Genomic DNA, 57,671 nt, shown 5'->3' with positions numbered 1-57,671 from the left:
GAGCAAAAGGCTTAACAGACGGGAGGGTTCATTATGAGCGTAGATACAGAACAGCTTTTCGATCGCCAAATCGTGACCCAGCTCTCCCAGTCTCAGCAAGAACCCGAATGGATGCTTGAACGACGCTTAAGCGCCCTGGACTCCGCCTCCCGCCTCTCCTTGCCCAAGCTGGAAAAGACGCGGATCGATCATTGGAACTTTACCCGTTTTCAGCCTTTCACCGAGGAGAAGGAGATCGCCTCCCCGGCGGAACTGCCGGAGGAAGTGCGCCGAATGGTCTCCTTTGAGGCGGAGGACAGTGTTGTGATACAGAAAAACTCGAGTCCCGTGTTTGCCCGATTGCCTGAGTCGCCGAAGAACAAAGGCGTTATCTTTACCGATTTGGTGACAGCGACCCGGGAGCACGAGGATCTCGTTCGAAAATATTGGATGACGGAGGGGTACCAAGCTGACGAGCACAAGCTGGCCGCCCTTCATGCCGCTCTCTGCAGCGGAGGCGTCTTTTTGTACGTTCCCCGCAACACGGAAGTGGACCTGCCCTTCCAGAGCCTGTTCTGGGCCAGTGGAAAAGGGGTTGGCACCTTCCCCCACCTGTTGGTGGTGGCAGAGACGGGAAGCCGTGTCAATGTCGTTGCCAACTATGTTTCCGATAACGACAGCGACGCTGTCATCAACGGAGCCGTTGAGGCCTTCGTCGGAGACAACGCCCGTGTACGCATCGCCACCCTGCACACCCAGGGAACCGATACGGTGGAGGTGGCTTACCGCCGTACCGTCGTGGGTCGGGATGCCCATCTGGAATGGGTGGTCGGCGATCTGAACTTCGGTCGTACAATTTCCGACAATACCACCTACATGAAAGGGACGGGCGGCAACGCCGAGATCAAATCGATTACGGTCGGGGGCGGTGAACAGCGTTCCAACATCACCGCGACGGTTCATCACCAAGGTACGTATACGGAAAGCGATATCGTTTCCCGGGGTGTGATGAAGGATCAGGCCCAGACGATTCTGAACGGGATCACCAAGATCGATAAGGGTGCCAGCAAGGCCAACGGCGTTCAGGCGGAAAAAGTATTGATGCTGAGCCGGGAAGCGCGGGGAGATGCAAACCCGATTCTGCTGATCGACGAAAATGATGTGCAAGCGGGACACGCCGCTAGTGTCGGGCGGGTGGATCCGATCCAGATGTTCTACCTGATGTCCCGGGGGCTGACCCGCCGCGAGGCGGAACGCCTGATCATTTTCGGTTTCGTGGGTCCGGTATTGGACACCATTCCCTTCGATTCTCTGCGTGACCGGATCACCGGCGTCATCGAAAGGAAACTGAAATAACATGAATCGTTATGCCAAGGATTTTCCGATTCTGGGTCAGCAGGTCAATGGGAATCCGTTAGTATATCTTGACAGCTCGGCAACTTCCCAAAAGCCGTTTCAAGTGATCGAAGCGGTGGAAACTTATTATAAACAATACAATTCCAATGTTCACCGAGGGGTTCATACGCTGGGAAGCCGGGCGACGGACGCTTACGAAGGCGCCCGGGAAAAAGTTCGTCGCTTGATCAACGCCGAAAGCACTCAGGAGATCGTCTATACCCGGGGGACGACGACCGCCCTCAATATCGTCGCCTCCAGCTATGCTTGCCCCCGTCTGGGGGAGGGGGATGAAATTTTGATTTCCCCCTCCGAACACCACAGTAATCTGATCCCGTGGCAACAGGTCGCCAAAAAGACCGGCGCCGCGTTAAAATATTTCACCCTGGAGCCGGACGGCACCCTGGACTTGGAAAAAGCGAAGCAGGCGATTAATGAAAGAACCCGTTTGGTTGCCATCGCCCAGGTATCCAACGTGCTGGGTACCATCTTTCCGGTCAAGGAACTGGCGAAGGCAGTCCACGACCGGGGAGGGGTGATCGTGGTGGACGGTGCTCAGAGCGTTCCCCACATGAAGGTGGATGTCCGGGAGCTGGACTGCGATTTCCTCGCCTTTTCCGGCCATAAAATGGCGGGTCCCACCGGAATCGGTGTTCTGTACGGAAAGAAAGAGCTGTTGGAAGCGATGGAACCGGTGGAATTCGGCGGTGAAATGATCGATCATGTGGATCTTTACGAATCCACTTGGAAGGAGCTTCCCTGGAAATTCGAAGGGGGAACGCCGCTGATCGCTGGAGCTGTTGGTCTGGGTGCCGCTGTCGATTACCTGGAACAGGTCGGGATGGATACGGTGGCGGAGCATGACCGGAAACTGGCCGCCTACGCTGTCAAACGGATGGAAGAGGTGGAAGGCCTCAACATTTACGGTCCCCGGGAAGACCGGATGGGGATCGTTACCTTCAACATCGAAGGGGTCCATCCCCACGATGTGGCTACTGTCCTTGACGCCGAGGGGATCGCTGTAAGAGCCGGACACCACTGTTGCCAGCCCCTGATGCGTTGGATGGAAGTGGCGGCCACCGCTCGGGCGAGCTTCTATCTTTACAACGATGAAGCGGATATCGATCGGTTGGTCCAAGGGCTACAAAAGACGAAGGAGTATTTTGGCAATGTCCTTAGATGATCTTTACCGTCGTGTCATAATGGACCATTACCAGCAGCCGAGAAACCGCGGAAAGATGGAGGACGGCGCCGTGACGGTGGACTTAAACAATCCCACCTGCGGTGACCGGATCTCGGTGCAGATGCGGATCAAAGATGATACAATCGAAGAAGCGAAGTTTCTGGGGGAAGGCTGTTCCATCAGCCTGGCCTCCGCTTCCATGATGACGGAGGCGGTCAAGGGGCTGTCCGTTGATCAGGCTTTACACCTGGTTGACCTCTTTTCCAGGATGATGCAGGGCGAAGAGGTGGACACCGACGAGTTTCCCCTGGAAGATATTGAGGCGCTTCAGGGCGTCGCCAATTTTCCGGCGCGGATCAAATGTGCCACGCTGGCCTGGAAGGCATTGGAGAAAGGTGCCGGAGAATCCGGCGAACGTTTGGATTCACCCTGATAAGGAGGGATTGAAGTGGCGAAACAAATGCCGGAAATCGAGGATTACAAGTATGGCTTTCATGATAAAGACGTTTCCGTGTACCGTTCCAAACGCGGTCTGACCCGTGAAGTGGTGGAAGAGATTTCCCGGATGAAGGAAGAACCGCAGTGGATGCTGGATTACCGGCTCAAGGCATTGGAGCAGTTTTACAAGATGCCGATGCCCAGTGCGAAGAATTCCAAGTGGTTCTCTATTCTTCCCGGTAAACTGGACGATCTGAACTTTGATGATATCACCTATTACGTCAAACCGTCGGAGCGTCAAGGAAGAAGCTGGGATGAAGTTCCGGATGAGATCAAACAAACTTTCGACCGTCTCGGGATTCCGGAGGCGGAGCAGAAGTTTCTGGCCGGTGTCTCCGCTCAGTATGAGTCGGAAGTCGTTTACCACAACATGCAGAAGGAACTGGAAGATCAGGGAGTCATCTTCTGCGATACCGACACCGCCGTCCGGGAATACCCGGAACTGGTAAAGGAATACTTCGGTACCGTCGTACCGCCGTCGGATAATAAGTTTGCGGCTCTGAACAGTGCGGTATGGAGCGGTGGCAGCTTTATCTATGTCCCCAAAGGGGTTAAGTGCGAAGTGCCGTTGCAGGCCTACTTCCGCATCAACTCCCAAAACATGGGGCAGTTTGAGCGGACTCTGATCATCGCCGATGAAGAGAGCTTCGTCCACTACGTGGAAGGTTGCACGGCACCGATCTACAGCACCGACTCCCTGCACAGCGCCGTCGTGGAAATCATCGTCAAGGATCACGCCCGGACTCGTTACACCACGATTCAGAACTGGGCACCCAATGTGTACAATCTGGTGACCAAGCGGGCCACGGCGGAAAAAGGCGCCCACATGGAATGGGTGGACGGTAACATCGGATCCAAACTGACCATGAAATACCCGGCGGTGATTATGAAAGGGGAAGGCGCCAAAGCCGACGTTCTGTCCATCGCCGTGGCGGGTAAAGGGCAACACCAGGATGCCGGTGCCAAGGTAACGGCCCTGGCTCCCAATTGCACCTCGACCATTGTGTCCAAGTCGATCAGTAAACACGGCGGGAAAGTAACCTACCGCGGACTGTCCAGCTTTGGTAAAAAGGCTCACGGTTCCAAAGCGAAGGTCGAGTGCGACACCCTGATCCTGGATGACAAGTCCACCTCCGATACCATTCCGTATAACGAAATCAAGACCGACGATGTCACCTTGGAACACGAAGCCACCGTCTCCAAGGTTTCGGAGGAACAGCTCTTCTACTTGATGAGCCGCGGCTTGTCCGAAGAGGAAGCCACCCAGATGATCGTGATGGGCTTTATCGAGCCCTTCACCAAGGAGTTGCCGATGGAATATGCGGTGGAAATGAACCGCCTGATCAAGTTCGAAATGGAAGGTTCCATCGGATAACACCGAAAAAGACTCCAAAAACCCAGCCCGAGTTGCGGGCTGGGTTTTATTTTGCGCGGAATTTCGCCGGCCGGGCTGAACCATCTTTCGGTGAACGAGCTTTTTACCCGTTCGGCGCGACCAGAACGCTGTAGGCCAACAGATACTGAGAGCTGAAATAGGTGATCATCACTGCCGGATCCCCCCACCATCCGTCTTTGACAAAGCGGTTCCAGGCCAGCACCGCATCGGAGACGAAAAAGAGAAGGGCACCGGCGGTGATCCAGGGGCTTTGTGTCAACAAACCCAGCCAGACCATCAGAGTAATGACCAGGACATAGGCGATCACCGCGATTTGCAGGGAAACACCGCCTTGCCGATGCACTCCGGGCAGAAGTTGGCCCGTGTACAGGACGGCAATGGCGATCAGAGGGAGGGCCGTTGCCAGTGTCAATTTCCATTCCCAATGGGCAGACAACAGAAAGGCACTCGCATAGCACAGGTGAGCCAGCAGGAAAGAGAGAAGTCCCTGTATGAATCGGTCGGAAGGTAGAACCAGAAAGATGTCCCCGGCTAGGGAAAAGAGCAGACCGATCAGGATCAGCCAACCGTAGGTTCCGGCATCCGGTGATCCATAGCCTGCCAGAACGATGATGAACAGCATGGTCGCCGGTTTGAAAGCATAACGCCATGAATGCTTCCGGGTGAAAATGGCGTACAAATCACAGAGACCGACCGACAACACCGCAAGGGAAAGAAAGGATGGAATCATAACGTCCGTCCTCCTTGATCTCTCGGAATGGCCGGGGCTCCAGGGCCTGTATTCTACCCTCCGTCGATTTCCGGGTATCCGGGGTCAGCGGATTCCTCGCATCTGGATATCACAGTGCTTCAGCGTCCCGTCCGGCGGTCATCGGTGGTCTTTCCCGACGGCGATGATTGCCGGTTCATGATGGATTTCAGATCCTGAACCTCTTCGCGAAGGGCGCGGATTTCCTCCTGCAGGGCCGCTTCTTTGCGGAGCTCTTCCAATTCCTCTTCTTCTGCGGCCACTTTTTCCACCTTATTGACAATGACTCCGATGAGGAGGTTCAAGATGATAAAGGTGCCGACGAGGACGAAGGCGACGAAATAGATCCAGGCCCAGGGTTTTTCTTCCTGAATCGGCCACATAATCTCGCTGGCCCAGGAATCCAGGGTGACAATCTGAAACAAGGAAAGCATGGATCGGTGGAGAGAACCGAAATATTGCGGGGCGGCATCCCGGAACAGGATGGTTCCCGTAACCGCAAAAATATAAAAAATGATGCTCAGCAAAATCATAATGTTCCCCAGAGTGGGAATCGTCATCATGAGGGTTTTCACCAAGCGACGTAGGGCAGGCAGGATGGAAATCGCCCTCAGGACCCGCAATACTCGCAAAATCCGCAGAACGACGACAAACTGCACGTCGATGAAAATGTGGCCGCTGGCGACGATAAAAAAGTCGAAAGCGTTCCAGGGATCATGGAAAAAACGGTGCCAGGGGCGGGCGGCGATCATTTTCAGAACAACTTCCAGCGTGAAGATCCACAAAATGATTTTGTCCGCCACATGGAAAAAATCCTGATGGGATTGATAGATGGTGGGATAGGTTTCCAGGCCGAGCAGAATTGCATGGATCAGGATGAGGCCCAGGATGGTTCCCGTAAACCAGGGCTGTTGGACAAACCGGTTGATCCGTTCACTAAAAGAAGTCGGGTACGATCGGGTTGCGCGTTGAGGTTCCAAGTTCCGGTGCGCCCTCCTTCATAAAATTAAGCAATCCTTCTTTATTGTAATGGATCATCCATCCCTGTGAACCCCGGATCTAGCGAAGGTTTCACGACAACTCCCCTTCCTATATTCTAATTACGGGATGATCACACTTCATAGACGCTTTCTCGGCAGTCAACCGTGCCGTGGACGGGAAGATCCCGACGGCTGTTACCGACGATGATCTGGTATCCTATGAACCGCCGCCGACGGTGAAGGTAGAAGGCGATGAATACAGCGGAACCGCATGGGCTAATTCCTATCAGACGGATATCGGGTACGGTGTTCACGAGATTGAAGTGAAGGAAGGAGCACTCAAAATGTATGCCGATGTTTCCTGGGCGTCGGAGCTGGAGAAGGTGTACATCCGTCTGTATCCGCCCGGTGCCGATGTGGAAAAGGACGAGCCTGCGGTCTCCTCTGCCGGCTTACTGGAGCAGACCAACCGACGTTTTGTGGAATTCAACTTTAAAAGCGGAAGATACCCAAGGGCATAAGGTATTCGACGAAGCTTATGTGGAGAGAAAATAACGACAAAAGCATCCTCCGGCATAGCCGGGGATGCTTTTTTATCGCTTCGCCTTCCATGTGAGATAGCGGGATATCAGATCGATGGCGGCGGGGATGGCGTCTTCCTTGGGTTGGATCTGCGGGTGATGAAGGCCGAAGGGAGTGTCGACGCCCAACCAAAACATGAATCCGGGGATGTCGCGCAGGAAATACCCGAAGTCTTCCCCGGCCATCGCTTCCCGGCATTCCACCACTTGCATGTCGGTATTGCGACGAGCCCAATCCATGAATTCCCGGGTGAGGGCCGGTTCGTTTTCCACTTGGCAATAGCGGGATCCCCAGTCAATGTGTGCTTCGCAGGCAAACCCGGTTTCAATCCCGGAGACGAGGGCGCGGATTCGGTTTTGGATCGCTTCCATCGCTTCCAGGGACAAAGTGCGGATGGTTCCTTCCAGGCGTGCCTGACCGGGGATGATGTTTTGCCGGGTGCCGATGGTTACTTTGCCCAGGGTGAGGATGGCCGAGTCCAGCGGATCGACATTGCGGGAGATGATCGTCTGCAGTTGCATCGCCAATTGGGAAGCGGCGATCACCATGTCGTTGCTCCGGTGGGGCAGGGAAGCGTGCCCGCTCTGTCCGACCAAATCGATGTACAGTTCCGATGTATTGGCAAAAAGAATTCCGGGACGGGTGGCGATGGTTCCCACCGGGTAGTCCGGTCCGATATGGAGACCGAACAGCAGGTCGGGTTTCCAGGATTGGAACTCCTCGCTTTCCAGCATGGGCTGAGCTCCGCCCGGCCCTTCTTCCGCCGGTTGGAAGATAAAGACCAAATCATCGTCCACCGGGTTTTCGACAAAGTGGGACAGGAGCCCCAAGGCGATGGCCATGTGCATGTCGTGGCCGCAGGCGTGCATATAGCCGGGGTGCTGGGAGCGGAAATCGTATCCCGTCTCCTCTTCCATCGGCAGTCCGTCCATATCGGTGCGCCACCCGATCCTACGGACAGGGTTGTCGCCGCGAATCTTTACCAGCACCCCGGTGCGCCACGTTCGGATTTCCATCCGATCCCGGGGCAGGCGGGATAAGGAGTCAAGGATGAAACGCTGGGTTTTGAACTCGGCAAAGCCCGGTTCCGGTATTTGGTGCAACCGGCGGCGCACTTCAATCATCGGGTGTAAGTCCGGCATGGTTTCCCTCCTTTTTTCGGAGTTCTTAAGCTTTTCCTTTCCATTTGGCAAAATGGGCATCCAGCTTGGCCACAAAGCGGTCTGTCTCCTCAGGAGTCAACGTCAGGGGTGGCAGCAGGCGGATCACGGTCTGTTGGGTGATATCCACCAGGACCCCTTCCGCCAGAAGCTCCCGCTGTAACGCTTCGATCTCTTCGGCTCTTCGGTGGGTGGACAGGCCGATCATCATTCCTCGTCCGCGGATTTCACCCACCGTCTCCGGGTATTTCTCCCGTAGGGATCGAAGCCGCTCCCACAGGTGGGCGGCGTGGTTGCGCCCTTGTTCCATCTGCCCCCGGTCCAGAAGTTCCTCCAGCACAGCACAGCCCAGAGCGGCGCTCAGCGGGGAAGGAGCGAAGGTGGTTCCGTGATCTCCGGGGCGGAACAGATCCGATAACGTTTCTCCGGCGATGATCCCTCCCAATGGGAGTCCCCCGCCGATTCCTTTGGCGAAGAGGATCAGGTCGGGTTGGATTCCGGCATGTTGGTAGGCGAAAAGCTGACCGGTGCGTCCGACGCCGGATTGAATCTCATCCATGCAACACAGCATTCCTTGCTCCCGGCAAAGATTTTCGATTTCCCGCAGATAAGACTCTTCCAGCGGGCGGATTCCTCCGGAACCCAGGATCGGTTCCGCCAGAACGGCGGCGGGTCGTTCCCGCTTACAAACGGCTTTCAGTTGCTCGATATCGTTGGGTTCCACTTCCCAGACCGGGATTTCCGGCTGGGGATAATCCTGTTGGACCCCTGGTTGCCGGGTCAGCCGTACCGCACCCAGGGTGCGGCCGTGGAAACTCTTTTTCATCACGACAAAGCCGGATTTTCCGCCGCTCTGTTTCAGGGACCATTTGTGGATCAGCTTGAGTGCCGCTTCTGTCGCTTCCGCCCCGGAGTTGCAGAAAAAGACCCTCCCCAGAATGCTGTTTTCCACCAGGCGGCGGGCCAATCGGATCGCCGGCGGGTTGAGGAATTTGTTGGAGATGTGAAGAAATTTCTCCCCCTGTTCGTGCAGGGCCTGCACCACTGCCGGATGGGAATGGCCCAGGATGTTGACAGCCAGCCCGGTGAACAGATCCAGATAGGTGTTTCCTTCGGTGTCGTAAAGATAGTTTCCCCGGGCCTCGGTGATAGCGATGGGCAGGCGGTTATAAGTCGACATCAGGTATTGTTCATCGCAGGATTGCCAGTTGTTCACGGTAAGGGTCCCTCCTTTTGCTTGACTCCGGATAGAAAAGGAGGGCCGTCGAAACGGCCCGGTCGGGTATTGCTTTCTTATTCGGTTGCAACGATTAGAGTTGGCGCAGTTCCTGCTTGATTTCGGTTTTGGACCGGGTTTGTTCGTCGATCTTTTTGATCACCCGAGCCGGAGTACCGGCGACGACACTGTTTTCCGGGACATCCTCGACGACGACGGCTCCGGCGGCGATGACGGAACCCTTGCCGACACGAACGCCTTCCAGGATGACGGCGTTGGCACCGACGACAACTTCATCTTCGATGATGACGGGAGTGGCCGATGGAGGTTCGATCACACCGGCGATAACCGCCCCGGCACCGATATGGCAGTTCTTACCGATGGTTCCCCGTCCGCCGACGGCTACGTTCATGTCGATCATGGTTCCTTCCCCGATCACGGCGCCGATATTGATGGAGGCTCCCATCATGATCACCGCGTTTTTGCCGATCTCCGCCTGGTCGCGGATGACAGCGCCGGGTTCGATCCGGGCCGGAATGTCTTTCAGATCCAGGAGCGGGATGGCGGAATTGCGGCGGTCGTTTTCCACCACCATATCTTCGATTTTGTCCCGGTGGGCTTTCAATACCGGCTGGACATCCTTCCAATCGCCGAAGAGCACACCGACATTTCCCGTAATGAAGGAGTGGAGGTTTGAGCCGAAGTCGATGTTCTCCAGGTCTCCCTTGATATGTACTTTGACCGGTGTCTCCTTTTCGCTGTTTCGAATAAATTCGATAATCTGGTTGGCATCCATCTGTTCCATCGATGAGCACCCTTTCTCTGTCGAAATCCTTGAGATTCGATCAATGGGCGGTGTCTCCGCCTCTGGTTTTCCTTAAAGTATAGCATACTCCCGTTGCACTCGAAAGAAGAACCCCGGGGAAAAAGGACCTCAAGCCTTTCCCCGGGGGTTGCGGTTTTGATCACTCCGCTCCGATGCCGGTGTTGGAACGGACATACAGTTCGGTGTATTTTTCCTCGGATTCGGTTTCCGGTTTGCTGAGGACGGTACCGAGATAGGCGCCCAAAAAGCCGAGAGGGACTGAAACCAGAGCCGGATTGCTCAGGGGGATGATCGCGTTTTCTTTGAGAAAGTTGGGCCCGAGGGCGACGATAAGAATACAACTGAATAAACCGGTCAAGATCCCGGAGACGGCTCCTGCCGTATTGAAACGCTTCCAAAATATCGTGAACAGAATCGCCGGCAGGTTGGCACTGGCGGCGACGGCAAAGGCCAGGGAGACGAGGAAGGCTACGTTTAAATCCTTGGACAGCAAAGCCAGGATGATCGAGACGATTCCGACACCGACGGAGGCCTTTTTTGCCACCCGCATCTGCTCTTGGTCGGTCGCTTTTCCCTTGCGCAACACATTGGAGTAGAAGTCGTGGGCGTAGGCGCCCGCCGCCGACATGACCAATCCGGCGACGACGGCGAGAATGGTGGCAAAGGCGACAGCCGCGATAAAAGCGAAGAAGAAGGTGCCTCCCACCGCCTGTGCCAGTAGCGGTGCCGCCATGTTCCCCGCCGGATCGGCGGCGATGATCTCCTTTTCCCCGACCAAGGTGGCCGCTCCGAAACCGAGAAAAGTGGTCAGAATGTAAAAGGAGCCGATGATAAACATGGCCCATACCACGGATGTTCGGGCCGCTTTGGCTGTCGGGACCGTATAGAAACGGATCAGGATATGGGGCAGACCTGCGGTTCCCAGGACCAGCGCCAGTCCCAGAGAGATGTTTTCAATGGGATTGGGAAACTGGAGTCCCGGCTCCAGGAAGCGCTGTCCCTTTAAGCGGACCGCTTCATTAAACATCGCGGTGACGCTGAAATCGAATTTGGCCAGAACCAGCAGGCTGAGGAGAAAGGTTCCCGCCATCAGCAGGACGGCTTTGGTGATTTGCACCCAGGTGGTGGCCAGCATTCCGCCGAAGACCACGTATAGGATCATCAAGATCCCGATCAGAATGATGGAGACCGTGACATCGATGCCCAGCAGAAGCTTGATCAAAGCGCCCGATCCCACCAGCTGAGCAATCATGTAAAAAGCGGAGATGGCCATCGTGGATAGGGCGGCGGCGGAACGGACCGGAGGAATTTTCATGCGGTAGGCCAGCATATCGGCGAGGGTGTATTTGCCGGAATTGCGAAGAGGTTCGGCCACGACTAAAAGGACGAGGAGAAAGGCGACCAGAAAACCGACGGAATAAAAAAAGCCGTCATATCCGTACAGGGCGATCAAACCGGCAATCCCCAGAAAAGAAGCAGCACTCATATAATCCCCGGAGATGGCCAACCCGTTTTGCCAGGCACTGATCGAACGGCCGGCGGCATAAAAATCCGTCGTCGACTGGGTCCGCTTGGCCGCCCAGTAGGTGATCAGGAGGGTCACCGATACAATGGCGAGGAACAGTAGAAAGGCTGTGGTCTTCAATGGGATTCCTCCTTCGACTTGGATGCGATTTCTTCTGTGTAACGATCCATCCGGGCGGCATGGCGCACATAGAGAAGGGCGACGATCCAGGCCATGATGATCTGAGACAGGGCAAACAGGTAAACGAGGTTGATCGATTCAATCACCTGGATGTTTAACCAGTCCGTATACCCGTTCAGAACGGGAAGAGCAAAATAATAGACCAGAAAAAAGAAGGTCGCAGACAGGATAAACCGCTTTTTCCGCGCCATCATCTCTTTGAACTGCGGAGTATCGGCCAATTGTTCCCAGTTCACCGATTTTTCGTCGTGTTGTTGAGGATTGACGTTTGGCAATGAAATACCTCCCTCTTATTTTTAGAATAGTATAGCAAAAAACGCAAATCAAAAAAAGCATATAAAAAGCATATGCTGTCGGTCGTAGGATAGAACATCATTCTTCAGTTAAAAGGAGTTCATCATTCGGACTGAAAGATAGGGATGATAGGAATAGATGTAAAATTATTTCTATCATCTCTTTTTCATATCGGATATAATAGAGATACCATATTTGGATGTTTTTCTCTTTTATGGATTTTCATAAGGGTCTGATTCGACGGAAGGGGGCTGTCATGAGACAGGCAGGGTGCATATCTGCGGTTTTGTTGTTGATTGGCAGTGTGTCGATCAGTGGTTGTGACCGGGTAACGGGAGACAACGAAAATACCGCGAATGCCAAGAGGGAGCCCCGAGTGTTGCATCTGACGACCGTTTCGGAGCCGCCCTCCCTGGACAGTGCCGTCACCATCGACGGTGATTCCTTTAATGTTCTCAACAATGTGAAGGAAGGCTTAATGCGTCTGAATCAGGATAACCGGCCGGAACCGGCTATGGCCGCGGGAATGCCGGAGGTAAGCGCAGACAAGAAGACCTATGTCTTTCAAATTCGAAAAGCCCGGTGGAGCGACGGGCGTGCCGTTAAGGCACGGGATTTCGAGTATGCCTGGAAGCGGGCTTTGGACCCCTCTTTGGAATCGGATGCCTCCTATAGTTTGCTTCCTTTAAAAAATGCAAAGGCATACCGGGAGGGAAAGGCGAGCCTCGATCAGGTCGGGGTGAAGGCGGTCGGGGATCGGACATTGAAAGTGAAGCTGGAGGAACCGACTCCCTATTTTCTCAGCCTGACCGCTTCGGCCGCCTATTTGCCTCAAAGGGAAGATATAGTGGAAAAATACGGAGAGCAGTATGCCGCGGATGAGGACAAGATGGTGTATAACGGTCCGTTTGTCCTGTCCCGCTGGAATCGGGATCAGAGTTTTCAGTATCGTAAGAACGATCGGTACTGGGATCGGAACCATGTCCGTCTGGATCGGGTCCATGTGAAGATCGTGGATGATACGACCGAGGCCGTCCACCGTTATACCTCGGGCCGAGCGGATGTGGCCCCTTTGTCCGAGGATTTGATCCAAGCGTTTAAGGGGAGCCCCGAATACGTGTCGGTATCCCGGGGGGCGACCTCTTTACTCATATTCAACACCGAGGTCGATTTCCTGTCCAATACCAAGGTTCGAAAGGCGCTCAGTCTCTCCATCGATCGGAAGAAGCTGGTCGAAGAGGTGCTGCAGAACGGTTCCCGACCGGCGGATGGCCTGGTTCCCGATACTATCCTCGGCTATGATCAGGAGCCCTTTCGGGAGAAGGCGTCATCGGAGCTGGAATACCGGGAGGAAAAGGCTGTCGAGCTGATGGAGAAGGGAATGGAGGAAATGGATTTCAGCTCGCTTCCCAAGCTGGAGTTAAACGTCAGCGACGACAGTCAAAAGAAGGTTGCGCTGTTTTTACAGGAGGAATGGAAGGATCACCTGGGTCTCGAGGTGGCGATTAACCCCCAGCCGATAGAAAAGAAACTGGAGTTGGAGGGAGGCGGACAATTTCAGTTGTCTTTGCTCCGTTGGATCGGTCGGTACAATGATCCGTTGAGCTTTCTGGAGATGGGACATTCGGAAAACGAGGCCAACTTCGGGGGATGGAAAAACTCCGATTTCGATACCTTGATTGAACAGGCAAAGGGGAATACCGATTATCAAGAACGGAGCGAGGATTTGGTGGAAGCCGAGAAAATCCTGACGGAGAAAGCGGGGATCGCTCCTCTGTTTTATGAATCCCAGGCCTATGTCCAAAAACCTTATGTGAAGCATTTGTACCGTTTTCCGATCGGGGCGGAATATGTGTTGAAATGGACCGATATGGAGGAGAAATACAAAAACAGCGGGGGATAAAAATGGGACACCCCTTCCGAATGGAACCTTGAAAGAGGAGGCCGATCTCGGTATTACCGGGTCGGCTTTTTTAGGGATATCGGCCAAACGACGATCAGCGGGCATGATGGGAGTTGCCCCGGTACTGATACCACTCGATTCGTTTCCATTTGATGGTCCCGATCTCTTCATAGCCGATCCGAAAATGACTTGAGTTCCCATGGGGTTCTCAAGTCATTTTTTCATTGATTGGGTAACACCCGGAGGATGTTCGACAGAAAACGAGTCCGTTGAAAGTTGCTACGGTTCTTTTTTCAATGAATCGATAAAAAAGTCTTGTCATTTTTCATTCCTCTGTTATATAATACAAAACAAGTTATCAATCTGTACCTTAACAGATTCGATCGCTTTTGATGAAGGGAGTGACGACATCCGTGAGTACCACTTCTTTTCCGTCCTGTATGGAAGTGAAAGGGAAGATCACTGATGCATACGCCGAGATTTTGACGCCGGAAGCGATGGAATTTGTAACTGAGCTGGCGCGACGTTTTTCCGATTCAAGGGATCAGCTGTTATATGACAGAGAGGAACGCCAACGGGAAATCAATGAGGGGAAAGGACCGGAGTTCCTTCCAGAAACGGAGGAGATCCGTAATCGTTCCTGGTCGATCGAACCGCTTCCCCATGATCTTCGAGATCGTCGGGTAGAGATTACCGGTCCTGCCGGAGACCGAAAAATGGTCATCAACGCCCTCAATTCCGGGGCCAAGGTCTTCATGGCCGACCTGGAGGACGCCAACTCCCCCACTTGGGAGAATACCATCCAGGGACAGCTGAATCTGCGGGACGCGATCAACCGAAACATCGATTTTACCGATTCCCGGGGAAAGAGCTACAAGCTGGCGGAGAAGCCGGCGGTGTTGATCGTCCGGCCCCGCGGATGGCACTTGGATGAGAAACACGTGCGGGTGGATGGCCGGCCGGTTCCTGCCGGATTGCTCGATTTTGGGCTTTATTTTTTCCATAACGCCAAAACCTTGTTAAAACAGGGTTCCGGCCCTTACTTTTATCTCCCGAAAATGGAAAGCCATCAGGAGGCCCGGCTTTGGAACGATGTCTTTATCTTTGCTCAGGAACAATTGAAAATCGCCCGGGGGACGATCAAAGCGACGGTACTGATCGAGACGATTACGGCCGCCTATGAGATGGATGAAATCCTTTACGAGCTCCGGGAGCATTCCGCCGGGTTGAACTGCGGGCGTTGGGACTACATCTTCAGCTATATCAAACGGTTCCGCAACCGGCCGGATGTGATTTTGCCTGACCGGGCCCAGGTGACGATGACGGTGCCTTTTATGCGGTCTTACACGTTGCTGGCGGTTCAAACCTGCCATAGGCGAAACGCTCCCTGTATCGGCGGGATGGCGGCGCAGATTCCGGTTCGAAACGATCCGGAGGCCAATGAAAAGGCACTGGCCAAGGTGCGGGTGGATAAGGAGCGGGAAGCCCTGGACGGTCACGACGGCACCTGGGTGGCTCACCCGGCATTGGTCGCTGTGGCCAAGGAGATCTTCGATAAGCATATGCTCCATCCCAATCAAATCGACCGAAAAAGGGAGGATGTCCGGGTAACCGCCGAAGATCTGCGCCGGGTCCCGCAGGGGAATATCACCGAAGAAGGTCTGCGCAACAATATTTCCGTCGGTCTTCAGTACATCGAAGCCTGGCTTCGGGGATACGGAGCGGTGGCGATCAACCATCTGATGGAGGACGCCGCCACGGCGGAGATCGCCAGAGCCCAGGTGTGGCAGTGGATTCGTCATCCCGAAGGAATCCTGGAAGACGGACGAAAGGTGACGGTGGAGCTTTTCCGCAAGATGATGGAGGAAGAATTGGCCAAGATCCGGGAGCGGATCGGGGAAAAGTCGTTTGCGGAGGGGAGGTTTGAAGAAGCGAAGGAGCTCTTCGACCAGTTGACCATTCAGGAGGCGTTTGAAGACTTTTTGACCATACCGGGATACGACTTGCTTTAACCATCCGGAAAAAAGGAGAGGGATTCATATGATCGATCAACAGGAAGCGAAGAAGCTGCAAGCGGAATGGGACCATGACCGGCGTTGGAAGGGGATCGAGCGCCCTTATACACCGGAGGATGTTTTGAAATTGCGGGGATCAGTGCGGATTGAGCATACGCTGGCCCGTCGGGGAGCGGAAAAACTGTGGGACTTGTTGCACGAGGAGCCTTATGTAAAAGCGTTGGGTGCTTTGACCGGAAACCAGGCTGTTCAACAAGTGAAGGCCGGTCTCCAAGCGATCTATCTTTCCGGTTGGCAAGTGGCGGCGGATGCCAACCTGGCCGGGCAGATGTACCCCGATCAGAGCCTGTATCCGGCGAACAGTGTTCCCCATGTAGTGAAACGGATCAATCAGGCCCTGCAGCGGGCTGACCAGATCGAACACGCCGAGGGCAATCATGATATCGATTGGTTTGCTCCGATTGTAGCCGATGCGGAAGCCGGGTTCGGCGGTCCCCTGAATGTATTTGAGCTAATGAAGGGAATGATCGAAGCCGGGGCGGCAGGGGTCCATTTTGAAGATCAGCTGGCCTCGGAGAAAAAATGCGGCCATCTCGGCGGCAAGGTGTTGATTCCCACAAAACAGGCAGTAAGGAACCTTCATGCGGCCCGGTTGGCGGCGGATGTGATGGGTGTCCCCACGGTGCTGGTCGCCCGCACGGATGCCAACGCCGCCCAGCTGATCACCAGCGATACCGATCCTCGGGACCATCGGTTCTTGACCGGGGAACGGACGGCGGAAGGATTCTTCCGTCAGCGGAGCGGTCTGGAGACGGCGATTGCCCGCGGATTGGCCTACGCCCCCTACGCCGACCTGATCTGGTGTGAGACGTCCACTCCTGATTTGGAGGAAGCCCGCCGGTTCGCCGAGGCGATTCACGCCGAATATCCCGGCAAAATGCTGGCCTATAACTGCTCTCCCTCCTTCAACTGGAAGAAGAAACTGAGCGAAGAGACCATCGCCCGGTTCCAGGACGAATTGGGCGAGATGGGATATCGGTTCCAGTTTGTCACTCTGGCCGGTTTCCACGCCCTGAACAACAGCATGTTTGAGCTGGCCCGGGGCTACAAGGAAAGCGGCATGGCCGCCTATTCCCAGCTGCAGCAGAAGGAGTTCGCCAACGAAGCGAAGGGTTACACCGCCACCCGTCACCAGCGGGAGGTGGGAACCGGCTACTTCGACGCCGTTTCCATGGTCATCTCCGGAGGTACTTCCTCTACGACCGCTTTGAAAGGTTCCACCGAGGAAGATCAGTTTACGGCATAATTTCTCAAACAAAAGCCGCCCCCGAGAATCGGAGTCCGGGGGCGGTTTGGTGTCATGGATGAAAGCGGACTTCAAGTCATCTCCTCCTGTCCGATGGGCCTTCCTGATATCGGAAACTTTTTTATGTTACAAAAAATAAAAAGGAATTCTGAGGATCATCAGCGAAGAAATGAAGCGCCGGGTCCAAAATCGGACCCGATTCATAATTGTACAGGGGGGGCAGCGGTTGAATAAGAAAGGGTTTCTCGTATTCCTATTGGTCGTGGTGATGGTTTTTTCGCCGGTTGCGGTACAAGCCCACCACGACGGAGAAGAAGCGGATCGCAGTCTGTTTAATGAAAAGCATTATGATTTCGTTAAGTATTCGAAGTTTGAGGAGACTCTCAAACAGTTGGAACAGGAGAGTCGCCGGGTTTCGGTGAAGGTGTCCGGTCAGTCGGCGGGGGGTCACGATATGTATGTGGTGACAGTCGCCGAGCCGGGTTCCCAAAAACACTTCAGCAAATACCGGAACATGCGCAAACAGATGTTTAAGAGTGAGATGAAGGCGGAAAGCTTCACCGGCAAAGATGTGGATTTTAAGGTGCCGATTTTGATCAACGGTTCCATTCACGGTACCGAGTTTGCCGGGAGTGATGCCGTTCTGAAGCTGTTGGAACGGTTCGCCACTCAAAATGATCCCGCCACGAAATCGATTCTGGAAAACAACGTTCTCATCTTTAATGTATCCGCCAATCCCGACGGGCGTTGGTCCGCCACTCGGTTCAATTCCGAAGGTTTCGACCTGAACCGGGACTTTATCACGCAGTCCCAGCCGGAAACGCGGCAAATGGTCGACCTGATCACACGCTGGAACCCGATGGTCCTGCTCGACCTGCACGGGTATGTGAAATACAGTGAGGAAAATCCCGGGTTGATGGAGCCCTGTACGCCGCCGCATAACCCCAACTATGAATACGACCTGTTCTCCAAGTGGTCCCAGGACCAGGCGGAAGCGATGGAAGCGGAAGTGGTCGGAAACCGGGATGCTTATGAGACGGACTTGTATCGGAATATGAAGGGGACCTACATTCCTCAGCGGGACGGCGAAGCAGGGTGGGACGACTATCCGCCGATCTTCACCCCGATGTATGCGATGTATCACGGAGCCTTCGCCTACACCCTGGAAGCCCCCACCAACGAATGGGACGGGGTTCGCTGGCAGATGGATGCTGTAATGGGGGCCTTGAAGTTCGCCACGGAAAACAAGGAAGGCATGATCCGCGATCAGCTGGAGATGTTCCGCAGAGGGATCAACTTCGATCATCCCCACCACAAGGAAGGTTTCTTCGCGAAGACGTATATCCTGCCTGTGGATGAGGATCAGCCGAATGCGACCCATCAAGCGGTGAACCATCTCATCGACAACGGGATCCGGGTGGAACGGGCCAAGGATGCCTTCCAAGCCGGAGGAAAGCGGTATCCCGCCGGCACGTTCGTGGTTCCGATGGATCAAGCGAAAGCCGGACTGGCAAACACCATGCTGTGGGACGGCGAGGATATCACGGAGGACACTCCGAACATGTATGATATTTCCGCCTGGAGTCTGCCGGAGTTATGGGGCTTCCAGGCTGACCCGGTGGATCAGTTTGTCGAGGCGGACTCTTCTCCGGTGAAAAAGAAAGTGAAAAAGCACGGCTCCTTGGAGGGGAAAGGTCCCTATCAGATTCCCAACCAATCGGTGGAAGCGGTCAACCTAGTGAATCACCTGCTGCAAAAGGGAATCCCGGTTAAGCGGGATCAAAAGGGTGACTTTTATGTGGAGGCTCAAAAAGGTTCCGTCTTGAAAAAGGCGGTGCGCCGGTCCGGTCTCACCCTTCATTCATCCTCCGTTCCGGAAAGAGCCCATTCCCTGGAATCGTTAAAAGTAGCCATCCTGAAAGACGGGGGAATCAACAAACAACAATCCCATGCCGGTACGAGAACGGCCTTGGAACGTCTCGGTTTCCAGGTGACGGAATTGCATCCCCGGACAGTGGCTGAAGAAGGGCTGGCCCCTTACGATGTTTTTGTATACAGCGGGACCTCCCGGATGATCTCCACGGAGTTGAGTAAAGCCAATAAGGAGTTCGGATTGGAGGATGCCGACCAGTACGAAGCATTTCAACGGAATGTGAACCAATTTGTGGACAAAGGCGGCAAATTTATCGCGGTGGGTTCCTCCGCCTCCGAGGCGACTGCCAAATTGGACTTGACGGAGGTGACCGTTCATCACGGCGGGACCAACAGCAACGGGATCGTCCATGTGGAGAACGGTGATACGGAACTGACCGCCGGTTACGGAGACCGGGACTTGGGCTTTGTTTATCGCCCGGGCTGGTACTCCGACACCGGCGGGGCGACGGTGGCCGCTTCCTACTCTGACGGGGATTTCTTCCACTCCGGTCACTGGAAAGGGAAGGATCAGGCCGAAGGACAACCCGTCATCGTCCAGGAGAAGGAACAGGATGTCACCCTGATCGGACTGGAACCCGGATTCCGCGGTCACACGGATTACCTGTACCGCTACCTGTCCAACGCCGTGTTCCATAAACAATAAACCGGACCGCTGGCCGGAATCGACCGGCGCCCGGTAAAACGAACCAAAAAGCGATCAAAAAAAGCCAGGCGGATTTTTCCGCTTGGCTTTTTTGGTGGGTGGGGAGGTTTATGGAATCGGCTGTCAGCCCGACAGTCTGGAGAACCCGGGTTGGCTGGGCGATCAATGAAGGCCGATATGGGTGGGGGTAGTGGAAATGGTGGTTTTTGGATTCCTTGTAGGTAGGTAGCTTAGAAACCAAACACTCGGAAAGGCGTTTTGGTTTCTGGTTCCGCGTTTCAATTCCTCATAGGTAGCTTAGAAACAATCCGGACCTACCTAGGAGAGATGAGGATGAATGAACGTTTCAATTCCTCGTAGGTAGCTCGGAAACGAGTACGCAGAAGGAAGCACGCAGGAGATCAGCTAGTTTCAATTCCTCGTAGGTAGCTCGGAAACTCCTTTTTTGCCACCGGAATTTCCGGGGTCGTTGATGGTTTCAATTCCTCGTAGGTAGCTCGGAAACTAGTAGAGACAATAACGAGTTTCAATTCCTCGTAGGTAGCTCGGAAACGTGAAGCCGTAAGGAGGGTTTCAATGATCCAGAATTTAACGTTTCAATTCCTCGTAGGTAGCTCGGAAACCAACATTACCCCTGCTGAATTGTCCAAGAAAGCCGAGTTTCAATTCCTCGTAGGTAGCTCGGAAACACATCTTCACAGTCAGACTGAAGAGAACCGTTCAAAGTTTCAATTCCTCGTAGGTAGCTCGGAAACGGATCACCCCAAATTGAGTTAGTGGCGCCTCATCCAGTTTCAATTCCTCGTAGGTAGCTCGGAAACCCCAAAAAAGCCCATGACGAAGCCATATCCCTTTATCCATAAGATACCCAAAAATCCGCCTTAGTACAATGCCTTTTTCCGCTTTTCCCGTTGAGAACAAGGGATTCAGCGGTTTTGTCAATGTCGTCGATCCCCGGGGGTTTTTACCCTACCGGACATCGACGACAATTTCGTTGCACGAAAAGTTTATATACGGCAGGGGTCTAGCAACTGCCTCGGAGTTGATGATTAGTCGGAGGTAGAAATCCGGTGTTCGACTGAGAAAGGTAAGTTGAGTGTCAGATTTCAGTATTTTGTAGGTAGTCTAGTAACTCGAGCCGCCGGAGCAAACCCGAGAGGTGGAATCAGGTTTCAATTCCTCGTAGGTAGCTCGGAAACCACAGCAGAAATTACGGAACATGATGCTGATTGTGGGGTTTCAATTCCTCGTAGGTAGACTAGAAACGAGCGGGTCTTTTTGGAGGAGGAAGCATGATGGACGTCCAGTTTCAATTCCTCATAGGTAGACTAGAAACGCGGCATCAACGAACAATCTGCACAAGATCATGATCGAGTTTCAATTCCTCATAGGTAGACTGCAAACTGAGGAACCAGGGGGGAACTATGAACAGACAGACTAGTTTCAATTCCTCATAGGTAGACTGCAAACCGATGAACATGAAGTTCAAGAGAATCGCAGTCATCAAGGTTTCAATTCCTCATAGGTAGACTGCAAACCTTCTTTCCAAAAAGGCCCTTGAATATGATGTTGAGTTTCAATTCCTCATAGGTAGACTGCAAACTGGTAGTGGGGTGCGGCAGTGCCGTGCCATGCACACAAGTTTCAATTCCTCATAGGTAGACTGCAAACCCCAAAAAGGCCCATGACGAAGGCATTTCTCTTTATCCATAAGATATCCTAAAATCCGCCTCAGTACAATGCTTTCTTCCGTTTTTCCCTTTAAGAACAAGGGATTCACCGGTTTGATAAATGTCGTCGATCCCCGGGGGTTTTTGCTCTACTGGACATCGACGACCCTTTCGTCATACGAAATAAATGCCCAGCATGGATCGATTCTTGCTTGGGCTTTTTGTCTACGAAAAGGTTTGGAAAATGGCCCATTGGGATGTTTTTCCCGGTTTGATTTTAAAAATTGTACTTCAGACATATTTGGGGGCAATCATAACCGACTCCTTCACGTAGAGGGAGTCGGTTATGATTTGGATTCCTTTCCACATGGCTTGATACCGGGTGGTTTTCTCTCTCAGGATTCGAGCCGGTTCGAATGTTTCTTCCTCTGACAGCGGACGCATTAACTGATGATTGGAATCAGTAATCCGGCTAGAAGCAGGATGATGGCTCCGCCCAGCCGGGAGGAAATCTGGGCAAAAGGCATCAGTTCCATCCGCTTTGAGGCCGAGAGGACCGCTACGTCCCCCGTTCCTCCCATGTTCGCCATACATAGTCCCGCCGTGATTGCCGTTTCGATGGGATAAAAGCCCACCAGTTTTCCAATGAGACCGGAGCCCAGAGCGGCACCCAGCACAACCGAAAATACAATGAGCACATATTCGATGCTGAGAGCATTGAGTACGGCCTCAAGGTCCGTGTAAGCCACGCCGATTCCGACGAGGAGTGCCAATGTCCAGTTTTTCGCCACAAACCCGTACCACTGGCTGGCGCCTTCTTCCACGGTTTCCGGCAATAATTTGAATATTTTTGCCAGAGCTACCGACAGGATCATGAGGGCGTATGGGTGAAGGGGAATGAATTCTGCGAGAACCTGACCCAGTAAGAAAAAGATCAGAGCGGAGAGTAATCCTGCGCCCATCAGTGCGATGTCAAACTTTGGCTCTTTTTTGGCTCGAACATCCATGTTTTTCATCAAACGGCCGTTCCCCGACAACTGTGGTACCCTCTTACCCAACTGATCCAACAGACCTCCGAAGATGATGGCGAACACATTCCCCAAAGCCAGAGCAGGAACAAGCACCGAAAGATAATACGTCGGTTCTCTTCCCATCAATTCCGAGTAGATTTGGGATATAGGAACAGCACCTGCTCCCATGCCTCCCCCCATGATCGGCATCGCGATCACCAGGACGGCTTCCTTGATGTTGAAACCGACAAGCAATCCGGTCAGTATCGCCATGAAAATGGAACCCGACAAACCGGCAAGGAGAGGCAGGCCATAACGAGCTCCTGCCTTCACCAGCAGATGGGGATTCATCCCCAGGATACTGCCGGTAATCAAAGCGGCAATGTAAAAGTTCAAAAAACCGCCGGACTTCATGAATTCCGTAATTGTTGTCACCGTTTCCTTCGGCATGAGGCCGCTGTAAACCATATATGCTGAAGCGAAAATGGCCACCATGGCACCGCCGCCCAGAAAACTCCGTATGACGGGTGTATGATCCCCGATCCATCCGAACAATTCCCCGAGTACGATCATCATCAAAAGAGCCCCGATCATCCCTTTAGGTAATAAGTCCAAATACATCGCCGTAATCGCCAGCGCGGTAAAAATGGTGAAAGTAAAGACGGGAATACTGAACAATGAAAGCCCTTTCAAACGGCTGTATAAGAATCCGCCTACCGCATCTGAACGGATACTTTGTCTGTTCTCTGCTGCCATATAATCTCCCCTTGGACCATTGTTATCGTGGATAAAAACATTCTGAATAAATCTGTCTACAATCCTACATGACCTAAGGGGCTTTGCAGAGAATTTGAAAATAAGAAAAGCATTTTTAAACTAAAGGAAGCGAGAGGAACCGGTCATGGATCGGGCGCCTCCAGATACGGTTGAATCCGCTCTCGATGTTCTTTCGTTAAATGAAACTGATAGACCGGACGGCCAACTGTTTTGTAAACCATATTAACCCATAAATGTCCGATGTCCACTAGAAAATTTAGATACTTCCTTGCGGATACCCGAGAGATCCCGGCCTCATGGGCCAGCTCTTCGGTGGAGAACTCCTCGTCCATTTTCAGAATGGAGTTCACCACCCGTCGCAATGTGATCAGGGTCAAACCTTTGGGAAGCTCCGGGGGATTTGCGGTGACAGTTCCCTCCCGGGTCCGTAACAATCGGTCCAGTTCGTCCTGGTTCCATCTCTTTTGTTCCTGCATCATTTTATGTTCTTGTTTATACCGTTCCAATGAGGCTTGCAGTCGGTCAAATGTGAAGGGTTTGATCAGATAATCCACCGCTCCCAGACGCAACGCCGTTTTTATGTTGTGGATATCGCTGGCGGCCGTGATCACAATGACATCGATCCCCTTTTTCCCGGTTCGAATTTCCCTTAACAGATCCAACCCGCTTTTTCCCGGCATGAAAATGTCCAGCAATACGAGATCCACCGAATTCCGGCCCAGGAAGTCCAGCGCGTCTGACGCTTTTGTGGCGATCTCCGTACACGAAAAACCCGGCATGCTATCCAGGTAAGATTGGTTAATCGCTGCCACCATGGGGTCGTCTTCCACGATAAGAACCCGGATCATGGATTTTCATCCTTTTCTTCAAAAGGTAGAGTGACTAGAATCTTGGTTCCGCTATCGATAGGGATGTGAGTCAGGGTTCCGCCCAGCTTTTCCACGCTGATTCGCACTAGATTGAGGCCGTACCCCCGGTTCTCCCCTTTGGTGGAAAAACCTTTTTCAAAGATCTTCTCCTTCTGATCGTCCGAAATCCCCTTCCCCGTGTCCGTCACGGATAAAGAAAGTGTCGAATCGGTCGTTTCCAGGGATACGTCAATCTCTTTTTGTTCACAGTCCTCAACGGCCTCCATTGCGTTATCGATCAGGTTGCCGAAGATCGTGACCCACTCATCGACGATACCGGGATCCTCAGGCCGGGGCCAAACTCCGTTCCCCGATAGATTTAACTGAACGCCGCGCTCCCGGGCATAACTCAGTTTACTTAACAGAAAGCCGGCCAGGATGGGCTCTCGGACAAGCTGGGATACGGAACCGGCCTCCATATGGTAATGGTCGGTCAGTTGTTGGATGTAAGAAGAAAGCCGGTCCAGTTCCCGCATTTGCACCAACCCTAATATAACATGCAATTTATTCATAAATTCGTGTGTTTTCACCCGAAGGGCTTCTGCATACATTTTGACACCGGTTAATTGTTCCGCTAACTTTTTGATTTCTGTCTTATCGCGGAAGGTGGCCAGGGCGGCGACGGTGTGGCCGTCGACCTTGACCGGCACCCGATTAACGAGTAGCGTCAAGCCGTTCAGGGTCACTTCCCGGTCAAATTCCGGGGTTTCACCTTCTACCACATGGCGTAAGCGGGATTGGGGAAGATAGTCTTCGATGTTTTCCCCGATGGGTTGATGGTTCATTCCCGCACGGTGGAATAAGCGTACAGCTTCTGAGTTGGCCAGGACAATCCGGCTCTCTCGGTCAACCGCCACAATCCCTTCCCGAACGGATTCCAGCATGGCGTTCCTTTCCTGCAACAGGTTCGCGATCTGGAATGGTTCCAACCCGAAAAGAATGCCTTTGATTTTCCGGGCCAATATCCATGCACCCAGAATCCCGATGATCAGACCGACACCGATCGCAACATAGATGATGTGCGTACTGTTTATTATCGCTTCTTCCACGCGGTTCATCATAATTCCGACAGCCACGACTCCGACTTGTTGCCCTTCGCGGTTTTTAACCGGTACAAAAGCCCGAAACGAGGTTCCCAGCGTTCCTTCTGCCACTGAGGTGTAGGACTTCCCTTTCATGGCACGTGCCTCATCCCCGCCGATAAATCTTTTTCCGATCTTTTCTTTGTCGGGATGCGATTTTCGGATGTGGTTCATATCCATAACCACGATGAATCGGACATCCGTTATTTTCCGAACTTCCTCTGCGTAGGACTGAATATTTTTTTCGTCTTGTTTATGTTCCAGAGCTTCGATCACTAACGGTGAACGCGCAACGGTCCGAGCGATGTTTATCGCTTTGTCGGACAGGTATTTTTTTGTTTCATCGGTCACTTCTTCCCCGATCAAAATCCCGGTAACGGTTAATGACAAGATGACAACGGTACAAACAAAAAGAGTGATAACCTTTTGTAAACTAATATAAAACCTTCCGAATTTCATAAACTTTCCTTCCCGACTTGTTTACAAAAAGTTTATCCCGGTTATCTGTTAAACACAACCGTCATAATAGAAGTGATCATTCCGCTTATCTCCGGAAACTGCCCGCCTTCATTACCAGAGCGGGTGATTCGAATGGTAGCAAATACAAAAAGGCCCGTGGGGGGCCTCCATCCTCTTAAACAATTTCCTAAACCGGACCTTCTGGGAAGACCAGGATCTGGGCAGTTTGGAATAACGGTATGACTTTGTGTCAAATGAGATGAACCTTCGTATACCGGTCGATACGTACGGCGGTGGGGAGGACGGGGTAGTCCAGCCCGCCAGCTGGAGAACGGCTGGCGGGCTAATGGCCGATGGAATTTGGATGGGTGGGAAGATTGTCGAATTCATCGTAGGTAGCATGGCCTTGTAGGTAGCTTGGAAACAAGAAAAAACGGCAGACTTCACCTGGTACCCATCGGAATTTCAATTTCTCATAGGTAGACTACAAACGATTGGAACAGCAGAGTGCCGATCTACGAAACGGCGTCGTTTCAATTCCTCGTAGGTAGCTCGGAAACGCGTCGTCGGCGTGAAGACATATACCGAGGATGAAAGTTTCAATCCCTCATAGGTAGCTTAGTAACACTGAAGATTAACGAATGGAAAACCTCCGAACTCGATGTTTCAATCCCTCATAGGTAGCTTAGTAACAGTACACAACCAGCAAAATTAGCAACCCAATCGAAGTTTCAATTCCTCGTAGGTAGCTTGAAAACAGGCGGATATAATCATAGACAAAGAATGGTGGGAAGAGGTTTCAATTCCTCGTAGGTAGCTTGAAAACCCCCAATAAAGCCCATGACAAAGCCATTTTCCTCTCTCCATAAGATACCCAAAAATCCCCCTCAGTACAATGCCTTTTCCCGCCTTTCCCTTTGAGAACAAGGGATGCGGCGGTTTGATGAATGTCGTCGATCCCCGGGGGTTTTTGCCCTACTGGACATCGACGACAATTTCGTTGACGAAAAGTTTATATACGGCAGGGGTCTAGCAACTGCCACGGAGTTGATGATTTGTCGTAGGTGGAGACCCAGCGTCGACAGAGGAGAAAGGTCAGTTGAACGCTAGGTTTCAATTCCTCGTAGGTAGCTTAGAAACAGGGGAAGCGGTATGGTCTGCCGCCATTGGGATACACTTGTTTCAATTCCTTGTAGGTAGCTAGGAAACTGTGGTGAAGAAGGATTCCGGTTTTCAGACATGAAGTTTCAATTCCTTGTAGGTAGCTAGGAAACCTCCATCCATCCTCTGTTTGTTTGACTTCGGCCAGGATGTTTCAATTCCTCATAGGTAGACTGCAAACCCAACGGTCGTAAGGACTTCCGTGACGAGCACCTCCGTTTCAATTCCTCATAGGTAGCTTAGTAACAAAGGGAAGGAACAGACGAAATCTATTCCTTTTATATGGGTTTCAATTCCTCATAGGTAGCTTAGTAACCCCAAAAAAGCCCATGACGAAGGCATTTCTCTTTATCCATAAGATACCCAAAAATCCGCCTCAGTACAATGCTTTCTTCTGTTTTTCCCTTTGAGAACAAGGGATTGCGGCGGTTTGATGAATGTCGTCGATCCCCGGGGGTTTTTGCCCTACTGGACATCGACGACAATTTCGTTGACGAAAAGTTTATATACGGCAGGGGTCTAGCAACTGCTACGGAGTTGATGATTAGTCGGAGGTAGAAATCCGATGTTCGACTGAGAAAGGTAAGTTGAGTGTCAGATTTCAGTATTTTGTAGGTAGTCTAGTAACTCGAACCGCCGGAGCAAGCCCGAGAGGCGGAATCAGGTTTCAATTCCTCATAGGTAGCTTAGAAACAGAAGGGGCTGGCCCGGGTAGGATACATATACGAGAGGTTTCAATTCCTCGTAGGTAGCTTAGAAACCCATCAGTTCCACGGAACCGGGCAATCCCTTGATAGTTTCAATTCCTCGTAGGTAGCTTAGAAACCGGTCTTCCCTGGTCTTAATCTGTTGAACCACCGGAGTTTCAATTCCTCGTAGGTAACTTAGAAACCCCGAAAAGGCCCATGACGAAGGAATTTCTCTTTATCCATAAGATACCTAAAAATTCGCTTCAGTACAATGCTTTCTTCTGTTTTTCCCTTTGAGAACAAGGGATTCGGCGGTTTGATGAATGTCGTCGATCCCCGGGGGTTTTTACCCTACCGGACATCGACGACTATTTTGTTACGCGAAAAAAGTACACGACGAGGGTCTGACGACAGCCTCGGAGTTGATGATTTGTCGTAGGTGGAGACCTAGCGTCGACAGAGGAGAAAGGTCAGTTGAACGCCAGGTTTCAATTCCACATAAGTAGCTTAGAAACGATGTAGCACCGGAAATAACGCCGGAGATGACGCGGTTTCAATTCCTCATAGGTAGCTTAGTAACCGGGATTGAGCGAGAGGAAGAGTACGTCGACATTATGTTTCAATTCCTCATAGGTAGACTAAAAACATGCATCAAGGTTCTTTTTCAAGTTACGAATTACCTTTGGGTTTCAATTCCTCATAGGTAGACTAAAAACCCCAAAAAAGCCCATGACGAAGCCATATCCCTTTATCCATAAGATACCCAAAAATCCGCCTCAGTACAATGCCTTCTTCGGATTTTCCCCTTGAGAACAAGGGATGCGGCGGTTTGATAAATGTCGTCGATCCCCAGGGGTTTTTGCCCTACTGGACATCGACGACAATTTCGTTGACGAAAAGTTTATATACGGCAGGGGTCTAGCAACTGCCACGGAGTTGATGATTAGTCGGAGGTAGAAATCCGATGTTCGACTGAGAAAGGTAAGTTGAGTGTCAGATTTCAGTATTTTGTAGGTAGCCTAGTAAACTCGAACCGCCGGAGCAAGCCCGAGAGGCGGAATCAGGTTTCAATTTCTCGTAGGTAGCTTAGAAACTACGAGAAAAGCCGTGATGAATTACGTTCACGGGTGTTTCAATTCCTCATAGGTAGCTCGGAAACTGAAGACAATTTGAAAGACTTCGCCTTCAAGGTGAGGTTTCAATTCCTCGTAGGTAGCTTAGAAACGTCGAGTTCGGTAAGGGATGTATCGAGGCTACTCCTACGTTTCAATTCCTCGTAGGTAGCTTAGAAACCCCAAAAAAGCCTATGACGAAGCCATATCCCTTTATCCATAAGATACCCAAAAATCCACCTCAGTACAATGCCTTCTTCGGATTTTCCCTTTGAGAACAAGGGATTCGGCGGTTTGATAAATGTCGTCGATCCCCGGGGGTTTTTGCCCTACTGGACATCGACGACTATTTCGTTACGCGAAAAAAGTACACGACGAGGATCTGACGACAGCCTCGGAGTTGATGATTTGTCGTGGGTGGAGACCCAGCGTCGACAGAGGAGAAAGGTCAGCTGAACGCCAGGTTTCAATTCCTCGTAGGTAGCTCGGAAACGGATATTCCCTGATGCTATCCATCATTCCGCCTCCCTGAAGTTTCAATTCCTCGTAGGTAGCTTGGAAACCGAAAAAAGGCCATTTCCGCCGTGCGGACACTTGGGTTTCAATTCCTCATAGGTAGCTTAGAAACCTTTCGGATCAAGCATTGGTCGGAAGTGGACGCCCAGTTTCAATCCCTCATAGGTAGCTTAGTAACATCCTCTCACCTCGTCCGGAACAGCAGAGCTGACCCTGGTTTCAATCCCTCATAGGTAGCTTAGTAACTGGGCTACGAGTAGGCGATCTGCTCTCCCTCCGAGAGTTTCAATCCCTCATAGGTAGCTTAGTAACTTCAACTACTTCTTTCGCGGCCTTCAGTTGTTCTTCCGGTTTCAATCCCTCATAGGTAGCTTAGTAACCAGAAACAAAAGGATCGGAGTCAGGAAAAAGAGTTAGCCAGGGTTTCAATCCCTCATAGGTAGCTTAGTAACTAGATTAGAGGAAGTCGAAGGGCTGGCCCGTGATGGGCTGAGTTTCAATCCCTCATAGGTAGCTTAGTAACTGGGCTACGAGTAGGCGATCTGCTCTCCCTCCGAGAGTTTCAATCCCTCATAGGTAGCTTAGTAACCCCAAAAAAGCCCATGACGAAGCCATATCCCTTTATCCATAAGATACCCAAAAATCCGCCTCAGTACAATGCTTTCTTCGGATTTTCCCCTTGAGAACAAGGGATTCAGCGGTTTTGTCAATGTCGTCGATCCCCGGGGGATTTTGCCCTACTGGAGATCGACGACCGTTTCGTTACACGAAAAAAGTTCATATACGGCAGGGGTCTAGAAGCGTTGTGATTTTAGCACATCCTTGGTCGGTCGGGGTGGGGTTCCACACTCCGTTTCGTTGTTCTGACAAGCCAAAGGCACTCCGTGTGGAACCCCACCCTTCCGAACAGGAGCTTTGTCATAACGCTTCTAGTGACTGCCTCGGAGTGATGATTGGTCGGAGGTGGATAACTCTGTGTCGATAGGGAGAAAGGTCAGTTGAATGCCAGGTTTCAATTCCTTGTAGGTAGATTAAAAACACCGTGATCGTCGTCTGGCGGGTGATGGACGTGATGTTTCAATTCCTCGTAGGTAGCTTAGAAACGAATATGACCGCTTGGAGAAGGCAACCCGTGGGGAGTTTCAATTCCTCGTAGGTAGCTTAGAAACTTGTGTCCGTTGTCGAAAAGAAATCCGTCGGCTGGAAATGTTTCAATTCCTCGTAGGTAGCTTAGAAACCGTTCGGACCTCTCGGCAAAAAACTGATCGGATCGGTTTCAATTCCTCGTAGGTAGCTTAGAAACCCTCGACCCCTCCAGTTACGAGGGGTATAAAGATATGTTTCAATTCCTCGTAGGTAGCTTAGAAACCAGGAAGACCAACCTTGAGACGTCTGACAGGGTGTTCTGAGTTTCAATTCCTCGTAGGTAGCTTAGAAACTTTTCGGGGATTTTGTTCCCTTACTCATGAATCTTAGTTTCAATTCCTCGTAGGTAGCTTAGAAACCCCAAAAAAGCCTATGACGAAGCCATTTTCCTCTCTTCATAAGATACCCAAAAATCCGCCTCAGTACAATGCCTTTTTCCGCTTTTCTCGTTGAGAACAAGGGATTCAGCGGTTTTGTCAATGTCGTCGATCCCCGGGGGTTTTGACCCTACTGGACATCGACGACAATTTCGTTGCACGAAAAGTTTATATACGGCAGGGGTCTAGCAACTGCCTCGGAGTTGATGATTAGTCGGAGGTAGAAATCCGATGTTCGACTGAGAAAGGTAAGTTGAGTGTCAGATTTCAGTATTTTGTAGGTAGTCTAGTAACTCGAACCGCTGGAGCAAGCCCGAGAGGCGGAATCAGGTTTCAATTCCTTGTAGGTAGCTTAGAAACGTGGAGCCAGAAAAATGGAAATCAAAGAACTTCCCTCAAGTTTCAATTCCTCATAGGTAGACTAGAAACATATCTCCTTTTTCCGAAATTTTCATCTCTATTTCGTTTCAATTCCTCATAGGTAGACTAGAAACAATGATATCGATGATATCATATAATGAAATTGAGCAGTTTCAATTCCTCATAGGTAGACTAGAAACCCCAAAAAAGCCCATAACGAAGGCATTTCTCTTTATCCATAAGATACCTAAAAATTCGCTTCAGCACAATGCTTTCTTCTGTTTTTCCCTTTGAGAACAAGGGATTCACTGGTTTGATAAATGTCGTCGATCTCCGGGGATTTTTGCCCTACTGGACATCGACGACAATTTCGTTGCACGAAAAGTTTATATACGGCAGGGGTCTAGCAACTGCCTCGGAGTTGAAGATTAGTCGGAGGTAGAAATCCGGTGTTCGACTGGAGAAAGGTAAGTTGAGTGTCAGATTTCAGTATTTTGTAGGTAGCCTGTAACTCGAACCGCCGGAGCAAGCCCGAGAGGCGGAATCAGGTTTCAATTCCTTGTAGGTAGCTTAGAAACCTAAAACGAAAACGTTACAACTTCGAATCACAGCGACATGTTTCAATTCCTTGTAGGTAGCTTAGTAACCCAATTGTACCCCGGAGACATATCGGAGACAATACAGTTTCAATCCCTCATAGGTAGCTTGAAACCTTCCGTCCCCGTCGCAAGCGAGGAACACGGGGAAATGTTTCAATCCCTCATAGGTAGCTTGAAACCCCCCCAAAAAAGCCCATGACAAAGCCATTTCCCTCTCTTTATAAGATACCCAAAAATCCCCCTCAGTACAATGCCTTTTCCCGACTTTCCCTTTGAGAACAAGGGATTCAGCGGTTTTGTCAATGTCGTCGATCCCCGGGGGTTTTTACCCTACTGGACATCGACGACCCTTTCGTCATACGAAATAAAGGTAATCATTAATCGATGCCCGCATTTCGCTCTCCCAGGGGTGAGGTCTTTTGGTTCGATGGTTTCTAATGAACATAGGATGATGTTGGGGATCATATCGATCCATGGTATTACGAAAAGGTTTGGAAAATCGCCCATCACGATGTTTTCCGGTTGGCTTTTCACACGGCTGATCCTATAATGGGGGTATTCATTGACGGGAACGGATGGGGAAGAGAGAAGAGGGTTGTCATATGGCGTGGGAGATTTTCAATATTGTAGGGATCGCCGCGTTTGCCATTAGCGGAGCCATCGTGGCGATGGAAGAGGGATACGATTTTTTCGGCATTTATGTATTGGGGTTGGTGACGGCTTTCGGAGGAGGGATCGTCCGCAACCTCTTGATCGGAGTACCGATCGATTCCCTGTGGGAAGAGGAGAGTCTGTTTCTGATCGCCTTGGCGGCGATCACGATCACCATGTTGGCTCCGATTTTTTGGATGGATCATTGGAAAAAGTGGGGTTCCTTTTTTGATGCGATCGGGTTAGCCGCTTTTTCCATTCAAAGAGCGCTCTATGCCGTCGGGATGGGGCATCCGCTCGTTGCGGTGATTGTCGCCGCCGTCCTGACAGGAATCGGCGGCGGAGTGATCCGGGATGTGCTCGCCGGACGAAAACCTCTGGTTTTCCGAGGAGAAGTTTACGCTGTATGGGCGATTGTCAATGGATTGGCGATCGGTCTCGAAATCGTGACGCAGAGTTGGGGGCTGTACCTTCTCTTTGCCGTGGTGATTCTGTTTCGCATGATCTCCGTTGTCTATCAATGGCGGTTTCCTACCGGTCTGTTCGGAGCCAAAGGGTAAGGGCGAGAAGATACAAGTGACTTCCCTCCTCATGGGTTTTCGGTTTGGTCACTTGAAAACTTCTCCATGATGGGGTGAAGTCCTTTTTCTATGCCTGAGGAGCCTTGCTGCTCAAGGGGTTTGAAATCTGCAAAAGGCTCGATAGAGAGGTTTTTTGCAGAAATAATGCAGACTTAATGCAGATGCACTTTTCTGCAATATAATCCCTGATATAATGGGCTTCAGCTAATTTTGCAGATTTTGCAGAAGGTACTTATTTCTGCAGACACTATAATATAAAACTGTGATGAATTATTTTCATAATATCCAATTATTTAATAATCATATCCCTGTGGCCAATTTATGTGTGTCCCTTTCTGCAATTCTGCAAAAACATCCAAACACTTGATATGACTGGTTTATATTGCAGAAATACTTACTCTGCAATAATCTGCAATATTCTCTGCAAAATTTAGGGGGTACAGTTTTTCCTCGGAGCTTGGAAAAATGATCTCCCTTATTGCTGGGCTGCTATGTAGGTGTAGACAGCCTCTCAGCGCAAATATAAGCCTTTCTGAGAGCGCTGCTTCAGCAATTCCTGCTCCAGCTGCTCGAATGACTTTCCTTCTGCTCCGTCCTCTTTTTGCTGGGGGTAGGGAACGATATTTGGTTTCGGATTGCTCATGTGTTGTCCTCCTTGTTGTGCTGTGCTGGGGTTTTCACTGTAGTTTTCGTAGTCGTTTCCTGCTACACTTACACCAACGTTTTCGGTTCCTATTCCGCCAGCGTTTCCGGAATCGTTTCCACTTTCGCTGCGGGATTCGAAGGGGGACACGTTTCCGTTGGGGTCTACGCTGTGGTGTACCCCAGCGTGTCCGGATACGGATGCGCTTCCACCTGCGTTGGAGGATACCTCATCCACATCGTTTCCGTCTCCGGAGAGGGAAGTGTTTCCCCTTGCGCTTACGTTTTGGTTTCCGGATGGGTCAACTACAGCCCTTGAGTTGTCGTTTTCTACAGCTACTTCACGTGCCCCAGCGTCGGAGGTTCCGCTGTGGTTTCCTGCATCGGATACGTTGGACCCAGTCCCAACATTGTCGTTTCCGTCCACTACATCCTTGGGCTTGGAATCTGCCTTCTTCGCTTTGGAAGGAGAGAACTCTTTCTTTGCCCCCGGCTTGTCTTCTTCGTCCTTCTTCCGGACGTTGGCATGTACTTTCTCTTCGTTCTCGTCGATCTGCTGTTGCATCATCTTCTTCTGTTCGCCGAAATTAAACCTTTTGCGTCGTGACACGTCCCAACAACTCCTCGACAAAGGATTTATAGGGGCGCAAGGCCATGCGGTCTTCGGTATATCTCTCTTGGACACCACCGATGGAGAACTCTTTCAGGCGGGTTTTCCGCTTAATCTCTGTGGTAAAGACCCAGTCATCGTAGTCCTCGCGGGCTTCATCGATAATCTGACGGTCCGCTGACGCACGGGGGTCCAACATAGTTGGCAGAATTCCGGCGATGTCCAAGGAGTGGTTATAGTCATCCCGGATCGTCTGCATGAGCCGTAGGAACCGCTCCAAGGCTTCAAAACAAAGGGGATCGCTTTGTAAGAGGACTACGACAAAATCGCTTGCTGTCAGTCCGTTTCTTGTACGAATCCCGGTGGAAGGTGGTAGATCCAAGAAGATATAGTCATAATCGTTCATCACCGGTGCGAGGGTTTGCTTCAAGATGTAGTAATCGGTTTCCCGATCGAATTCTTCCAGCTCATCTTCCGCTGGCAACAGGTGAAGGTAATCGCTTGTCTTGTAGATATAGGGCAAAGGGTTTCGCTCCTGCAGCGCGTGATACACGGTTTTCCCAGTGAAATTGTACGGACTCTGCTGTGAAAGCCAGAAGGTGCTGTTCCCCTGGTGATCGAGGTCAACCACTAGGATCCTATTACCTTTATTGGCCAACAACTCGGCCGTGACACACGTTGTAGTGGTTTTCCCGCAACCACCTTTCTGGTTACCAAATGATAGGATAGTAGCCAATATCTTTCCCTCCCAAGGATCTTTCTCGGTTGAGGAAACCGTCTTGGTATAAACTATATATCATCGTATAACTTCCTTCTAGGGAGATCGCCAGAAGTCGATAGATCAAATATTATTAAATAATGGTAATGGAAGTGTCTGATTCGTAACGGAACGGCCAAAACCGATAGAAAGAAAAATGTTAGCCTACCAGTCCACGTTAGAATTGTTGAATGATAAACATCGTTTTCCGGTCGTGTGGGTGTCTCCTCACCAAAAACGAACCAAGGAACTACAGGCCATTTGGAAGAATCTTCGACGTCAAATAGAACGAAATCGGAAAAACAAATTTACTCCTGAAATGCACTTTTTTACCTGCGGAGAAGAGCCGGAATACTTGTTGGGTTAAACACTCTACCCACACTCTATCCAAGCTCTATCCACACTCTACCCAGGCTCTACCCACACTCCGGATGTTTTCTATAAGGGTAGTATTGTCGCCGCTTCTCAGCGGGGACTAAGTTGTCTCGATAAGCCTTTCGTTTATCTCGACAACAGAAAGAACAAATTTGGGTGGCTTTTCGTAATCAGGTGCATTGATTTTACATCAACTGGATAATATAATAAGAACCGAAGGAGAAACCGTCGACGACGTCCCGCTCACTGGGACCGGAAAGCTCACCGAAGTCGCAGCTTCAGGTGAGCTTTTTTGGTGATAACCGGTGAAACCAGTGTGCTGTTTAACCAGGTTTCTTAATGATTTGTCTTTTTGTTGACTCACGCTTGGTCGACGTCGTCGTCCTCCATGAGTTAAGCAAAGTTGTAACCAGCAAAAAATTAAGTTATCATATAAGTGGAAAAACCAAGTGTACCGCACAAGAACAGGGAACGGATTGAAGCCCGGTTGCCATGAAGGCAACCGGGCTTCGTTTGTGTTTCTCTGTATCAAAAACGACCGTTTATGAGACCGATTTAAAATGACCTCCAATTGACGGTGTTTTGCTGCTTCGTTTGGCATCAAAACCCGTTTCAAAATCAAAGTTTCAATAGTGACCAATCTGATGAGTTATGAGACAATAGGAGCATCCAAAGAGAAGGGGGGAGGGGGCGAATGCTTGTTGGATATGCCCGGGTTTCAACGCATGATCAAAACCTCAATCTCCAAACCGATGCTCTTCGGGAACATGGGTGCGAAAAGATCTTTACGGACCACGTAAGTGGGGGGAAGTTTACACGGAAAGGGTTGGAAGAAGCCCTTGAATACATACGCCCAGGGGATACTTTGGTTGTTTGGAAGCTGGATCGCCTGGGTCGATCCCTTAAACACCTAATCGAAGTCGTGAACAATCTTCATGAAAAGGGGATCGGATTCCAAAGCCTCCGGGAAAACATGGACACCACAAGTAGTGGAGGGAAATTAATCTTTCATGTGTTTGGGGCGCTCGCAGAGTTCGAGCGGGAGATCATCCGTGAGAGAACCCAAGCTGGATTGACAGCCGCCCGTGCCCGAGGAAAGTTGGGTGGGCGACCGCGGGTTATGGACGAGAAAAAAATAAAGATGGCTCAAACATTGATGCAGGATCCAAATTATTCTGTAAGGGAAATCTGTGAAACGCTTCAAGTGTCTAAAGCTACTTTGTACCGGCATCTCAAAAAGTGCCCCGGGCACCAAAGTGGGTAGCTAGGTGTCACCAGCAGAGGCAAAAATCTGGAGATTCTCGCTTCCGAGAGAAACTATTTAAAGTAGGCGCAAGTATTAAATGGAGAGTAAATCCCACCAATGGACTTTGGAACAGTTATCAAAAATACGACAGCGACGACTAGGGCGTGTCTGGTAAATCAGACCAATGATTGATAGACTGAGCTGTAATAGAAACAGCTGGAGGGATCAGCAGGATGGTCCGACGGGGAGAGGTGACCGATCAAGCATGGGCGCAAATCCAGCCGTTGTTACCAACAAACGATCGTCGCGGAAGGCCGTGGAAAAATCACCGTCGGGTCATCGATGGGATTTTGTGGAAGCTGCGTACAGGAGCTCCTTGGCTATTGAATTTGCAATGAAGAGCGCTTTGGAATCCAAAACATTAACCTATCCAAAGTTCCAATCTTCACTTTGTCTTCAACCATTGGTTAAAATGAGAAAGGTGGGAGAAGAGACCCTAAGGTACTTTTTCAACCTTGCCTGGGAAGGGCCCGATCCCCGATACGAAGCTGTATTGGCAGCACGTCACCTGCCAGATGGTGGAGAAAAGCTACTAAAAGAATGGGCCCAATCCTCTGATCCCCAAGTCCAAAGGTGGCTCCGTAATCTGGATCATTTGCCGTAACTCCTTGACAAAAGGAATACCAAATATGTTCGCCAGCGACACAAAGGCATATTTCTTTCTGGAATGCGACGAAAAAGGGGAATATATCGGTTTGGGAGAAGTTTGGGAGATTGAAGAACCTTCGTTAGAAAGAATGGATGGGGTTCAGCAACTGGCTTTGCAAGGAGACCGGGAGGAACGTTATTTTGCAACACTTACGTTGTTGGAGTGGATGGAACCGATCGGGTTGGATGCCTGTGAAAAAATGTTGGAGTCCAAAATCCTGGATGAAGGACGCCCTTTAGCTCCCCATCGCTTGTGGGGAAAGGATTGCGCTTACGAGGAGTTGGCTTACCGGGTAGTCCGGAGGTTTGGCCCATGGGAGAAACATGAGCTGTTAATCAAACGATTTCTGTCGCCAGATATCTATGGGAACTACCATAACGTGATCAGTCCCTAACCCTCATTGAGAAGCTTTTTTGTTTGGGTCCCTACAGGGAAAACAAATTTCCAATGGGAACCAATCGGCATTCCGATTCGCAAGACATTCACCCGCTTGACGTGCGTCAATGTGTAATTGCGCCCTTGGTCCATTTTTGAATGGACCATCCGGGATTTCTGAAATCAAAAAGCCTTGGTTTTCTCCAGGGCTTTTTATTGATGAGGGATACATTTGTTCATCTCTCATTAACTTACGCCAGATTCGTACTTCTCTCCGATCATCCAGGTAGCGGCAAGTTTCAGAGGAAGATTGTACAAAGGATTTGCCAATCATTAAATATTCCCCAATATATTCTATACTGAATGGACAAGGCACGATCGGTACAACAAAAACAAGCGGGACAATGCAATCTTAAAAGAGCAAACAAGATTAAGATTGCCTGAAGGAGTATTAGCTGAAAAATTTCCTATCTTAAGAAGGAATCACCGATATTATTATCGAATTCCCAACTATAAAGGAGGGATTATATTGAGGGTCAAAAAACGGTTTCTTCAGGTAGTGTCAGTCGGTTTAATCTGTGGAAGTTTATCAATTCCAGCGTCTGCCTCTGCAACAACACTTAATGGGGGGGTGGACAGAGGGAGTGGGTTCTTGGAATACTGAAGAAGCTAGCATTCAAGGACCTCAAGCTCACAATGGATGGGTGGAAGCCCACCCTGATAAATTTCATTATGAACGTGCAGTGGGTGAAACTGTTTGGAAAGGAGTCTATCATTATACCCGTGCACGTATGGTAGATCGAGTGAGTGGTGCAATTAGGACAGACAGTGGAAGAGTACATGGTACCGGGTATACAATCGCTAAGTCTCCTTATGCAAGTGCTGTACATGTAGGAAAGACCTATTGGGGCAGACCCTAATGATTTTAATAATAAATAAAAGCAGGTATCTTTTTTGATACCTGCTTTTATTCCTAATCGTTAAGATAAAATTGTAAGGGTAGCAGCAAGAAGAGAAGTATATTCCATTTTTATTTTCCAAAAGAGGGGCATTTTATGAATAAATTCAGGCAATGGCGGCGTAATGGAAGCTTGTGGTTAATTATATTGTATCTGTTATTAAGTATATTGGTTGTCTCTACTAGTTATTATCAGATCAAACAGGAAGAAATGAATCTGTTGACTCGAGGATTGTATGATCCAACAAGTTTCACCTTTGCATTTCAGGGTTCAAGTCTGTCTATTGACTGGAGGAAACTGGATACAGACAAACCTTATACGGTTTTTAACGAATTAGATACTAAACAGAAATATGCGGACCGGGCTATTTATTTTAATGAAAAGACCTTTGTTCCCCCGATGGTATCAGGTCGGTATTTTACTGCCACCGATTTTTACACCGGTAAGCGGATTGCAGTGCTAGGTCAGGAAGTGGGGGAAAGCGTCGGAAAAGAAGATGTCTTTGAAAAGAACGGTAAGGAATACTTCCAGTTGGCAGGAAAGACGTTCGAAGTGATCGGCCGAATGGGCGCTTTCTATCCGTCGGAGGTGGACGAGTTAGCCCTCGTCAATATGGACGCGATCGATAACCATCCCAATCTGTATGTCATGAACACCGAGGACAACAAGATGAAACACGATCAAGCCTTATCTGTAAACCAGAATTCCATACCGATCCAGGTGATCGATCGGACTGATCATGGAGCTCAACGATATCTCGGTACGGACTTCTACCAAAAAGGAATCTTGATTTTCATTGCTAGCATTCTAATGATTACCAGTCTCTTGTTTAATCAGTATTGGTTCAACAAGAGAAAAAACGAGATACGCATTTTATGGCAGCATGGAATCTCCTTGAGAAAGGTTTACGTACGAACGACGATTCAGTATCTGTTGCTGGTTTCCATTTGTTACGGATTGGTTTCTCTGGGAAGCTCATTTCTATTGATAGTGTGGGGTAAGATCACTATTGATTCCCTTAGATTACATATTTTACAAATATTAATAGCATATGGGGGAATCCTTCTCTTTTCCCTTTTATCCATTTGGGTGTTGAAAGGGAATGGTCTGAAGCCAATCGATGAGAAAGGAACATCTCGCTCATGAAAATGATCCTACGAGAAGTATGGGAGAGCATCAAACGACGGAAATGGTTTTCTGTGTTGATAGCTATTCAGATTACCGCCTTGTTTTTCACCAGCACCCTGTTATTTCTCTCCCATACGCAGATCGAAAGCAAATCGGACCGCTTGGAACCCTTAAAGGATCTGACGTTTTACCAATTGTCGGATGATCTTGTGCCAGATAGCAAATTTCAGGATTTTTTAGACCAACCTGATTCTCTTAAGAAATCGAAGACGTTTTATGAGAATTTGGAACAATACTTTGGAGAGCGTTATATTTATCTGTTTAATCAGATGATTGATGTGAAGATCGATGATGATTCAAAGTGGAATAAATTTTTAAATGGGTATGAGGAAGGGGTCCCCATTGAACGCTTAAAGGAACGTCCTTATAAACCATTGAAAGCGATTCAAATCAATGAAAATGGCTTTACCCGCTTTTCAATTCCGTTAAGTAAAGGATCTGGATTTTCCTCCGAGGATTTCTATTATGATGGAAATTCAATTCCGGTCTTGTTAGGGGCAGAATATGAACCGTTTTACCAAGTGGGCGATAGGATCACGACAAAGTATCTGCGTAAGGATTTTAAATTAGTGGTCCAAGGATTTATCCAATCCGACACTTTTGTGTTTAATATGAACAATCCGGAATTGTACTTGGATCGTTATATCGTCATGCCGGCTTTACAATTTAACGAGGCACCCCAAGATGAAGAAGATGCGTTATTTCAAAAATTGCATTACCTACAAATGATCAATGGGACTGTTTTTAGTGACGAGGAACCGTATGTTGTTCGTCGCGACTTGGAGCAGGTGAAAACGATATCCGATTTTCCCGATATGCAAATGATCGGGGCGAATAGTCGTTCCCTCGATTTCATGTTCTCGGCGATTCAGCTTAATCGGAATCTGTTAAAAATCTTGGCGGCATCGTTATTCGTGGTTTGTATTCTCAGCATCTCGATTTTAATGATGACCAAGTTTCAAGATAACTACCGTAATATGGCTATTCATCTCGTGTCCGGGGCTACTTTGAATCAACTGTTTTTTTACTTTTTGTCTGAAATTCTCCTCATGGTGGGATTGCCGGGACTGGTGGTCACACTTTTGTATCAACAGATCATCGATGTGTCTCTGGGAATGTACATTCTGATGAACGTGACAATCTTTTCCGCTATTGTTCTGATCTCTGCTTCCCCCATTTATTTGCAGTTCCGCAAAATTGAAATTAGCAGCTTGTTAAAACGATCGGAGTGATTCCTTTGATAACCCTAAAAGATTTGACTAAATCATATCGGAGCGGCGAACGGAAAATTGACGTTTTGAAAGGGCTCAATTTGGAAATCGAACAGGGCGATATGTTGGCAATTATGGGTAGGAGCGGATCAGGAAAGTCCACACTGCTAAATATTTTGGCCGGTCTGGATATGGCGGATCGGGGGACGTATCAGTATAAACAGGCGAAGATCAGCGATATGAACGGCAATGAACGGGCCCGCTTTCGGAAGCAGAATATCGGGTTTATCATCCAGAATTATATGCTAATCGACAGTAAAAACGTGTTCGAAAATATTGCTCTTCCCTTGCGATACAGCAAACTTTCCAAAGGAGAAATTATTGATAAAGTCGATCGTGTATTAGCGGACTTAAAAATCACGGAGTTGAAGCAGAAAGACGTGGATATGCTGTCGGGAGGCGAAATGCAAAGGGTCGCGATCGCCAGAGCGCTGATTCAAGATCCAGATTTGATCTTGGCGGATGAACCGACCGGGTCATTGGATGATCAAACAGAGAAGGAGATCTTGAATATCTTTAAGAAGCTGAACCAGCAAGGGAAAACATTGGTGATCGTTACTCATGACCAAGTTGTCGCGGACTGGTGTTATAAAATCTACTATTTGCAGGATGGAAAGGTGGCTCTTATTGCTTCGTAACAAAGCCATCTGCTGAACCGCCTATTAATTCAAAGTAAAAAAGTCTTTGTCACGGGACTCGTGCAGGTAACGTTCGTGGGCTTTGTTGCCACTACAAAAGCGGTTTTTCGAAGGCCAATCGAATAGATGCAGTGAAGAGGGGAGTAATCTGATACTAGGGCGTGTCTGATAATTAAACCCTAGGGCGATTTTCCACGTGGGTGCCTAGGGAGCCGATTTCCGTCTTCGCGCCTCTTGCCCTCCCACAGATGTAAAAGCTGTCCGCTCCGCCTCCTACGGACCCAACCAGCGGCCAAATGAAAAGCTTGGTGGCCGCTAAACGGTTGGATCCTTCGGAGACTCCGCTAGGTGGTCGGAGCAAAGGGCGCTACGCCGGAAATCGGTCTTCAGCTACTTTTGATTTACCAGACACGCCCTAAATGGGAAAGCTATATCCGAGTTAGCTCATTAGAGTGGTTTCAGGAGGTGAACCCGACTTTACATCGTATTGAATGCTGGTTAACGGTATTGGGTTCCAATGTTGAAGCCCGGACGTTTCCTTGCGACCGGGCTTCGTTGTCTCCCGGTCCCGGCTTTGCTCCAGAAGGGTGCAAAGTTGCTTGCCGTCGTCTTCCTGGCCGGGGGTGTCTTTCATCCGGTAATAAAACCGACGGTTTCCAAGTTGTTGTTTGAGGACATGAATCATTTGATCCAAGTCGTTGAGGTATTCGTAAAAACGAGTGATATGGCCGCATTTTCCATCCGAATAGCCAAATCCCCGCAGGTCGGTCATATTCAAAAATTGGTTGGTAGAGGAATATTTTCGCAGGGATGGCCAAGCCCTATCCAGGAAAAATAAGTGGTGAACAACATGTTATCTAAAAGGAGGTGTGTTCCATGACCATCGGTACGAAACTCCAACAAACCGTGGCCAGTGCAGAAGGGGTTGCCGCTGATCTGAAAACCTTTGCCTTGGACACCGATAACCAACAGGCGAAACAAATGTACAACCAACTGGCACAAAACATGGACTCCGTTGTGCAACAGTTGAAAAGCCGAGAAGATCAAGTGATGCAGGAAGAACCTCAGTATAAGCAACAGTAAAAAACAACCCATCACCTGAAGGAAAGGAAAATGGGTTTTCTGTACGATCTAGTTCCCCCTGAAAAAGTCGAAAAATCAAAGACCAATTCATTAAAAAGAGAGGGAAGCAATCGAATGGCGGCTCTTCCCTCCTTTTTTTCTTTGGGCTAGAAGCGTTGAAAATTGGATTCAATTATGGAGTTTGAAGGAGTGATGGAATCAGGGAGGCATTGTTGCACTAGCAATGGTCTGTTGCATTTTACTTCACCTTTAACCTCGGGGTTTAAAGATCAGGGCGGCTAAAAAGCCAAAGGCGATGGCAGCGGAGATTCCGGAGCTCGTTACTTCAAACATCCCCGTGATGACCCCAACGAGACCGTGTTTTTCAGCTTCTGGGGCCTAGGGGGTGCCCTCCTTATCTTTTTTGCTTATTAAGCCTTCCCTTTATTATAGACTTGTTTGTTTTGCAAACTGTATTATATAGATAAAGCATTTCCCATCTATCAGGAGATGCTTAAATGAAGTGAGTTCTTGGTCCGGACCCGCGTGCTGGCGCGGGTCCTTTTTTTAGTCTATGTTATCCTTTTCACACACATTCTATCTTATCCGTTTTTTAAGCAATAGACATTGATTCGACTCTAATGCTTTTCCGGTTGGGAATATACAGGGGTAATGCTACTTAATTCTATAGTAACGCTTAAGGGCTTCGTTAATGATTTTTGTTTTTCCCCCCTCTACAGTCTTGCTTTCCAACTCCAGCAGACGTTTGAGTTGTTTGTCAATATATAGGGTCATTTTGGCGTAACGATCCTCGAATCGTTCTTTTTTGGGATGAACTTGTTGAGTCGGCTTTCGTTAGACCGCTGAAAACTTCGGAATTCAATCGTATAATAAGTCCCATGAACTACCATGAATTTTGGTAGTATAGTATTGATATAATCCATTGTCCAATCGAGGTGATCGTTTTGCCCGCAAAGTGGATCGCGGCGGCAGCCGCGTTGATGGTACTGGTGTTCGGCAGCGGGTGTTCACTGGCGGTGAAGCAAGCGATTGAAGCGGAGCAACAGAAAGAGGTGAAGCAAGCCGAGAAGAAAGAGGAACCGTCGAATGACAGCAGTGAGGAGGAAGCGGACGAAGATACCGATGCGGCTCAGCCGCCGTCGAATTCCGACGACTTCGATTCCCAGAACCCTGATGACTCCGACAGTTATCTGGAGGGGAACGAAGTGACGGTCAGCCACCTGAAGGTAAAAACGGATAAGCGGAATTGGCAGGAAGCCAACAGCGAAACACAAACCGAGGACAACCTCAAGGTGGAGACCACGTCCTTGACTGTAGATGGTGACACCTCCATCAATGTCGACGAAATGATCATGGTTCAATATATTCCGGGATTGCAGAAAGAGGCGACAGCTCAGCAGTATGCACAAGCCGTTATCAAAGGAGACGAGTCGTCCGGTCGCTCCGAGTGGAACGTCCTCGAAGCCCAAGAGGACAGCGTTCTGTCGGAAGTGAAAGTGAAGGATGATCCTGAAATTGCGGATATGAGCGGTGTAGTCCGTTTCCTGTCCACGGATAAGGGGATGTATATTCTCTACTATCTGACCAGTGATATGAATATGCCCCAGGATAAAAAGAGCAAATGGCAGTACTTATTAAAACAGGCGAAAGGGGACGAGGGGGTCACCTTATAGCCGAGTGAGTCGTCCTTCCTTCAGGGAGGACTTTTTTTGTAGCGATCGCGCACAGAGATGGTTCGTCCACCGCCTGAGCTCAAACGATACCGTTATCAATATGAATACAGCCGGATTCCCCGAATGACGAAACAGTTATATAAAAGTGACTGTTGACAAAATGGGACGCGTTGGATATAGTGTTCCCCAAAAGGTAAAGCGTAATAATTACGATTTGTAGAGGATGTCCATAAAAAAGGAGAGAGTCTCATGGCGGATAAAATCCCGGTGACCGTTCTAAGTGGTTACTTGGGGGCGGGGAAGACCACGGTGCTCAATCATGTGCTGAATAATCGGCAGGGCTTGAAGGTGGCGGTGATCGTCAACGATATGAGTGAAATCAACATCGATGCCGGCCTGGTTGCCCGGGGAGGAGGGCTTTCCCGCACCGAAGAGAAATTGGTTGAAATGTCTAACGGCTGTATCTGCTGTACATTACGGGAAGATCTGCTGGTGGAAGTGAAACGATTGGCGATGGAAGGGCGGTTCGACTACATACTCATCGAATCGACGGGAATCAGCGAACCGGTGCCGGTAGCCCAGACCTTTTCCTATGTCCATGAAGAAAGCGGAATGGATCTGTCCCTTCTGTGTCGATTGGATACGATGGTGACGGTGGTGGATGTGGACCGCTTTTGGCATGATTTCGCTTCCGGGGAATCTCTCCTCGACCGTCAACAGGCCGCAGGGGAAGACGATACCCGGGATGTGGCCGATCTCTTAATCGATCAGATCGAGTTCTGCAATGTTTTGCTGATGAATAAATGTGACCGAGTATCCGAAGATCGACTGGATCAAATGGAGGCATTTCTGCGCAAGCTGGCGCCGGAAGCCCGAATTCTGCGCACGGAGTACGGTCAAGTGCAACCCGAGGAGATTTTGAATACCGGGCGGTTTGATTTGGAGACCGCCAGTGAATCGGCGGGGTGGATTCGGGAACTGGAGCAGAAAGAACATACCCCGGAGACGGAAGAGTACGGTATTGCCTCATTCGTCTACAAACGCCGGGCTCCCTTCCACCCGAAACGGTTGTACCGTTGGCTGGAGGAATGGCCGGAAGAGGTGGTTCGAGCCAAAGGAATCGCATGGGTGGCCAACGGAATGGAGGCGGCTTACCAGGTGAGTCAGGCCGGCCCTTCTGTTCAAATCGGCCCCGTCGCATACTGGGTTGCTTCCCTGTCCGAGGAAGAGAAGGCGTCGATTTTCCGGGAACAGCCGGAGCTTCGGGAAGAATGGGACCCTGTGTGGGGAGACCGGATGACTCAACTGGTTCTGATCGGAATCGATATGGATCAGCGGACGCTGGAAGACTCTCTGGATGACTGTTTGTTGACATCCGAAGAGATGAAAAAAGATTGGAGCCGCTTTCCGGATCCGTTGCCCGGACTGCCGGAGACTGAAGCCGAGATTTCCTGATCCATGCACCATGCCCGAAGGATCGGGCTCGGACACTTTCATCAGTTGAGTCATAAAGGAGGAGGACGCCGCCTCTTCGGCAATACCTTCTCTTTTTTTTGGAATAATGTTTGGGGTTCAGTCCTGTCATGATTCGTCTTTATTGAATCGATGCCTTCATCGAGTCGGTCGATGGCGTATGAATCGAAAAAAGGGTGGGGTTGGGTTGCTAAGCCGTTCTCGATTTTTCGTTAAACGTTTGTTATGGCTCACTGTGGTGCTGGCTCTGGTTGTGGCTGGTTGCTCGCCAGACGCCGGCAATTCCGGACATCGTGAAAGCGGGGATAAGGAGATCACGTTGATGTTCAGCTTTAAATCCCCTGATCTGAATCCTCATCATACCTTGACTCCCTTGAGGGCCGGTATTACTGAAACGTCGATCAAACTCGACTCGGATTTACAATTGAAAGGATGGCTGGCGAAGGATTGGACATCCAAAGACGATCAGACTTGGGAGTTCATCATTCGCGATGGGATCCGGTTTCACGATGGAACCAAGATGGACGCCGCCGCTGTAAAAGCTTCCTTTGAAAGAGGTATCCGGGAAAGCAAAGCCTTGGCCAACGCACTGAAGGTTGAATCCATGCAGGCCGAGGGACAAAAGCTGACCATTAAGACGACGGAACCCCATCCATCTCTGCCTTCAGAATTGGTCAACCCCTATGCTTCTGTGGTCCAAGCAGAAGCGGAAAAAAAGATGGGGCGGAATCCTTTCAATAAAAAACCGATCGGCACCGGCCCCTTTCAGGTTAAACGGTTTACTCCGAACACCGAAGTGGTGGTGGAACGCAATGATCACTACTGGGACGGCAAACCGAAATTGAAAGGGGCGACGATCCGATTCAATGAGGATCCCAACGTTCGCGCGCTCACTTTGCAATCGGGGGAAGCCGACATCGCTTTCAATCTGCCCCCGGAGAATGTCGCCTCCATTCAAAAAGAGGAGGATCTGAAAGTCGAATCGATCCCCAGTTTGAGAGTCCATTTTCTCCTTTACAACCAACAAAAGTCGCAGATGCGGGATCTCCGGGTGCGGCGGGCACTGGATCACCTTCTGGATCGTCAGAGTATCGTCCGGGACATTATGCTGGGTCATGCCTCTCCCGCCAACGGCCCTTTCACTGGCGAGCTTCCCTTTAGTAGCAAAAAAGCTCCTGTAAAAAAGGATGTGTCCAAAGCTCAGGAATTATTGAAAGAGGCTGGCTATCAAAAAGATTCCAACGGGAAAATGGCGAAAGGCGGAAAGCCTTTAACCCTGGAGCTGGTCACTTACGGAGCAAGACCTGAGCTTCCCCGAATTGCTCAGCTGTTTCAGTCGGATGCCGCCCAAGCCGGGATTGATGTGAAAATCAAAACAGTGGAAGACGTGGACAGTCACTTAAACAAAAATGAGAGTTGGGATGTGGTTACGTACAGCAACCTGACAGCTCCCCGGGGAGACGGCGCTTATTTTTTGAATACTTCTCTCGTGCCGGAAGGATCATTAAACCCTTCCAACCTCGATCTTCCCGCGCTGAACAAAATCGTCGATGAGCTGAATGCGACAGATGAGATGGAAAAACGGACCGAGTTGACCCGGGAAGCCGTCACGGTACTGCATCAAGAGTTGCCTCACAGTTATGCTGTCTATCCCGGTAACATTTACGGCATCAACAAACGCATCGTCGGTTGGACGCCGGGACTGGAAGAATACTATATCCTGACTCATACCATGGACGTGGAATAAGATGCTCAGACTGGTAGGAAAGCGGCTGGTTCAACTTTTGATGGTGCTGTTGTTTCTCTCAATCATGACATTTACATTAATGAAGCTGGCACCTGGAGATCCCGTCTTGTCGATTTTGCAAGCGGACAAGCTTAATGTTACGCGGGCTGACGAAGCGAAACTCCGTGAGGAGTTTGGCTTCGATCAACCGTTATATGTTCAATACGGAAAGTGGATGCAGGGTCTGTTCCGGCTCGATCTCGGCCATTCGTATCTGACTGGAGAGCCGGTCTGGGAAGAGATGATGAAGCGCCTGCCGATTACCTTACAATTGACCGCCGGCGCTCTCGTTGTCATGTTGTTTATCTCTTTCCCTTTGGGGATCCTGGGTGCCCGTTATCCAAACAAGTGGCCGGATCAAATCAGCAGGGTACTCGCACTGATCGGCGCTTCCGTGCCCAGTTTCTGGCTGGGACTCTTTCTTATCTACTTTTTTGCTTTTCGGTTTCAGTTGTTGCCTTCTACAGGAAGGGACACCTGGTTCCATATGATTCTTCCTTCTTTAACTTTGGGCTTTTCTCTGGCCGCTGTTTATGCGCGGCTTTTGCGGGCAGGGCTGCTGGACAGCCTGTCGCAGGAGTACATCCGGGCGGCGAGGGCACGGGGAGTTCCCGAGCGGCGGATTTTATGGAGACATGCTTTACGGGGAGCGCTTCTGCCGATCATCACCGTGTTTGGGACGAGTATCGGTCATCTCATCGGTGGATCGGTGGTTGTCGAGATGCTTTTCTCCTGGCCGGGATTGGGCAGTATGGCGATTGAAGCTATTTTTGGCCGGGACTACCCGGTCATTCAGGGATATGTCCTTCTCACCGGCGTTTTTGTCGTTGGGATGAATTTATTGGTCGACCTGTCCTACCGCCTGGTGGACCCCCGAATCCGGTTCAGGAAGGAGGATTCCTGATGAAGCCTGTTACAGCGGAGGGGAAGATGTCGATGTTTCCGAACCCGGTGCAGAAATGGGTGCGGAAGCCGTTACTATTGATCGGCACGGGAATGTTGATATCCGTTCTGTTGATATCGCTGGTCGGTCCTTTCCTCGTGCCCAACGATCCCCTGGCGGTGAACATGAGTGAACGGTTGCAGCCTCCCAGTGAAAAATATCCGTTGGGAACGGATCATATGGGACGCTGCCTATTTTCCAGACTGGCGGTCGGTGCACAAACGACACTGGGCATCACGGCCTTGGTGATTTTTTCTGTGATCGTCATCGGTATTCCTGTCGGATTGATTTCCGGATATGCCGGCGGCCGGTTGGATGCCGTCTTGATGCGGATCGTGGACGGATTGATCGCTTTTCCGGAGTTCGTCTTGGCGATCGCTGTGGCGGGTTTTCTGGGGCCGAGCTTGATCAATCTGATGCTGTCTATCGTACTTGTTAAGTGGGTCCGTTATGCACGGGTCGTGCGCGGTATCGTTCTTTCTGAACGGGAAAAAGAGTATGTGCTGGCGGCACGGGTGGGAGGATGCAGTTCGTGGAAGATTTTGTATCGCCATTTGCTCCCGCAAATTCTCTCACCGGTACTGGTGTTGGCCGCATTGGATGTCGGTACCGTAATTCTGATCATTTCGTCTCTCTCATATCTCGGTCTGGGCATTCAGCCGCCGAATCCCGAATGGGGAGCCATGCTCAATGACGGCAGATCTTATTTTCAAACGTTTCCCGAACTGATGTTTTACCCGGGCAGTGCCATTCTGTGGGTGGTTCTGGCTTGCAACCTGATCGGCGACGGGCTTCGGGATGCCATTCATGAGACGGATCCGACTTTTTGAGGAGGTGTTCTGATGTCCATCACCGATCTCCAGGCTCATTCGGATCCTTTCGTAGAAATAAAAAATTTGACCGTCGCATCGGTGAAGAATCGCGGTAAAACCGTGGTTCGTAAACTGGTCGAGGACTTCAGCTTATCCATCCGCTCTGGTGAGATGGTAGGCCTCGTAGGAGAAAGCGGCAGTGGCAAAAGTGTGACTGCCGCCGCTCTTCTCGATTTACTGCCGAAGGCCCTGCAAGTGACAGCGGGAGACGTTCTCATCAACGGAACGTCGTTGTATTCGATGACCCAAAAGGAGAGAAGGCGTCTCCGGGGAAGGAAAATCGCTTATATCTTTCAGGATTACCAGGGAAGCTTTACTCCGTTTTTTAAAATCGGCAAGCAAATGGTGGAGACCATTCGGAGTCACAGGGCGGTCAGCGTCAGGGAAGCGAAAGAAACGGCTCTGTCATGGCTGGATCGGGTTCATCTTCCGCCTGTTCGCGCATATGAGAGTATCCCTTTCAACTCAGCGGGGGCCAGTTGCAACGGGCGGCACTCGCTACCGTACTCATGATGAAACCCTCACTCATCATTGCCGATGAGCCGACAACCGCTCTGGATATCCTCACTGGAGAACGGATCATGGATTTATTGGCGGATCTCCAAAAAGAAGCGGGATGTGCCGTCCTGTTTATCTCCCATGATCTGACTCACATTCTCAAACGGACCCAACGCCTGGGGGTGATGTACGGAGGGCGATTGATGGAAACCGGGAGGACCGAAGTGATTCGCAATCGTTCGCAACATCCGTACACCCGACTGTTATTGCAATCAAAACCGACATTAAAAAAACAGATGCCTGAAAAACTGACGTCTATTCCGGGAGAACCCGGGGCTGTCGCTCGAGAAGGATGTCCTTTTCTTCTCCGGTGTCCCCGGAAATCAGACGGGTGCAGGGATATACCCGCCATGAAAAGTTTGGGGGATGGGCACCGGTTTGCCTGTCACCACCCGGATAGCGAAAGGGGGGACGCTCTTGACGCCGCTGTTGGAGATCAACCGCCTATCTAAATGTTATCCGGGAAGAGTGAATGCATTGGTCGATGTGTCGTTTTCCCTGGCAGAGGGTGAATGTCTGGGTCTTGTAGGGGAAAGCGGGAGTGGGAAAAGCACCTTGGCCAAGTTGATTTTGCGGCTGGAGACGCCGGATCAAGGGGAGATTCTCCTGGACGGCGCTCCCCTGCACGCCCTTCGGGGCCGGGCTTTGAAGAATGCGCGCAAACATGTACAAGTCATCTTTCAAGATCCCACAGCTTCGTTAAATCCCCGGCTACCCATTTGGAAAACAGTGATTGAACCTCTTGAGAATTATCCGGATGTTTCCCCTTCATTTTTGAGCGGCATTCGGCATGCAAAACGGCAGATGGCCGCCGTTTTACTGGACAAAGTCGGTCTCGGTCCGGACGTGTTGGATCGGGTACCGGCTCAGCTGAGCGGGGGACAAAGGCAACGCGTGGCGATCGCACGCAGTCTCAGTTTACAGCCGAAACTGCTTGTCTGTGACGAACCGACATCCAGCCTGGATGTGTCTGTTCAAGCGCAGATACTGAATTTGCTCAAGGGATTGAAAAACGATTTCAATATGTCGTATTTGTTTATTTCACATGATATCGCAGCGGTTCACTTCATGAGCGATCGCATCGCCGTTTTAAAAAAAGGGAGACTGGTAGACGTATTCGCCTCAGGGCAATTGTTTGAAACCCGTCGCCATCCCTACACTCGTCAATTTACCAATTGCCAACCCATGTAGAGGGCGATGCCCCAGATCAGCAGGGCGGAGGCTTGATTGAGTCGGGTGAGGAGGTGGCCGGAACGATCCAAGGACCCGGTCAACCTTCCCGCTGCGGCTAAAAGGATGAACCAGATGCAGGAAACGAGGATACAGGCGGCGGTGAACACCCATTTTTCTCTTCCTTCGTACCCCAGGGAGCTGGTGCCGATGACACCGATGGTGTCCAGAATGGCATGGGGATTCAGCAGGGAAGCGGAAGCGGCGAAAAGGATTTGTCGCCGGGGAGAAAAGCCCGCCTCCTTTTCGGGGGAGGAGGTCTCTGCGGCAGACTTCCACAGGGAATATCCGATGAAAATCAAAAAGAAAAATCCGAATCCATACAAGAGTGTTTTCAACCAGGCGAATTGAAGCACGATCAGGGAGACTCCCGTCACGGCCAGCAGGATGAGAGCCCCGTCGCAAACGGAAGCGGTGGCGATCGCTGGAATCGCACGCAGCCAGTTTTTGTGAGCGGCGCCCTGGTTAAAAACGAAGACGTTTTGTATCCCCAGAGGCATCACCAGGCCGAAGGCCAATAGAAAACCGTGGATAAAAGCTTGGATCATCTTGTTCCCCTCTTTGTTTGGTTGTTTTTGCTTATGATACGGGAAGGAAAATGGGACGTCGACCTCCAATTGGTTGGGTAAAGACCCAACCATTTTTGTAAGAAAGAAAGGAGGAGAAGCATGTCGCGTTCCGACTGGAAGCCGCAACGGGAAGGGAATGTTCCGGTGTACCGGCAAATCGCCGATCATATCAAAGAAAAAATCGCGTCCGGTCAATGGCCGGTGGGAAGTCGTTTACCCTCTCAGCGGGTTCTGGCCCGGGATTTCGGTGTCAACAGGAGCAGTGTGGTGACGGCTTTGGAGGAGTTGGCCGCGGAGGGGATCCTGGAAGGAAGAGTGGGCAGCGGAACGCGCGTCGTGAATGATACTTGGTCTCTTCTTCCTTCTCTGCCCCCGGATTGGTCTTCCATGGTTGATGCCGGGATTCATTCTCCCAATCTATCTATGATCCGCAAGATCAACGAGGAGGAGTTCACTCCCCGGATGATTCGGTTGGGGACAGGGGAACTGTCTCCGGAATGGTATCCGAGGGAGTCGATGGGCCGCGTTTTGCAACGAGTGTCCCGGAAAATCGTTTCCCTCGGTTACGAGGAGCCGAAGGGGCTTTTGCCGCTCCGTCAGGAGATCAGCCGTTATTTGGCCTCCATCGGGATTACCGCCGCCCCTTCCTCGATCCTTGTCGTTTCCGGTGCGTTGCAGGCGTTGCAACTGATATCCCTGGGTTTGCTGGAGAAGGGGTCGACCATCTTGTTGGAGAAGCCGTCTTATCTGTTTTCCATCCGCGTGTTTCAGTCTGCGGGGATGAAACTGACCGGTTTTCCCTTCCGCCGGGAAGGGCTTCGGATGGACCGAGTTCGGCATGCAAGGGCTTCTCTTTACTATACGATCCCTTCCTTTCACAATCCCACCGGTGCTCTGATGAGCGAGGAGAGGAGGCGGGAGCTGTTGGCTTCCTGTGAGCGGGAGCGGCTTCCGTTGATCGAAGATGATGTTTACCGGGAGTTGTCTTTGGACGGACCCGTGCCCCCTCCGCTGAAAGCTAGGGATTCCAAGGGAACCGTCTTGTATTTGGGAAGCTTGTCCAAAGTCCTTGCCCCGGGTTTGCGCATCGGGTGGGTGGTGGGGCCGGAGCCGGTGATCGATCGGTTGGCGGATATTAAGATGCAGACGGATTACGGTTCCAGCACGCTGTCCCAATGGGTGGCGGCGGAATGGCTGGCGGAGGGGAGTTATCGGGCGCATGTGGAAAGGGTGCGGAAGGAATTAAGGAAGCGGCGGGCCGATGCCGACCGGATCCTGAGAAAGTATTGGGGCGATTGGGCGGATTGGGAACTGCCGGCGGGAGGCTTTTACATCTGGGTGCGTTTTCGGAAACCACTCCCTTTGCACCGCCTGTTTGAGCAGGCCCTGCGTCGGGGAGTTCTGCTCAATCCCGGCAGTCTGTACGATCCGGGGGACCGTTCCCACCTCCGTCTCTCTTACGCCTACGCTCCACGCCGGGAGTGGGAGCGGGGAGTTCGGATCGTCGCCGATCTTTTGAGGGATTTTTTCTAGACCGTTCTATCTGTGTTCTTTCAAAGACGATCGGTTGGAATATACTGATTTGCGATCATGTTCTTTAAAAAGGACCGCATCTTTCTTATCATTCGAAAAAGAGATTTTATATTTTTCAGGGGAGGAAGCAGGATGGATCATTCCGATGTCCGGATCGTGGAGTTAACGACAGAAGCGGAGTGGAGACGGGCTTACCCTGTCATGAGTGAACTTCGCCCTTATTTGGAGGAAGAGGGGTATCTCCGTTTGCTTCGGGAGATGAGGAAGGAGGGCTATCGCCTGTTCGCGCTGTTGGAAGGGGATGAGATCGCTGCTGTGGCCGGAGTGACTGTATGGACCACCTTTTATTATGGGAGACACGTTTTCGTCTATGATCTGGTCACTCAGTCGGACCGGCGTTCCCGAGGGTACGGGAGAAAACTCCTGAACCATGTGGAACGCTGGGCCGAAGAGCGGGGATGCGAACGGGTCGCTCTCTCTTCCAATCAGGCCCGAAAAGAGGCTCATCGCTTTTACGAGGAAAAGATGGGCTATCGCAAACCCAGCTATCAGTTTGTCAAAGAATTATAGGATTCGACATGTATAATGGAGAGGAGACTACACTCCTTATAACGCTTCTAGTGGAGTTTTCGGAGGACCGAACCGTTTAGCGGCTACATACGTCTTTTCTTTGATCGCTGGTTTGGTTCGGCAAAAAGGTCGCGGATCGTTTCACATCTGCGGGAGGGGCAACGGTGTGGGCGTCGAAAGGCTTGCACCGGTTGTCGTTCATGATCAGACACGCTTTAGAAGTCCGGTGAAAAGCCCCTTTCAGGGAGGGCAGGGTTCCACACGGAGTGCCTTTGGCTCGAAAGAACAACGAAACGGAGTGTGGAACCCTACCCCGACCCACCAGGAACGCATTTAATCACCAGTCTTTTAGAGTGAATAGAGAAAAGGACGGGGTAGGATGGAGCGATGGAATGAGTTGCAACGGTGGATGGAGACGATTCCTCCTGTGGATGTCGAAGTGGAAGAGAAGGCCCGCAAGCACGTGGACAACCTGACCAAGCCCCTGGGGGCTTTGGGACAACTGGAAGAGATCGTGGTCCGCCTGGCAGGGATGACGGGAGAGGTCGTCCCCTCCATCCGGCAAAAAGCGACCGTCGTGATGTGCGGCGATCACGGGGTAACCGAGGAGGGAGTGAGTGCCTATCCCCGGGAAGTGACGGGAATGATGATACACAATTTCTGCCGTGGGAAAGCGGCTGTCAATGTTTTATCCAAACAATTCGGTTCCCGGGTGTGGGTGGTGGATGTCGGCAGTCGGCTGGAGGAGCTCCCGCAAGGTGTGATTCCGTGCAAAATCAGGGCCGGTACGGACAATATGGCACAAGGGCCGGCTATGACCCGCAAGGAAGCGGTTGAGGCTCTATGGGCCGGGGTGGATATGGCTTGCCGGATGAAGGAAGAAGGGGTTCAATTGTTGGCCGTCGGTGAGATGGGTATCGGCAACACCACTGCGGGAACAGCACTGACAGCCGCTTTGACGGAGGAGCCTGTCGCCGGGTTGGTCGGCCCGGGAACGGGACTGGATCCGGAGGCTCTGGAGCGCAAGAGGCAGGTGATTGAAAGGAGTCTGGCGGTAAATCAGCCGGACCCGAAGGATCCCCTGGATGCTTTGGCGAAAGTCGGGGGATTGGAGATCGCCGCTATGGCCGGAGTCGCTTTGGGGGCCTCCGCTTTGCGGCTCCCGGTGGTGATTGACGGATGGATCTCCACGGTGGCGGCCTGGACGGCCGTGCGAATGGCTCCCCGGGTTCAGCCCTATTTGATCGCTTCTCATTTGTCCACGGAACCGGGGCACCGGGTGTTATTGGACCGGTTGCGTTTGAATCCGCTCATCCGGGCGGATATGCGCTTGGGGGAAGGAAGCGGCGCAGTTCTCGCTTTCCCCCTGCTGGACGGGGCGGTAGCGGCGGCCGAAGGAATGGCCACCTTCGCCGAACTGGGGCTGTGAGGCTTCCGGACTGATTGTTCATGGCTGTAATGAAAGTGACTCCAAGAGTGATGGGCCGGAGGTGATGAGATGTCCCGTTTGGAACGTTTCGGACATGGGGGAGACCGGTGGACGGCGGAGGAGATGTTGGGAGGTCGGGCGGACTCTTTCTTGGATTTTAGCGCTAACATCAATCCTCTGGGTCCGCCGCCACAAGTGGTGCGCCAACTGCGGGAATCACTGGCAGAGGAAGGCCTTCCCCTTTTGTCCCGGTATCCGGATCCGGACTGCCGATCGCTTCGCAGGGCTCTGGCTTCCCGGCATCAGGTGCCGGAGGACTGGATTGTGGTTGGCAACGGGGGAGCGGAGCTGATCGATTTGGTGAACGAGGCGTTTCAGCCCCGGCGAGTGGGGATTGTAACCCCCTCCTTTTCGGAATACGAGGCGTCGGCCCGCAAACGGGGGCAGACCCTGATCACGGTTGAGGCGGGGGAGGAGCGGGGCTATCAGCCGTTGGAGGCGGAACTGGTCGATATGGTCCGGTCTGTCGACTTGGTGTACCTGGGCCAGCCCAATAATCCGACCGGTCTGTTGTTGCCGTCGGATCAGCTGGTTCGGCTGGCGGAGGAGGCAGTTCGACAGAACACGGTTTTAGCGGTGGATGAAGCTTTTCTCGATTTCGTCGCCGATGGGGACCGGTATTCCCTGATCCCTCGGATCGGACAGTTTCCCACAGCGGTGGTTCTCCGTTCCATGACCAAGTTTTACGCCCTTCCGGGGATTCGGTTGGGATACGGCGTGGCCGCACCGGACTGGATCCGGCGCATCCGGGAAAAGCAGGTCCCCTGGAGTGTGAACGGCCTGGCGCAGATCGCCGGGGAAGCCGCCTTGGCTGATCGATCCTTCGAAGGGAAAACTCGGGACTGGCTGGCGGCGGAGCGTCCATATCTGCTGGAAGCTCTGCAGGAGATGGATGGGCTGGAACCGGTTTCCGGAGCGGTCAATTACCTATTGTTGCGACTCGAGGGGGGAGCCTCCTCTGTTGAACCGCCATCGGTTCATCTTCAGCGAGAGATGGGAAAGCGAGGCGTTCTCATCCGCGACTGCTCCACCTATCCCGGTCTGGACGGCCGGTATATCCGAGTGGCGATCCGGGGCCGGGAGGAGAATGAACGGCTTCTCGCCGTGTTGCGGGAAGCGATGGCGGACCAAGGGAGGAGTCGGGTGTGATACGGTTGGTGACGGGAGGTGTTCGTTCCGGAAAGAGTGGATTTGCGGAACGGATGGCGGCCCGTTTGGAAGATGAAGTGTTGTATGTGGCGACCGGTGTAGCCGGAGATACCGAGATGGAGCACCGGGTAGCCGCTCATCGAAGGAGGCGGCCGGCTTCCTGGGGCCTGCTGGAAGAGCCTCTTCAGCTCCCGGAGCGACTGTCCGGTGTGAAGGAGCGGGTATTGCTCGTGGATTGCCTGTCCACCTGGACGGCCAACCGGATGATGCGGTTGTCGGAGGAGGAAGTCAACGAGGATCAAGGAATGTTTGGGAAACAGATGGAACAGGAAACGGATCGCCTGTTATCCGTGTTGGAAAAAAAAGAAGCCATCCTGGTTACCTCAGAGGTGGGGCTGGGTGGCGTACTTCCCTCCAAGATGGGGCGGATGTTTCAGGATGCCCTGGGTTCGGTTAATCAGCGGGTGGCCCGGGCCGCCGGAGAAGTGTGGATGGTGGTGTCGGGAGTGCCCTGGAGGGTGAAGGGATGAACGCATTGTTGAATGCGATCGCTTTTCTGACGCGAATTCCTGTTCCGGTCCGTCCGAATGAGCGGGATTGGTCCCGCAGTCCGTTGTTTTACCCTGTTGTCGGTCTGGTGATCGGTCTGCTCCTGTCCTTATTTGATGGGCTGATCGCCGGACACTTTCCGCCCCTGGTGCGGGGTGTACTGATTCTGGGGCTTTGGGTCTATCTGACTGGAGGACTTCATCTGGACGGTCTGATGGATACGGCGGACGGATTCGGTGCCTATCGGGATCGGGAACGAACGCTTCAAATCATGAAGGACAGCCGGGTGGGCGCGATGGGGGTGTTAGCGGCCATCCTTCTGCTTCTGTTGAAGGCTTCTGCTCTCGCTTCCCTTTCCGAGCCCCTCTTTTTTCCCTTGGTCGCGGCAACGGTAGCCGGTCGAACCGCTTTGCTTCTGGCGATTTGCGCCTTTCCCTACCGGAGCCGGGAGGGGATCGGCAACGGTCTGAAGGCGGGGCTGACCCCCTTCGGGTTGACGGTCTCTTTTTTGACGGCCGCTCTCCTTCTTCTTGGACTGGCGGGGGGGGGGGGATTGCTACTG

The 57,671-nt window shown here is 51.2% G+C and carries 45 protein-coding genes, 2 pseudogenes and 4 CRISPR repeat arrays (1 of these 51 running past the window's edge); of the genes and pseudogenes, 32 read left to right on the top strand and 15 right to left on the bottom strand.

Annotated elements, in window-relative coordinates; all coding sequences use genetic code 11:
- The 5 genes in view from sufC to sufB are tightly spaced (at most 27 nt apart) and all read left to right on the top strand, a layout consistent with a single transcriptional unit that may run on beyond the window.
- Positions 1-15, top strand: the final stretch of a protein-coding gene (gene sufC / locus CHM34_RS10630; RefSeq protein WP_094264592.1) for a Fe-S cluster assembly ATPase SufC. It extends 774 nt beyond the left edge of the window; only the last 15 of its 789 coding nucleotides appear in the window; its start codon lies beyond the left edge, outside the window; the stop codon is at positions 13-15.
- An 18-nt stretch (positions 16-33) separates the two neighbouring features.
- Positions 34-1,335: a Fe-S cluster assembly protein SufD gene (sufD, locus tag CHM34_RS10625; protein WP_094264591.1), complete on the top strand. Its 1,302-nt coding sequence runs from the start codon at positions 34-36 to the stop codon at positions 1,333-1,335.
- A 1-nt stretch (position 1,336) separates the two neighbouring features.
- Positions 1,337-2,557, top strand: coding sequence for a cysteine desulfurase (locus tag CHM34_RS10620; RefSeq protein WP_094264590.1), 1,221 nt, complete (start codon positions 1,337-1,339; stop codon positions 2,555-2,557).
- Complete coding sequence (gene sufU, locus CHM34_RS10615; RefSeq protein ID WP_094264589.1) at positions 2,544-2,990, top strand: Fe-S cluster assembly sulfur transfer protein SufU; 447 nt, start codon at positions 2,544-2,546, stop codon at positions 2,988-2,990. The genes CHM34_RS10620 and sufU overlap by 14 nt, the downstream gene beginning before the upstream one ends.
- Before the next feature lie 27 nt (positions 2,991-3,017).
- On the top strand, positions 3,018-4,430 hold the full coding sequence (gene sufB, locus CHM34_RS10610) for a Fe-S cluster assembly protein SufB (protein WP_206093795.1): 1,413 nt from the start codon (positions 3,018-3,020) through the stop codon (positions 4,428-4,430).
- A 103-nt stretch (positions 4,431-4,533) separates the two neighbouring features.
- Here sufB and CHM34_RS10605 read toward each other — a convergent pair whose 3' ends face one another.
- Both CHM34_RS10605 and CHM34_RS10600 read right to left on the bottom strand, forming a co-directional pair.
- Positions 4,534-5,181, bottom strand: coding sequence for a lysoplasmalogenase (locus tag CHM34_RS10605; RefSeq protein WP_094264587.1), 648 nt, complete (start codon positions 5,179-5,181; stop codon positions 4,534-4,536).
- A 119-nt stretch (positions 5,182-5,300) separates the two neighbouring features.
- A complete protein-coding gene (locus CHM34_RS10600; protein ID WP_094264586.1) occupies positions 5,301-6,179 on the bottom strand; it encodes an ion transporter in 879 nt (292 codons plus the stop codon).
- Positions 6,180-6,349: 170 nt separating this feature from the next.
- On the opposite strand from CHM34_RS10600, the gene CHM34_RS10595 reads away from it, so the two are divergent.
- Positions 6,350-6,700 carry a hypothetical protein gene (locus CHM34_RS10595; RefSeq protein WP_094264585.1) on the top strand — a complete coding sequence of 117 codons (351 nt, stop codon included), beginning with the start codon at positions 6,350-6,352 and terminating at the stop codon, positions 6,698-6,700.
- Between the two features lie 72 nt (positions 6,701-6,772).
- On the opposite strand, the gene CHM34_RS10590 is transcribed toward CHM34_RS10595, so the two are convergent.
- From CHM34_RS10590 to CHM34_RS10570, 5 genes are all read right to left on the bottom strand, one after another.
- Positions 6,773-7,903, bottom strand: coding sequence for an N-acetyldiaminopimelate deacetylase (locus tag CHM34_RS10590; protein ID WP_240511977.1), 1,131 nt, complete (start codon positions 7,901-7,903; stop codon positions 6,773-6,775).
- A 25-nt stretch (positions 7,904-7,928) separates the two neighbouring features.
- Complete coding sequence (locus CHM34_RS10585; protein WP_439116323.1) at positions 7,929-9,137, bottom strand: aspartate aminotransferase family protein; 1,209 nt, start codon at positions 9,135-9,137, stop codon at positions 7,929-7,931.
- 94 nt (positions 9,138-9,231) lie between these two features.
- Entirely contained in the window at positions 9,232-9,942 is a 711-nt protein-coding gene (gene dapD / locus CHM34_RS10580) for a 2,3,4,5-tetrahydropyridine-2,6-dicarboxylate N-acetyltransferase (RefSeq protein ID WP_094264584.1), read from the bottom strand.
- A gap of 160 nt (positions 9,943-10,102) precedes the next feature.
- Positions 10,103-11,608 (bottom strand): solute symporter family protein, encoded by a 1,506-nt coding sequence (locus CHM34_RS10575; RefSeq protein ID WP_094264583.1) that lies wholly within the window; start codon positions 11,606-11,608, stop codon positions 10,103-10,105.
- Positions 11,605-11,943 (bottom strand): DUF485 domain-containing protein, encoded by a 339-nt coding sequence (locus CHM34_RS10570; RefSeq protein WP_206093791.1) that lies wholly within the window; start codon positions 11,941-11,943, stop codon positions 11,605-11,607. The genes CHM34_RS10575 and CHM34_RS10570 overlap by 4 nt, the downstream gene beginning before the upstream one ends.
- Positions 11,944-12,218: 275 nt before the next feature.
- Between CHM34_RS10570 and CHM34_RS10565 the strand changes: the two genes are divergently transcribed.
- From CHM34_RS10565 to CHM34_RS10545, 4 genes are all read left to right on the top strand, one after another.
- A complete protein-coding gene (locus CHM34_RS10565) occupies positions 12,219-13,865 on the top strand; it encodes a peptide ABC transporter substrate-binding protein (RefSeq protein ID WP_169713693.1) in 1,647 nt (548 codons plus the stop codon).
- A gap of 440 nt (positions 13,866-14,305) precedes the next feature.
- The gene (aceB, locus tag CHM34_RS10560; RefSeq protein ID WP_439116325.1) at positions 14,306-15,877 is read left to right on the top strand and encodes a malate synthase A; all 1,572 of its coding nucleotides are present in this window, start codon (positions 14,306-14,308) and stop codon (positions 15,875-15,877) included.
- Positions 15,878-15,905: 28 nt separating this feature from the next.
- Positions 15,906-17,186: an isocitrate lyase gene (gene aceA, locus CHM34_RS10555; protein WP_094264581.1), complete on the top strand. Its 1,281-nt coding sequence runs from the start codon at positions 15,906-15,908 to the stop codon at positions 17,184-17,186.
- A 226-nt stretch (positions 17,187-17,412) separates the two neighbouring features.
- Positions 17,413-19,764, top strand: a complete 2,352-nt coding sequence (locus CHM34_RS10545; protein ID WP_240511976.1) for a M14 family zinc carboxypeptidase — start codon at positions 17,413-17,415, stop codon at positions 19,762-19,764.
- Positions 19,765-20,039: 275 nt separating this feature from the next.
- A CRISPR array of direct repeats spans positions 20,040-20,585; the repeat unit is 30 nt; unit sequence GTTTCAATTCCTCGTAGGTAGCTCGGAAAC.
- Between the two features lie 347 nt (positions 20,586-20,932).
- A CRISPR array of direct repeats spans positions 20,933-21,435; the repeat unit is 30 nt; unit sequence GTTTCAATTCCTCGTAGGTAGCTCGGAAAC.
- Between the two features lie 442 nt (positions 21,436-21,877).
- On the opposite strand, the gene CHM34_RS10535 is transcribed toward CHM34_RS10545, so the two are convergent.
- The 3 genes from CHM34_RS10535 to dcuS form a co-directional block, all read right to left on the bottom strand.
- Complete coding sequence (locus tag CHM34_RS10535; protein WP_094264578.1) at positions 21,878-23,200, bottom strand: 2-hydroxycarboxylate transporter family protein; 1,323 nt, start codon at positions 23,198-23,200, stop codon at positions 21,878-21,880.
- A gap of 143 nt (positions 23,201-23,343) precedes the next feature.
- The gene (locus CHM34_RS10530) at positions 23,344-24,069 is read right to left on the bottom strand and encodes a response regulator (RefSeq protein ID WP_094264577.1); all 726 of its coding nucleotides are present in this window, start codon (positions 24,067-24,069) and stop codon (positions 23,344-23,346) included.
- Positions 24,066-25,670 (bottom strand): DcuS/MalK family sensor histidine kinase, encoded by a 1,605-nt coding sequence (dcuS, locus tag CHM34_RS10525; RefSeq protein WP_094264576.1) that lies wholly within the window; start codon positions 25,668-25,670, stop codon positions 24,066-24,068. The genes CHM34_RS10530 and dcuS overlap by 4 nt, the downstream gene beginning before the upstream one ends.
- Before the next feature lie 3,424 nt (positions 25,671-29,094).
- Positions 29,095-29,737: a CRISPR direct-repeat array (repeat unit 30 nt).
- A 419-nt stretch (positions 29,738-30,156) separates the two neighbouring features.
- Positions 30,157-30,653: direct repeats of the CRISPR family, unit length 30 nt; unit sequence GTTTCAATTCCTCGTAGGTAGCTTAGAAAC.
- A 1,579-nt stretch (positions 30,654-32,232) separates the two neighbouring features.
- Between dcuS and CHM34_RS10520 the strand changes: the two genes are divergently transcribed.
- A complete protein-coding gene (locus CHM34_RS10520) occupies positions 32,233-32,841 on the top strand; it encodes a trimeric intracellular cation channel family protein (RefSeq protein ID WP_094264575.1) in 609 nt (202 codons plus the stop codon).
- A 532-nt stretch (positions 32,842-33,373) separates the two neighbouring features.
- Here CHM34_RS10520 and CHM34_RS10515 read toward each other — a convergent pair.
- Positions 33,374-34,114 carry a hypothetical protein gene (locus CHM34_RS10515; RefSeq protein ID WP_094264574.1) on the bottom strand — a complete coding sequence of 247 codons (741 nt, stop codon included), beginning with the start codon at positions 34,112-34,114 and terminating at the stop codon, positions 33,374-33,376.
- Positions 34,092-34,850, bottom strand: coding sequence for a ParA family protein (locus tag CHM34_RS10510; RefSeq protein ID WP_094264573.1), 759 nt, complete (start codon positions 34,848-34,850; stop codon positions 34,092-34,094). The genes CHM34_RS10515 and CHM34_RS10510 overlap by 23 nt, the downstream gene beginning before the upstream one ends.
- Before the next feature lie 1,090 nt (positions 34,851-35,940).
- On the opposite strand from CHM34_RS10510, the gene CHM34_RS10500 reads away from it, so the two are divergent.
- From CHM34_RS10500 to CHM34_RS10475, 6 genes and pseudogenes are all read left to right on the top strand, one after another.
- Complete coding sequence (locus CHM34_RS10500; protein WP_094264571.1) at positions 35,941-36,510, top strand: recombinase family protein; 570 nt, start codon at positions 35,941-35,943, stop codon at positions 36,508-36,510.
- A 215-nt stretch (positions 36,511-36,725) separates the two neighbouring features.
- Positions 36,726-36,872 (top strand): annotated as a pseudogene (locus CHM34_RS10495) (transposase); the annotation flags it as partial.
- 309 nt (positions 36,873-37,181) lie between these two features.
- A complete protein-coding gene (locus CHM34_RS10490; RefSeq protein ID WP_094264570.1) occupies positions 37,182-37,595 on the top strand; it encodes a hypothetical protein in 414 nt (137 codons plus the stop codon).
- Between the two features lie 1,036 nt (positions 37,596-38,631).
- Positions 38,632-39,681, top strand: a complete 1,050-nt coding sequence (locus tag CHM34_RS10485; RefSeq protein ID WP_094264569.1) for an ABC transporter permease family protein — start codon at positions 38,632-38,634, stop codon at positions 39,679-39,681.
- A 143-nt stretch (positions 39,682-39,824) separates the two neighbouring features.
- Positions 39,825-40,955 carry an ABC transporter permease family protein gene (locus tag CHM34_RS10480; RefSeq protein WP_141201685.1) on the top strand — a complete coding sequence of 377 codons (1,131 nt, stop codon included), beginning with the start codon at positions 39,825-39,827 and terminating at the stop codon, positions 40,953-40,955.
- 5 nt (positions 40,956-40,960) lie between these two features.
- Positions 40,961-41,632 carry an ABC transporter ATP-binding protein gene (locus tag CHM34_RS10475; protein WP_094264567.1) on the top strand — a complete coding sequence of 224 codons (672 nt, stop codon included), beginning with the start codon at positions 40,961-40,963 and terminating at the stop codon, positions 41,630-41,632.
- Positions 41,633-42,071: 439 nt separating this feature from the next.
- Here the strand turns inward: CHM34_RS10475 and CHM34_RS18975 are convergent, their stop codons facing one another.
- On the bottom strand, positions 42,072-42,404 hold the full coding sequence (locus CHM34_RS18975) for a serine aminopeptidase domain-containing protein (RefSeq protein WP_141201684.1): 333 nt from the start codon (positions 42,402-42,404) through the stop codon (positions 42,072-42,074).
- A gap of 104 nt (positions 42,405-42,508) precedes the next feature.
- Here CHM34_RS18975 and CHM34_RS10465 point away from each other — a divergent pair, with 104 nt between their 5' ends.
- A complete protein-coding gene (locus CHM34_RS10465; protein WP_094264565.1) occupies positions 42,509-42,715 on the top strand; it encodes a DUF1657 domain-containing protein in 207 nt (68 codons plus the stop codon).
- A gap of 249 nt (positions 42,716-42,964) precedes the next feature.
- Here CHM34_RS10465 and CHM34_RS10460 read toward each other — a convergent pair.
- Positions 42,965-43,087, bottom strand: a pseudogene (locus CHM34_RS10460) (SpoVA/SpoVAEb family sporulation membrane protein); the annotation flags it as partial.
- 572 nt (positions 43,088-43,659) lie between these two features.
- Here CHM34_RS10460 and CHM34_RS10455 point away from each other — a divergent pair.
- The 8 genes from CHM34_RS10455 (at position 43,660) to CHM34_RS10420 (ending at position 51,211) form a co-directional block, all read left to right on the top strand.
- Positions 43,660-44,388, top strand: a complete 729-nt coding sequence (locus tag CHM34_RS10455) for a hypothetical protein (RefSeq protein ID WP_094264564.1) — start codon at positions 43,660-43,662, stop codon at positions 44,386-44,388.
- A gap of 249 nt (positions 44,389-44,637) precedes the next feature.
- Positions 44,638-45,843 carry a GTP-binding protein gene (locus CHM34_RS10450; protein ID WP_094264563.1) on the top strand — a complete coding sequence of 402 codons (1,206 nt, stop codon included), beginning with the start codon at positions 44,638-44,640 and terminating at the stop codon, positions 45,841-45,843.
- A gap of 205 nt (positions 45,844-46,048) precedes the next feature.
- Entirely contained in the window at positions 46,049-47,608 is a 1,560-nt protein-coding gene (gene nikA / locus CHM34_RS10445) for a nickel ABC transporter substrate-binding protein (RefSeq protein WP_240511975.1), read from the top strand.
- A 1-nt stretch (position 47,609) separates the two neighbouring features.
- Positions 47,610-48,551 carry a nickel ABC transporter permease gene (nikB, locus tag CHM34_RS10440; protein ID WP_094264561.1) on the top strand — a complete coding sequence of 314 codons (942 nt, stop codon included), beginning with the start codon at positions 47,610-47,612 and terminating at the stop codon, positions 48,549-48,551.
- Positions 48,551-49,420 carry a nickel transporter permease gene (nikC, locus tag CHM34_RS10435; RefSeq protein WP_094264560.1) on the top strand — a complete coding sequence of 290 codons (870 nt, stop codon included), beginning with the start codon at positions 48,551-48,553 and terminating at the stop codon, positions 49,418-49,420. The genes nikB and nikC overlap by 1 nt, the downstream gene beginning before the upstream one ends.
- Positions 49,421-49,432: 12 nt before the next feature.
- The gene (locus tag CHM34_RS10430) at positions 49,433-49,975 is read left to right on the top strand and encodes an ATP-binding cassette domain-containing protein (protein ID WP_094264559.1); all 543 of its coding nucleotides are present in this window, start codon (positions 49,433-49,435) and stop codon (positions 49,973-49,975) included.
- Entirely contained in the window at positions 49,942-50,472 is a 531-nt protein-coding gene (locus CHM34_RS19975) for an oligopeptide/dipeptide ABC transporter ATP-binding protein (protein ID WP_094264558.1), read from the top strand. Before CHM34_RS10430 ends, CHM34_RS19975 begins: the two co-directional genes overlap by 34 nt.
- Entirely contained in the window at positions 50,438-51,211 is a 774-nt protein-coding gene (locus CHM34_RS10420; RefSeq protein ID WP_240511974.1) for an ABC transporter ATP-binding protein, read from the top strand. The genes CHM34_RS19975 and CHM34_RS10420 overlap by 35 nt, the downstream gene beginning before the upstream one ends.
- Here CHM34_RS10420 and CHM34_RS10415 read toward each other — a convergent pair.
- Positions 51,184-51,798, bottom strand: a complete 615-nt coding sequence (locus CHM34_RS10415) for a LysE/ArgO family amino acid transporter (RefSeq protein ID WP_094264556.1) — start codon at positions 51,796-51,798, stop codon at positions 51,184-51,186. The genes CHM34_RS10420 and CHM34_RS10415 overlap by 28 nt on opposite strands.
- 120 nt (positions 51,799-51,918) lie before the next feature.
- Between CHM34_RS10415 and pdxR the strand changes: the two genes are divergently transcribed.
- From pdxR to cobS, 6 genes are all read left to right on the top strand, one after another.
- Positions 51,919-53,352: a MocR-like pyridoxine biosynthesis transcription factor PdxR gene (pdxR, locus tag CHM34_RS10410; RefSeq protein ID WP_094264555.1), complete on the top strand. Its 1,434-nt coding sequence runs from the start codon at positions 51,919-51,921 to the stop codon at positions 53,350-53,352.
- A gap of 132 nt (positions 53,353-53,484) precedes the next feature.
- The gene (locus CHM34_RS10405) at positions 53,485-53,922 is read left to right on the top strand and encodes a GNAT family N-acetyltransferase (protein ID WP_094264554.1); all 438 of its coding nucleotides are present in this window, start codon (positions 53,485-53,487) and stop codon (positions 53,920-53,922) included.
- A 379-nt stretch (positions 53,923-54,301) separates the two neighbouring features.
- A complete protein-coding gene (gene cobT / locus CHM34_RS10400; RefSeq protein WP_094264553.1) occupies positions 54,302-55,351 on the top strand; it encodes a nicotinate-nucleotide--dimethylbenzimidazole phosphoribosyltransferase in 1,050 nt (349 codons plus the stop codon).
- A 69-nt stretch (positions 55,352-55,420) separates the two neighbouring features.
- Positions 55,421-56,560 carry a threonine-phosphate decarboxylase CobD gene (cobD, locus tag CHM34_RS10395; RefSeq protein ID WP_094264552.1) on the top strand — a complete coding sequence of 380 codons (1,140 nt, stop codon included), beginning with the start codon at positions 55,421-55,423 and terminating at the stop codon, positions 56,558-56,560.
- On the top strand, positions 56,557-57,090 hold the full coding sequence (gene cobU / locus CHM34_RS10390; protein ID WP_094264551.1) for a bifunctional adenosylcobinamide kinase/adenosylcobinamide-phosphate guanylyltransferase: 534 nt from the start codon (positions 56,557-56,559) through the stop codon (positions 57,088-57,090). The genes cobD and cobU overlap by 4 nt, the downstream gene beginning before the upstream one ends.
- The coding region (gene cobS / locus CHM34_RS10385; protein WP_141201683.1) for an adenosylcobinamide-GDP ribazoletransferase at positions 57,087-57,671 on the top strand (585 nt) is incomplete at its 3' end. The genes cobU and cobS, both read left to right, overlap by 4 nt.

The sequence above is a fragment of the Paludifilum halophilum genome, from assembly GCF_002245355.1.
In the GTDB taxonomy this organism is placed as follows: domain Bacteria; phylum Bacillota; class Bacilli; order Thermoactinomycetales; family DSM-45169; genus Paludifilum; species Paludifilum halophilum.
This window is presented reverse-complemented; position numbering and strand designations above follow the sequence as displayed.

Excerpts from the sequence above, each read along its gene's own strand:
- sufB (WP_206093795.1), top strand. The coding sequence starts at position 3,018 with ATGCCGGAAATCGAGGATTACAAGTATGGCTTTCATGATAAAGACGTT.
- CHM34_RS10405 (WP_094264554.1), top strand. The coding sequence starts at position 53,485 with ATGGATCATTCCGATGTCCGGATCGTGGAGTTAACGACAGAAGCGGAG.
- CHM34_RS10565 (WP_169713693.1), top strand. The coding sequence starts at position 12,219 with ATGAGACAGGCAGGGTGCATATCTGCGGTTTTGTTGTTGATTGGCAGT.
- CHM34_RS10415 (WP_094264556.1), bottom strand. The coding sequence starts at position 51,798 with ATGATCCAAGCTTTTATCCACGGTTTTCTATTGGCCTTCGGCCTGGTG.
- dcuS (WP_094264576.1), bottom strand. The coding sequence starts at position 25,670 with ATGAAATTCGGAAGGTTTTATATTAGTTTACAAAAGGTTATCACTCTT.
- aceA (WP_094264581.1), top strand. The coding sequence starts at position 15,906 with ATGATCGATCAACAGGAAGCGAAGAAGCTGCAAGCGGAATGGGACCAT.
- sufU (WP_094264589.1), top strand. The coding sequence starts at position 2,544 with ATGTCCTTAGATGATCTTTACCGTCGTGTCATAATGGACCATTACCAG.
- CHM34_RS10530 (WP_094264577.1), bottom strand. The coding sequence starts at position 24,069 with ATGATCCGGGTTCTTATCGTGGAAGACGACCCCATGGTGGCAGCGATT.
- CHM34_RS10500 (WP_094264571.1), top strand. The coding sequence starts at position 35,941 with ATGCTTGTTGGATATGCCCGGGTTTCAACGCATGATCAAAACCTCAAT.
- CHM34_RS10465 (WP_094264565.1), top strand. The coding sequence starts at position 42,509 with ATGACCATCGGTACGAAACTCCAACAAACCGTGGCCAGTGCAGAAGGG.
- aceB (WP_439116325.1), top strand. The coding sequence starts at position 14,306 with ATGGAAGTGAAAGGGAAGATCACTGATGCATACGCCGAGATTTTGACG.
- pdxR (WP_094264555.1), top strand. The coding sequence starts at position 51,919 with ATGTCGCGTTCCGACTGGAAGCCGCAACGGGAAGGGAATGTTCCGGTG.
- CHM34_RS10620 (WP_094264590.1), top strand. The coding sequence starts at position 1,337 with ATGAATCGTTATGCCAAGGATTTTCCGATTCTGGGTCAGCAGGTCAAT.
- nikB (WP_094264561.1), top strand. The coding sequence starts at position 47,610 with ATGCTCAGACTGGTAGGAAAGCGGCTGGTTCAACTTTTGATGGTGCTG.
- CHM34_RS10590 (WP_240511977.1), bottom strand. The coding sequence starts at position 7,903 with ATGCCGGACTTACACCCGATGATTGAAGTGCGCCGCCGGTTGCACCAA.
- CHM34_RS18975 (WP_141201684.1), bottom strand. The coding sequence starts at position 42,404 with ATGACCGACCTGCGGGGATTTGGCTATTCGGATGGAAAATGCGGCCAT.
- cobD (WP_094264552.1), top strand. The coding sequence starts at position 55,421 with ATGTCCCGTTTGGAACGTTTCGGACATGGGGGAGACCGGTGGACGGCG.
- CHM34_RS10520 (WP_094264575.1), top strand. The coding sequence starts at position 32,233 with ATGGCGTGGGAGATTTTCAATATTGTAGGGATCGCCGCGTTTGCCATT.
- CHM34_RS10535 (WP_094264578.1), bottom strand. The coding sequence starts at position 23,200 with ATGGCAGCAGAGAACAGACAAAGTATCCGTTCAGATGCGGTAGGCGGA.
- nikC (WP_094264560.1), top strand. The coding sequence starts at position 48,551 with ATGAAGCCTGTTACAGCGGAGGGGAAGATGTCGATGTTTCCGAACCCG.
- CHM34_RS10430 (WP_094264559.1), top strand. The coding sequence starts at position 49,433 with ATGTCCATCACCGATCTCCAGGCTCATTCGGATCCTTTCGTAGAAATA.
- CHM34_RS10450 (WP_094264563.1), top strand. The coding sequence starts at position 44,638 with ATGGCGGATAAAATCCCGGTGACCGTTCTAAGTGGTTACTTGGGGGCG.
- dapD (WP_094264584.1), bottom strand. The coding sequence starts at position 9,942 with ATGGAACAGATGGATGCCAACCAGATTATCGAATTTATTCGAAACAGC.
- CHM34_RS10485 (WP_094264569.1), top strand. The coding sequence starts at position 38,632 with ATGAATAAATTCAGGCAATGGCGGCGTAATGGAAGCTTGTGGTTAATT.
- CHM34_RS10605 (WP_094264587.1), bottom strand. The coding sequence starts at position 5,181 with ATGATTCCATCCTTTCTTTCCCTTGCGGTGTTGTCGGTCGGTCTCTGT.
- sufD (WP_094264591.1), top strand. The coding sequence starts at position 34 with ATGAGCGTAGATACAGAACAGCTTTTCGATCGCCAAATCGTGACCCAG.
- cobT (WP_094264553.1), top strand. The coding sequence starts at position 54,302 with ATGGAGCGATGGAATGAGTTGCAACGGTGGATGGAGACGATTCCTCCT.
- CHM34_RS10490 (WP_094264570.1), top strand. The coding sequence starts at position 37,182 with ATGTTCGCCAGCGACACAAAGGCATATTTCTTTCTGGAATGCGACGAA.